Origin of the sequence: Minwuia sp. (assembly GCF_048263705.1) — a bacterium.
GTDB lineage: Bacteria > Pseudomonadota > Alphaproteobacteria > Minwuiales > Minwuiaceae > Minwuia.
This window is the reverse complement of record NZ_JBLXDV010000005.1, coordinates 54,212-110,180: the sequence shown is the minus strand read 5'-3', so window position 1 is coordinate 110,180 and position 55,969 is coordinate 54,212. Positions and strand designations below refer to the sequence as shown.

Below are 55,969 nucleotides of genomic sequence, written 5' to 3'. Positions count from 1 at the left end.
CGTCTGCTGGACGAGGACGCCACCGACGCCGCCATCTCTGCGCTGCTGCCGCTGGCAGCTGTGGTGACGCCGAACATTCCCGAAGCCGAAGTGCTGACCGGTCTGACGATCGGCAACGTCGATGACATGAAACGTGCGGCGGAGAAGCTGCTGTCCATGGGACCGAGGGCGGTGCTGCTCAAGGGCGGTCATCTGACAGGCGACCGGCTGACGGACCTGCTGCTGACCGACGCGGGCTTCGAGACGTTTGAGGGGAACCGCATCGATACGGTCCACACCCATGGCACCGGCTGCACGACAGCCTCGGCACTGGCCTGCGGGCTGGCGCAGGGCATGAGCCTGAACGATGCCTTCGCCCGCGCCCGCACCTACGTTCAGGAAGCGATCCGCACGGCGCCGGGGTATGGTGCGGGGCACGGCCCGCTGAACCACGGGCATACGGTCAGGTAGCTTCAAGACCGCATCAAAGACCTCGAACTGTTCTACGCGGGTCATCCCCGCCTTGCGCGGGGATCCGGGGCGGCTGCGCCGCAAGTCAATGATTCGCCGGATGCCCGCGCAAGGCGGGCATGACCCATTCGCAAATTTGATTGCTTTGGAACGCTTTTCGGAATGACCAGTGCCTGAGCGAACTCTGCTGCAGCTCAGCCCTCTATCCGCACCGGCAGGCTGCGTATGCCGCGGATGAAGTTGGAGTAGATGCGCTTCGGCGGACCTTCGACCGTGATGACCATCTTCCGCTTCAGGATTTCCTCCCACAGGATGCGCAACTGCTGGTCGGCCAGGCGGTCGCCGACGCAGCGGTGGATGCCGGCACCGTAGGACAGGTGCCGCCGCGCCTTCTGGCGGCCCACGATGAACCGGTCGGCGTCCGGTATCGCGTCGCTGTCGCGGTTGCCGGAGACGTACCACATGGCCACCTTTGCACCCTTCGGCAGCGTCTTGCCGTTCAGTTCTGTCTCGCGTGTCGTCGTGCGGCGCATGTGGATGACCGGCGACTGGTAGCGGACGATCTCGGCCACGGCGGACGGGATCAGCGCCGGATCCTCATAAAGCTTCTGCCGTTCGTCCGGGTTGTCGTGCAGGAACATCACGCCGCCGGTCATCGAGTTGCGCGTGGTGTCGTTGCCGCCGACGATCAGCAGGCCGATGTTCCCCAGGAACTCGTTCGGCGGCATGTTCTGGGTCGCTTCCGAATGCGCCAGCATGGAGATCAGGTCGAAACGCGGCGGCTCCTTGGCGCGCGCCTGAAACAGGTCCATGAAACAGGTCGCCATCTGCTGCAGTTCGGCCATGCGTTCCTCATCGGTCGCGACGAGGGCATCGGGGCCGCCGGGCACGGCGATGGATACATCCGACCACCAGGTCAGCTTGTCCCGGTCTTCCCACGGGAAATCGAACAGCGTCGCCAGCATCATGGTCGTCAGCGGGATTGAGACCGACTGCACCCAGTCGAACGTCTCGCCGCGGGGCAGCCCGTCCAGCACCGACGCCGTGCGCGCGCGGATCGTCTGTTCGTAGTTGCGCAGATTGGTCGGCGCGACCGACGGCGCGACGGTCTTGCGCTGCGCCGTATGCCGGGGCGGGTCCATGCGGATGAAGTTCGGTGCTTCCTGACCCGGCGGCTGGTCGGTCAGCTGAATCCCGCCATTCGCATTGTCGGATGAATAGGTCTCGTGATCCAGTTCGACGGCCATGATGTCGTCATAGCGGGTGACCGACCAATAGGGGCCATAGGCGCTGTCGGGGCAGTGGTGCACCGGATCGTCACGCCGCAGCCGGGTGAAGACTTCGTGCCAGTCATCGCGCTGATAAAGGTCCGGATCGCTGACATCGATCCGGTCAAGCGGTACGGATGCATTGTCGGCCATGTTTCTAGTCCCTCAGTTGCGGCGCGATTTCTTCCATCACCAGATCGATCGTTTCCACCGCATTCGCCTCGGTCTCCGGGGCGATATCGAAGCAGAACTCCGTGGCGCCCGCATCGCGATAGCGCTGAAGCGCGTCCATCACCCTGTTCATCGGTCCCTGTGTGGGCAGGGGGCCCTTGTCCTTCTGGATGACCAGCGGCACCTTGGGCGCGATGGGGAGGCCGTGGAGCTGCCGGTCCTCGGCTTTCAGCGCTTCTTCCAGGCGCGGGCGCAGCTCGTTGACCTCTTCGGGGGTGACCCGGAACGGGTGCCAGACATCGCCAAAGCGTGCCATGCGCCGCAAGGCGGGACCGGAATGACCGCCGATGTAGACCGGCGGACCGGGTTCCTGCAGCGGTCGGGGCCCCAGAACCGCGCCGGAGAATTGATGGAATTCGCCTTCGTGGGCCGCCGGCCTGCCGGTCCAAAGCTTGCGGCAGATCTCCAGCCCTTCGTTGCAGCGCCTGCCGCGCGTGGCGAAGTCATATCCCAGGGCGTCATATTCGTCTTCGAACCAGCCGACGCCGATCCCGAAGTTCACGCGGCCCCGGCTGACCTGATCCAGTTCGGCGACCTGGGCCGCGACCTCGATCGGATTGCGCATGGGCAGGATCAGCACGCTGGTCCCCAGCCGGACGTTGCGTGTGCGCCCGGCCAGATAGTTCAGGACACTGAACGGCTGGTAATAGGTCCGCTTCCAGCCGTCGGGGATGCTGCCGTCCGGGGTGCCGGGATATTTCGCCTTGACCGGCGGGGCCATCAGCAGGTGATCGCTGGCCCACAGCGCGTCCAGTCCCGCCGATTCGGCCCTGTCGGCGACCGCGTCGAAGGCCAGCGGGGACGCACCGTCTCCGCGCACTGGAATCGAGATACCGAATTTCATGTGTCACTCCCCCTGCTGGCGAACAATGCGCGCATCTTTTCGAGATCATCCGGCGTATCGACACCGAATGGAATGGTTTCCACGCGCGCGGCATCCATGCGCATGCCGTTTTCCAGCGCCCGGAGCTGCTCCAGCTTCTCGCGTTTCTCAAGCACACTGGGCGGCAGGCTGACAAAGCGGGCGAGGGCGGCCCGGCGGTAGGTGTACAGGCCGATATGGTGCCAGTGCGGGCCGTCGCCGCCGGGCGCAGGCAGGCGGCTGAACCACAGCGCGCGTGCGGTCTGCTGCGCACCATCGAACCCGACGACGGCTTTCACCACATTGGGGTTCTGAAGCTCATCGGGGTCGTGAATTTCGGCGACCAGCGTTGCAATGTCGACATCGGCGTCCGCCTTGAGCGGCTTCAGCGAGGCATGAACGGTCGCCCGGTCGAGCGCGGGCAGGTCACCCTGCAGATTGACGACCGTGTCGTGCCGGCGATCGGGATCCGCGCGCTCGACGGCTTCGAAGATGCGATCCGATCCTGACGGCAGATTCGGGTCGGTCAGCACCGCTTTCCCGCCGGCGTCTGTTATCGCGTCCGCGATCTCCTGTTCGGCGGCCGCGACAATGACCGGACCGATGTCGGCTTCCATCCCCCGCCGCCAGACCTGAACGATCATCGGGACGCCTGAAATATCGACGAGCGGCTTGCCGGGCAGTCGGGTTGAGGCCATGCGGGCGGGGATGACGAGTATCGGGTTCATCGGCGAAACAGTGCTCCTGGCAGTGCGGCAACGGGCGATGCGGCGTTAGACCGCATCATTCAGGTCAGGTTCCAAGGCTATCACCTTTCGGCGCGCTGACACCCGTGTTCCGCGTGCGAAGCCTTTGCGAACCGAGAGGGACCCGGCAATGGATAGCATGTTTTTCAACAAGATCGCTGGCGCGGTGCTGCTGGTCATTCTGATCGGTTTTGCCATCACGGAACTGTCCCATGTGCTGGTTCATCCGCACGAAGAAGACACCGTCGCCATCGCCGTGCCCGAGATCGAGGCGACCGGTGAAACGGCCGCTGCCGAGCCTGAGGAGACCGTCTCCATCGGCGCACTGATGATGGAAGCCGATCTGGTCAAGGGCGAGAAGGTCTTCAAGAAGTGCGCGGCCTGCCACACGGTCGAACAGGGCGGTGCCAAGAAGACCGGGCCGAACCTCTTCGGCATTCTGAACAATGATATCGCGGCTGTGCCGGATTTCTCATATTCCGCGACCCTGGCGGAACTGGAAGGCGACTGGACCTATGAAGCCCTGAACGGCTTCCTCGCTGATCCGAAGGGCTATGCCAAGGGCACCAAGATGGCCTTCGCCGGATTGAAGAAGGACGGCGACCGGGCCGATCTCATTCTGTACCTGAGGTCGTTCGGCGATGCCGAAACACCCCTGCCGGAACCCGAAGTGGCGGCGGAGCCCGAGGCACCTGCCGAGCAGCCTGCGGCGCAGGAGTCGTCCGAATCCACGGAACAGCCGGCTGCCGAGTGATCCGGCGGGTTCCTGGCCGATGACCGGCGATCTGACCGAATTCGCGGATTTTGCAGGCCATCTGGCCGATGAATCGGGGGCGTTCATTCGCCCCCTTTTTCGTCAGCCCATCGACATCATCTCCAAATCCGACGAAAGCCCCGTCACCGAGGCCGACCGCGGGGCCGAACGCGTCATGCGCGCGATCATCAATGACAGGTATCCGGATCACGGTATCGTCGGGGAGGAATACGGACCCGAGAAGGCCGATGCCGAATGGGTCTGGCACCTGGATCCGATCGACGGCACGAAGTCCTTCATCACCGGCTCGGCGCAGTTTGCGACGCTGATCGCACTGACCCGTCACGGCAAGCCCGTGATCGGCATCATCAATCAGCCGGTGAACAACGAACGCTGGGTGGGAATCGACGGACAGCGGTCGACGTTCAACGGCGCACCGATCTCGACCCGCAGATGTGCCGCGCTGGAAGACGCCTCGCTGTACACCTGGGGCGCGGAATGCCTGCTGGGCGAGAATGCGAACCAGATGCAGGCGCTGGTTCGGGCGGCCCATCTCGCCCGCTTCAGCGCGGACGGGTATGCCTATGGCCTGCTGGCGCTCGGGTTCGTCGATATCGTGTCCGATGAAGGCATGAAGCCGCATGACTATCTTGCGCTCGCGCCTGTCGTGAAGGGCGCCGGCGGTGTCATCACGGACTGGGACGGCCGCGATATCGAGTTCGGAATCGGTGAGCGCACGCTGGCGGCTGGCGACCCGGCGTTGCACGCCGCCGCCCTCAAAATACTTCAAGGCTGATTGATCAGGGATTGATGGGCTTTCGTATCAGGCCCAACTCCGGTCATAATCGATCGCGAGGTTCGGTAGTCGGTTTCAGTTTCGGGGTGGTGATATGCGGGCAGTTTTTCTTGGCACACTGACGGCGCTGGCATTGGTCGTGCCTGCAGCCGCCGAAACCGTCACCAGGACCCACGCCCTCTCGCTGATCGGCGAACCGCAGTACGAGGAAGGCTTCGATCATCTGAGCTTTGCCAACCCGGATGCGCCGAAGGGCGGCACGCTGCGGCTTGGTGCGTTCGGCGGGTTCGATTCGCTCAATCCCTACATCCCCAAGGGCAACCGTTCCGCTGCTGTCGCGCTTTCCGTCGAGTCCCTGATGGATTCGCATCTCGACGAGCTTTCGGCTGAATACGGTCTGATCGCCGAGACCGTCGAATATCCCGACGATTTCTCGTGGGTCGTGTTCAACCTGCGGCCCGAGGCGAGGTTCCACGACGGCAGTTCGATCATGGCGGAGGATGTGGCGTTCAGCTTCGAGATCCTGCGGGACAAGGGGACACCGTTCTTCCGCTACTACTACCGGAATGTGACCGGGATCGAGGTTGAGGGACCGAAGCGCATCCGGTTTTCCTTCTCCGAATCGGGGAATCGGGAACTGCCGCAAATCATGGGACAGTTGCCGGTCTTCTCGAAAGCCTACTGGCAGGATCGGGATTTCGGTGCGACCACGCTCGAAGCGCCCCTGGGCAGCGGACCCTACCGTGTGGTGGAGGTCGAGCCGAACCGGCGGGTCGTTCTGGAGCGGGTAGAGGACTACTGGGGTGCCGAGCTGGGTCAGAACCGCGGGCGCTACAATTACGATCGCGTGCAGTTCGAATATTTCGCCGACCGGACGGCGATCCTCGAAGCCTTCAAGGGCTATGTCTATGACTACCGGTCCGAAAACAGCTCCAAGGACTGGGCGACCGCCTACGACTTCCCGGCGGTGAAGAAGGGCGACGTGATCAAGGCGCTGGTGCCGCACAGCCGTCCGACCGGAATGCAGGGCTTCATCTACAATCTACGCCGTCCGGTGTTCCAGAACGCCGCCCTGCGCCAGGCGCTGGCTTACGCGTTCGACTTCGAATGGGCCAACGAGAACCTGTTCTTCGGCCAGTACAACCGGACCGAAAGCTTCTTCTCCAACAGCGAACTGGCCTCCAGCGGCCTGCCGTCCGATGCCGAGCTGGCCCTGCTGGAGCCCCTGCGCGGCAGCATCCCGGATGCGGTCTTCACCACACCCTACGAACCACCCAGCACGAGGGACAGTTCGATCCGGAAGAATCTGGGCGAAGGGTTCAAGTTGCTGAAGGACGCCGGCTACCGGTTCGAGAACAAGAAGCTGATCGACCCGGAGACAGGCCAGACGGTCAGTTTCGAGATTCTGCTCGCTGATCCGCAGTTCGAGCGCATCGTACTGCCGTTCACGCAGAACCTGCAGCGGATGGGGGTCGATGTCAGCCTGCGGACGGTGGACACCGCGCAGTATGAAAATCGCGTGCGGGCGTTCGACTATGACATGGTCGTCGGGTCCTACCCGCAGTCCGAAAGCCCCGGCAACGAACAGCGGGACTTCTTCGGGATGGAGGCTGCTGACCGGGAGGGGAGCCGCAATCTCGCGGGTCTCAAGTCGGAGGCTGTCGATAAACTGATCGAAGCCATCGTTTTCGCGAAGGATCGCGAAGCGCTGGTCACGGCAACGCGCGCCATGGATCGGGTGTTGCTGCATTCGCACATTGTCATTCCGCACTGGCACATCTCTGCCAGCCGGATCGCCTACTGGGACAAGTTCGGTCGCCCGGAAGGGAATCCCAAGTATGGCGTGGACTATTTCTCGTGGTGGGTGGCGCCTGAAAAGGCACAGCGCCTGAACGAGGCCTACCGGTGAGGGTTTCCGGACTATTCCTTGTTGCGTTCCTGTTGCTGGCGGGGGGCGCAACCGCCGAACCGAGGCACGGTATCTCGGTCTTTGGCCATCTCGACTATCCTTCCGACTTCCGGCATTTCAAATGGGCTGACCCGGATGCGCGAAAGGGCGGAACCCTCCGGATTCGCGATCTCGGGACGTTCGATACGCTGAACTTCTTCATCGTCCGCGGGGCGCGTCCGGCCTCCGTCCAGCAACATGAAATCCGTCTGCATGAAACGCTGATGACCCGGTCGTACGACGAACCCGATGCGCACTACGCGCTGGTCGCGAAGACAGCCGATGTGGCTGAAGACGGCAGGTCGGTGACGTTCGTGCTGGATGACCGGGCCCGGTTTCATGACGGCACGCCGATCACGGCAAGGGACATCGTCTTCTCCCTGGATACGATTAGGGAAAAGGGACACCCGATCCTGCGCAACGTGTTCGACAAGGCCAGCGCGACCGCCGTCGGCCCGCATGAAGTGCGCTTCGATCTGGCCGAGGGCGCGTCGCGGGATCTCGCCGTGAAGATTGCGGGCGATCTGCCGATCCTTTCGGCGGACTATTACGAGACCGTGGATTTCGCGAAGACAACCCTGACGCCGCCGCTGGGCTCCGGGCCCTACAGGATCAGCAAGGTCAATCAGGGGACATCCCTGACGCTCACGCGGGTCGCGGACTATTGGGCGGGCGACCTGCCCGTGAACCGGGGGCTCTGGAACTTCGACGAGATCCGCATCGACTGGTACGCCGACCGGACATCGGCACTGCTCGCGTTCTTTGCCGACGAGTACGACCTGCGCGAGGAGTTCACGTCGAAAAGCTGGGCGACGGAATATGATGACAAGGTCCCGGTCAGTGACGGCCGTATCCAGCGCCTGACGCTGTCGGACGGGCGACCGTCGGGCATGCAGGGCTGGTTCTTCAATACCAGGCGGCCCCGGTTCGCCGACCGCCGGGTGCGGGAAGCGCTGGATCTCGCATTCGATTTCGAATGGACCAACCGCAATCTCTTCTACGGCCTGTACAAGCGCACCCAGTCCGTGTTCGAGAATTCGACACTGCGCCATGCCGGCAAGCCGTCCGATGCGGAACTGGCCCTGCTGCAGCCCTTTGCGGATACGTTGCCGCCCGAGGTCCTGTCACAGCCCTTCCAGGGCCCCGTCACCGACGGCGAAGGCAGTATCCGCGAGAACCTGCGGCGCGCGCACGGCCTGCTGAAGGACGCGGGCTGGGACATCCGGGACGGCGTCCTGCGCAATGCCGACGGCGAACCGTTCACGATCGAATTCATGATCTTCCAGCCGAGCTTCGAGCGTATTCTGGGGCCGTATGCGCAGAACCTGGAACGGCTGGGGATGGAAGTCTCGATCCGTCTGATCGATGCCGCGCAATATGTGGAGCGGGTGAAAAGCTTCGATTTCGATGTGGTGACCGCGCGGTTTTCCCCGCCGGAGACACCGGGTGCCGAACTCTGGAGTTTCTTCGGCAGCCGCCAGGCCGACATCAACGGGACGAACAATTATGCCGGCGTCCGCGATCCGGCGGTGGACAGGCTGATCGAGACGGCGCTGGCCGCACCGGACAGGGAAACCCTGCTGACGGCGCTCCGGGCGCTCGACCGCGTGATCATGTGGGGACGCTACATCGTGCCCCAATGGTACAAGGGCGAGCACAACCTGGCCTACTGGGACCGGTTCGCGCGCCCGAAGGCCGAGAAACCGCCCTATCTCCGGGCCATCGTGCAGAGCTGGTGGTTCGATCCGGCCAAGGCCGAAAAGACGGGTGCGCAGGATGACTGACTTCGCGGTGCGTGGAGGCAGCCGGGCATGATCGCCTATCTTGTCAGGCGTATGCTGTTCGTGATCCCGACCCTGTTCGTGATCCTGCTGGTGAACTTCGTCATCATCCAGTTCGCGCCCGGCGGTCCGATCGAGCAGATCATCGCCGAAATCCAGGGCACCGCCGTGGGCGCGGGTGCGCGCGTGACCGGCGGCGGCGGGTCGGAAGCGTCCGGAGGCACGGCCTCGGCGGGGGCGGGCGTGCAGGACAGTTCCTATCGCGGCGCGCAGGGGCTGGACCCCGAGTTTATCAGGGAACTGGAGCAGCAGTTCGGCTTCGACAAGCCGGTACACGAGCGCTTTATCCAGATGCTTGTGAACTATGCAAAATTCGATTTCGGCGACAGCTATTTCCGGGATCAGTCGGTCGTCAGTCTGGTGATCGACAAGATGCCGGTCTCGATCTCGCTCGGGCTCTGGTCTTTCCTGATCGCCTATTCGATCTCGATACCGCTCGGCATCCGCAAGGCGGTCAAGGACGGACAGGCCTTCGATGTCTGGACCTCGACGGTCGTGGTGGTGGGCTATGCCATACCGGCCTACCTGTTCGCGGTGCTGCTGATCGTGCTGTTTGCAGGCGGATCCTACTGGCAGATCTTCCCGCTGCGGGGCCTCGTATCGGAAGACTTCGACCAGCTTTCGACCATCGGCCAGATCGCCGACTATTTCTGGCACATCTTCCTGCCGATCATGGCCCTGTCGATCGGCGCGTTTGCGAACCTGACCATGCTGACCAAGAACTCGTTCCTGGACCAGATCAATCTTCAGTACGTGCAGACCGCGCGGGCCAAGGGCCTGTCCGAGAACCGGGTGCTGTACGGGCACGTGTTCCGCAACGCGATGCTGATCATCATCGCAGGCTTTCCGTCGGCCTTCATCGGGATGCTGTTCACGGGCACATTCCTGATCGAGGTGCTGTTCTCGCTCGACGGCCTGGGGCGGCTCGGCTTCGAAAGTGTGGTCAACCGCGACTATCCGGTGGTGTTCGGCACTCTGTATGCGTTCACGCTGCTGGGGCTGCTGATGACCATCATCCGCGACATCACCTATGCCTTCGTGGATCCGCGCATCGATTTCGAGGCCCGCGATGTCTGATGCCACCGTCGACGAGCCGCTGTCGGGCGTTGAGACCCACCGGGTCCTGGGTTTCCGGGTTTCGCCGCTGAACAAACGGCGCTGGCAGAACTTCAAGCGCAACCGGCGGGGATACTGGTCGGCCATCCTGTTCCTGATCGCCTTCGTGCTCAGCCTGTTCGCGGAACTGATCGCCAACGACAAGCCGCTGATGATCTCCTACGAGGGCGACCTCAAGTTCCCCGTGCTGTTCGTCTATACCGACGAGGAGTTCGGCGGCTTCCTGCCCACCGAGGCCGAGTACCGGGAGGACTTCATGCGCGAGGCCCTGTCCGAGGGCGACAACTGGGCGCTGTGGCCGCTGATCGAATATGACTACCGGACGCCAAAGGCCGAAGGGCCGTTCCCGCAGGCTCCGACTGCGGAGAACTGGCTAGGCACCGACGATCAGGGCAGGGACGTGATGGCCCGCGTGATCTACGGATACCGGTTGTCGGTGCTGTTCGGGATCATGCTGACGGTGCTGTCCACGATCATCGGCGTTGCCGCCGGTGCCGTGCAGGGGTTCTACGGCGGCTGGCTGGATCTGATCGCCCAGCGCTTCATCGAAATCTGGGAGGGGATGCCGTTCTTCTTCATCATCCTGATCTTCTCGGCGCTGTTCATCCCCGGTTTCTGGACGCTGCTGTTCATCCTCCTGATCTTCAGCTGGACCGCCCTGGTGGCCGTCGTGCGCGCGGAGTTCCTGCGCGCGCGCAACTTCGACTACGTGCGCGCCGCGCGGGCGCTGGGTGTCGGCAACGGCGTGATCATGTTCAAGCATCTGCTGCCCAACGCCATGGTCGCCACGATCACCTTCATGCCCTTCATCCTGACCGGTGCCATCACGTCCCTGACGGCGCTGGATCTGCTGGGGCTCGGGCTGCCGCCGGGGTCGCCGTCGCTGGGTGAACTGCTGGCACAGGGCAAGTCCAACCTGCAGGCGCCATGGCTGGGCATCACCGGTTTCGTGGTGATCTCCTTCATGCTGACGCTGGTCATGTTCATGGCCGAAGCCCTGCGGGACGCCTTCGATCCGAGAAAGAGCTTCGCATGAGCCGTCTGCTGGAAGTCCGGGACCTGTCGGTCCATTTCAACATCGAGGGCCGCGTGATCGAGGCGGTGCGTCATGTTTCGTTCGATCTCGACAAGGGAGAGACGCTCGCGCTTGTCGGCGAAAGCGGATCGGGCAAGTCCGTGACGGCGCTGTCGGTGATGCAGTTGCTGCCCTATCCGCGCGCCTCTCATCCCAACGGATCGATCCGCCTGCAGGACGATGAACTGGTGGGCGCGCCCGACAGCATGATGCGGAACATCCGCGGGCGCCGGGTCTCGATGATCTTTCAGGAACCGCTTTCGGCGCTCAACCCGCTTCACACGGTGGAGAAACAGGTCGCCGAGGTGTTGCTGCTGCACAAGCGCATCGGACGGGAGGCGGCCCGCAAGCGGGTGATCGAACTGCTCGATCTGGTGGGCATTCGCGATCCCGCGGCACGTCTGGCCGACTATCCGCACCAGCTTTCCGGCGGTCAGCGGCAGCGCGTGATGATCGCCATCGCCCTGGCCAACGAGCCGGAACTGCTGATCGCGGACGAGCCGACAACCGCGCTGGATGTCACCATTCAGGCGCAGATTCTGGACCTGCTGATCGATCTGCAGAAACGTCTGGGCATGGCGATCCTGTTCATCACGCATGATCTGGGCGTGGTGCGGCGCATTGCCGACCGGGTTTGTGTGATGACGCAGGGCGAGATCGTGGAGACAGGCCCCACCGAGGAAATCTTCGAACAGCCACAGCATGCCTACACGCAGATGCTGCTGTCGGCAGAACCCAAGGGACGTCCGGTCCGCGATCCCGACGAGCCGCAGCCCGAGACCGTGCTCAGCGCGGACGATCTGAAGGTCTGGTTCCCGATCAAGCGGGGGGTCTTCCGCCGGACGGTGGGGCATGTGAAGGCGGTCGACGGGATTGATGTGACGGTGCGCAAGGGGCGCACGCTGGGCGTTGTCGGTGAATCCGGTTCCGGCAAGACCACGCTGGGCATGGCCTTGCTGCGGCTCATCCGCTCGGAAGGCCCGATCGTCTGGAAGGGCGAACGGATCGACGGGCTGGGTTTCTCGGCCATGCGGCCGAAGCGCCGCGAGATGCAGGTGGTTTTCCAGGACCCCTTCGGCTCGCTCAGCCCGCGCCTGTCGGTCGGTCAGATCATCGAGGAAGGTCTGCTGGTGCATGACATGGTGGGCGATGACGCCGAGCGCCGGAACGTCATCGCTGCCGCGCTGGAGGAGGTCGGACTGCAGGGCGACATGCAGGACCGCTACCCGCACGAGTTCTCGGGCGGCCAGCGCCAGCGCATCTCCATCGCGCGTGCCATTGCGCTGAAGCCCGACTTCATCGTGCTGGACGAACCGACCTCGGCCCTGGACATGTCGGTGCAGGCGCAGATCGTGGACCTGTTGCGGGAACTGCAGGACCGCTACGGGCTGGCCTACATGTTCATTTCCCACGATCTCAAGGTCGTGCGCGCGCTGTCGGACGAAGTCATCGTGATGAAGGATGGTGTCGTGGTGGAGAAGGGGGCGACGTCGAAGATCTTCGACGAACCCGAAACGCTTTATACCAAGACGCTGCTGGCTGCGGCTTTCGACAACCGGGTTCTGGGGACCAATACCGAATGACGACACTGCTGTTCCGTTCCAACGCCGACCGCGACGACTGGTGGCGGGAGACCCTGCTGGCCGAAATTCCGGATCTGGATTTCCGGGTCTGGCCCGACACGGGCGACAAGGCCGAGATCGACTATGCGCTGGTCTGGAAGCCGGAGACCGGCCTGCTGGCCAGCCTGCCGAACCTGCGGGCCATCTTCTCGCTGGGTGCCGGCGTCGATCACATCTTCGCTGACGCGGAACTGCCGAAGCACATTCCCATGTGCCGGGTGATCAATCCCAATATGGCCCTGCGGATGCGGGAATGGATCGTGATGCACACGCTGATGCATCACAGGCGGCACCGCGAGTACGACCGGCAGCAGCGGGACCGGATCTGGCAGGAGCTGCTGCAGCCCCACGCCGGCGAACGCAGGGTCGGGGTCATGGGGCTGGGCGAACTGGGCGGCGACGCCGCGCGCCATCTGGCGATACTGGGTTTCGACACCGCGGGCTGGTCGCGGTCGCCGAAGAAGGTCGACGGCGTCACCTGTTTCAGCGGTGCGGACGGCCTGCCGGACTTTCTGGCGCGCACCGAAATCCTGATCTGCCTGCTGCCGCTGACGGAACAGACACGCGGCATCGTGGACCGCAAGCTGCTTTCCGGACTGCCAAGGGGCGCGACCTTCATCAACGGGGGCCGGGGCGGCCATGTCGTCGAGGAGGATCTTCTGGCGATGCTGGACGAGGGGCATGTGTCCGAAGCGACACTGGATGTTTTCCAGACCGAACCGCTGCCCGAGGACAGCCCGTTCTGGAAGCATCCGCAAGTGACGGTCACGCCGCACATCGCGGCGTTCTCCGATCCTCGTGCGCTGGTCGAACAGGTGGTGGAGAATATCCGCCGGGATCAGGCCGGACAGCCGCTGATCAACCGGGTGGACCCGGATCGCGGTTACTGAGCGGCGGTCGTTTCCATGCCGCTTGCCAGTTTCTCCAGCCGCTCGGCGATTTCGTTCAGGCGCGGGTCCGCCTGACCGCTGGCAGGTGTTTCGCCGTCCCGTGCCGAATCGAGTTCCTCATAGGCACTTGCGAGGTCGTCCGCGATCACCAGAGCGGTCATCAGCATCAGCCGCGCATCGGGAACACGTGCGCCGCCATCGACCAGTTCGTTGGCGCGCTTGTCGACATAGGCCGCCAGTTCCCGCACCCGGTCTTCTTCCCCGTCGCCGCAGCCGATCAGATGCTCGCGCCCGTTCACCGTTACCTGTACCTGAGGCATGCTTGATCAGCCCTTCTCGATCAGACTCAATTGTTCCAACGCACGGTCGACCTGTCCGGCGAGCTTCAATGCCTCGCGTTTCAGAGATTCGTTCTCATCGCGAAGCCGTTCGACCTCCGCCATTATTTCCGGATCGACCGGCGCGTCGGCCGCTTGTGCGTCGGTTCGACGCATCGAAGCATCAGCACCTGCTTTTTCAAGGCGTTCGAGCGCACTCATCACCCGAGCCCAGGGGCCGGATATATTGTTTTCAGAGGTGGTCATTCAGGATTATTGCCGGTTCCGCATGAAGTTAGCCGCTTCTTCTAATACGCTACCATAAAAACATCCCGCATTTCGCGTCAACAAAGGAGAACGGGTTTCCTGTGGCAATCGTGCGTCATCGAAAGCGTCTGCAGGTTGACGGCTGGGGTCGCCGCGGTCATTTTGCCGCCGAATTCCGGGATGGCGCTTTGCCGACTGTCCGTTCGTTCGCGGGGCATCTTGAGAAGCCCCCAGCAATAGCCACCGGAACTTAGGTTCAAGGACATCACGTCCAGCAATACCGAGGCCCTGAAAGTAATGAGTGTTGATCCGCACGAGATGGCGAACGCCATCCGGGCTCTGTCGATGGACGCGGTCCAGCAGGCCAATTCCGGTCATCCGGGCATGCCCATGGGCATGGCCGATGTTGCAACGGTTCTGTTCAGCAAGCATCTGGCGTTCGATCCAAGACGCCCCGACTGGCCGAACCGGGACCGGTTCGTACTTAGCGCAGGCCACGGGTCGATGCTGCTCTATGCGCTGCTGCACCTGACCGGATATTCCGACATGACGCTGGAAGAACTGAAGAACTTCCGGCAACTGGGTGCGAAGACCGCCGGCCACCCCGAGTACGGGCATGCGACCGGGATCGAGACGACCACGGGTCCGCTGGGGCAGGGGCTGGCCAATGCGGTCGGCATGGCGCTGGCCGAGCGTATTCTGGCGGCCCGCTTCGGCGACGAGATCGTCGATCACCACACCTATGTCATCGCCGGTGACGGGTGCCTGATGGAAGGCATCAGTCACGAGGCCATCAGCCTCGCCGGTCATCTGAAGCTGGGCAAGCTGGTCGTGCTCTGGGACGACAACGGCATTTCGATCGACGGTTCTGTCGATCTTTCCTGTTCCGACGATCAGATGGCGCGGTTCGCGGCCTCCGGCTGGCACGTGCTGGACTGTGACGGCCACGACCACAAGGCGATATCCGACGCCATCGACGCCGCCAGAAACGAACCGCGTCCGTCGCTGATCGCCTGCAAGACGGTCATCGGATATGGCGCTCCCAACAAGCAGGGGACCGCAGCGACCCACGGTGCCCCGCTGGGCGCGGACGAGATCGCGGCAACGCGCGAACACCTGGGCTGGCCGCATGAGCCCTTCACCATCCCCGACGATGTTCTGGATGCGTGGCGACTGGTCGGAGCACGCGGCGCGTCCAAGGCCGCCGCATGGGACGTCCGCCTGGCAGAGATGGATCAGGACCGGCACGAAAGCTTCAAGCGTGCCTCCGCAGGCCGTCTGCCCGAAGGCTGGCAGAAGGGGCTGGAAGCTCACATCGCCAAACTGCTGCAGGACAAGCCTGCCGTCGCGACCCGCAAGGCCTCGCAGATGGCGATTGAGGCCATTCAGCCGTCTCTGCCGGAACTGATCGGCGGATCGGCAGATCTCACCGGGTCCAACCTGACCCGTACCGGCAGCATGGCACCGGTCTCGCCGGGCGATTTCGCGGGATCGTATATCTATTACGGTATCCGCGAGCACGGCATGGCGGCGGCAATGAATGGCATGGCGCTGCATGGCGGCGTCATTCCGTTTGGCGGGACCTTTCTGGTTTTCACCGATTACTGCCGTCCGTCGATCCGCCTGTCCGCGCTGATGCAGCAGCGGGTGATCTATGTGATGACCCACGATTCCATCGGCCTGGGCGAGGACGGGCCGACGCACCAGCCGGTCGAGCATCTGGCATCCCTGCGGGCGATGCCGAACGTGCGCGTTTTCCGGCCCGCCGATGCCGTCGAGACGGCCGAGTGCTGGAAGCTGGCCATCGAGCACGACAAGGGACCATCGATCCTGGCCCTGTCCCGTCAGGGCACGCCCCTGCTGCGCAAGGAAGCCAAGGACCGCTCGGCGAAGGGCGGGTACATCATTGATGCGGCGCACGATGCCGCCCAGGTCGTTCTGATCGCGACCGGCACGGAAGTCGCGCTGGCGATCGAGGCCAAGAAGCAGCTCCAGTCCGAGAATATTGCGACCAGCGTGGTCTCCATGCCCTGCACGGAACTGTTCGACGCACAGGACGCGGACTACCGCGAATCGGTATTGCCGAAGGATACGGTGAAAGTCGCCGTCGAAGCCGCTAGCACTTACGGCTGGGAACGCTATGTAGGTGACAATGGTGCCATCGTCGGCATGAACAGCTTCGGTGCGTCAGCGCCGGCCGACAAACTTTACGAACATTTCGGCATCACCGCGGCAGCGGTAGCCGAAGCAGCGAAGTCCCGTCTGGGCTGAGTGAAGAAAGGTAAGCGAGAATGACTCTACGTGTCGCAATCAACGGATTTGGCCGCATCGGACGGCTGGTGCTGCGGGCCATGGCGGAAGCCGACCGTGACGATATCGAAGTCGTCGCGATCAACGATCTGGGCTCGATCGAGGCCAACGCGCATCTGTTGCAGTACGATACGGTTCACGGTCGTTTCCCGCACAAGGTCAAGGCAACCGATACCGGCATGGACTACGGACGAGGTGAAATCCGCGTCCTGTCCGAACGTGATCCGGCGAAGCTGCCCTGGGGCGAGATGAACGTCGATATCGCCTTCGAATGCACGGGTATCTTCGCCGCGCGCGACAAGGCTGCGATGCACCTCGAAGCCGGTGCCAAGCGGGTGCTGGTTTCCGCGCCCGCATCCGGTGCCGATCTGACCGTCGTCTACGGCGTCAATCACGACAAGCTCACGTCCGATCACCTGGTCGTCTCGAACGCTTCCTGCACGACCAACTGTCTTGCACCCGTCGCCCAGGTGCTTAACGAGACGGTCGGCCTGGAAAAGGGCTTCATGACGACGATCCATGCCTACACCGGCGATCAGCGCACGGTCGATACGCTGCACAGCGACCTGCGCCGCGCGCGCGCTGCCGCGTCTTCGCTGATCCCGACATCGACCGGCGCGGCCAAGGCCGTGGGTCTGGTGCTGCCAGAACTGTCCGGCAAGCTGGACGGTACCGCGATCCGCGTACCGACGAACAATGTCTCGCTGATCGACCTGACCTTCACCTCGTCGCGCCCGACGACGGTCGAGGAGGTCAACGACGCCATGAAGGCCGCGGCCTCGGGTCGTCTGGCGGGCGTTCTGGACGTCAACGACGCGCCGCTGGTCTCGATCGACTTCAACCACACGCCGGCCAGTTCGACCTTCGACCTGACGCAGACGCAGGTGATCGACGGCAACTTCGTGCGCGTGCTGAGCTGGTACGACAACGAGTGGGGTTTCTCGAACCGGATGAGCGATACCGCACTGGCCATGGGCAAGCTGCTCTGAGCGGAAGACTGTCCCCATGAACAGCTTTCGTACAATCGATGATGTCGATGTCGCCGGTCGCCGTGTTCTGGTGCGCGTCGATCTGAACGTGCCGGTACGCGACGGAGAGGTCACGGACCTGACCCGGATCGAACGGATCGCACCGACCATTCGCGAGCTTTCCGATCTGGGCGGGCAGGTGATCATGCTGGCCCACTTCGGTCGTCCCAAGGGCGAGCGGAAATCCGATCTCTCGCTGAAGCCGGTGGCCGGAGCCGTGGAGAAGGTGATCGGACGCCCCGTTGCCTTCGTCGGGGATTGTGTCGGCGACAAGGCCGAGGCGGCGGCGGATGCCCTGTCCAACGGCGATATCCTGCTGTTCGAGAACACGCGCTTTCATGCGGGCGAGGAAAAGAACGATCCCAGGCTGGCGAAAGAGATGGCCCGTATCGGCGATCTGTACGTGAACGATGCCTTTTCCTGCGCGCACCGGGCGCATGTCTCGACCGAAGGTCTGACGCATCATCTGCCGTCGGTTGCCGGACGCTGCATGCAGGCCGAACTGGAAGCCCTGGAAGGCGCGCTTGCCGATCCGGAGCGGCCTGCGGCGGCGCTGGTCGGCGGTGCCAAGGTCTCGACCAAGCTGGATGTGCTGACCAACCTGATGAGCAAGGTTGATCTGCTGATCATCGGCGGGGCCATGGCGAACACCTTCCTGCTGGCGAAAGGTGTCGAGATCGGCACATCGCTGGCGGAACCGGATCTGGTCGCGACGGCGCAGAAGATCCTCGCGGAGGCGGAAACCCGGAACTGCCGCATCATCCTGCCGGTGGATGCCGTGGTCGCGGACAAGCTGGAGCAGGGGGCCGATGCGGCCATCGTCGCCGTCGACGCCGTGCCTGCGGACCGGATGATTCTGGACGTGGGCCCGAAAAGCATTGCAGCCGTGGTCGCCGAACTTGAGAATTGCCGTACGCTGATGTGGAACGGGCCGATGGGCGCGTTCGAATTTCCGCCGTTCGACAAGGCCACCGTCGCCGTCGCGCAGGCTGCAGCGCGGCTGACGAAGGCCGGCACACTGAATTCGGTGGCGGGCGGCGGGGACACGGTCGCCGCGCTCAATCACGCCGGTGTGGCCGACGATTTTTCGTATGTGTCGACGGCGGGCGGCGCATTTCTTGAGTGGATTGAGGGCAAGAGCCTGCCGGGCGTCGCAGCCCTGTCGAATTGAAACAGCGGAGTTGAACGAAGATGTCTGATCGCGATCTGAATGCCATAGCCAGGAAAATTGTTGCCGACGGGCGCGGTGTGCTGGCGGCGGATGAGTCCACAGGTACGATCAAGAAGCGCTTCGACCAGATCGGTGTCGAGAACACCGAGGACAACCGTCGCGACTATCGCGAGATGCTGTTCCGCACCGAGGGCCACGGCACCTACACCGGCGGCATCATCCTGTACGATGAGACCCTGCGCCAGAAGGCGAAGGACGGTACGCCCCTGGTCGATCTGATCCGTGCCGAGGACGTCGCCCCAGGTATCAAGGTGGACATGGGGGCCAAACCGCTGGCCGGTGCGCCGGAGGAGACTGTGACCGAGGGTCTGGACGGTCTGCGCGAACGCTTTGCCGAATATCGCGAACTGGGCGCCGATTTCGCCAAATGGCGCGCCGTGATCAAGATCGGGGCTGATATCCCGAGCGCCTATTGCATCGATGCCAACGCCCACGCGCTTGCGCGTTATGCCAAGCTCAGCCAGGAAGCCGGGATCGTACCGATCGTCGAACCGGAAGTCCTGATGGATGGCGATCATGATCTGGCGCGGTGCCAGCAGGTCACCGAGGACACGCTGGATGCCGTTTTCAACGAACTCTACAGGCAGCGTGTCGAACTGGAGGGCATCCTGCTGAAGCCGAACATGGTGATTTCAGGACAGGATGCCGGCCAGCGTGCCGATGTGCAGACGGTCGCCGCGGCGACGGTCCAGACGCTGAAGCGCTGTGTGCCGTCGGCGGTGCCGGGCATCGTCTTCCTGTCGGGCGGCCAGTCCGAGGAAGAGGCGACCGCGCACCTGGATGCGATGAACAAGATGGGGTCGCTACCCTGGGCACTGAGCTTCTCGTACGGGCGCGCCCTGCAGCAGTCCGCCCTGAAAGCCTGGAGCGGCAAGAGCGAGAACGTCGCTGCCGGCCAGCGTGCCTATCTGCATCGTGCCAAGATGAACTGGGCCGCCGCGCGCGGCGAATGGGCCGCCGAGATGGAAAAGGCGGCCTGACCAGCGCACCACTGCTGAAACGAGCCCATACGGCGATCTGATCCCGATCGCTTGACCTTCCAGCCACCGGAAATTGCATCCTCCTCGACGAACAGGTCGAGGAGGTTCTTCATGCGTATCGTTGCAATCCTGATACTGGTGGCCGTTGCCGCATCCACCGCGGCCGCGATCTGGTGGCTGAGACAGCCTCAGACCGCGGCGACATCGAACAACGGCGGCCGGCTGGCACATCAGGTCGATGTGATCGTGCCCGCCCTCTCCGAGATGGCACAGGCGGGGCAGGAAACCTTCACCGCCAAATGCCAGATGTGCCACGGCGCAAACGCGTCAGGCGGTCCGGGCGGCCCGCCGCTGGTTCACATCATCTACGAACCCAGCCACCACGGCGACGGGGCATTCCTGGCCGCGATCAGGGCCGGTGTCCGTCAGCACCACTGGCGCTTCGGCAACATGCCGCCCGTGCCGGGGGTCACCGATGAACAGATCCCGCAGATCATCGCCTACATCCGCGAACTGCAGCGCGCCAACGGAATCGAATGACATGACCCTCCAGGACTGGGCGTTCACCCTGCAGCGGCAGAGCGTCTCTGCATGACATGCGGGACAAGCGCCTCGCCGATCTGGATGGCGTTCAGGGCGGCTCCTTTTCGCAGATTGTCCCCGACCACGAAGAAGGCCAGACCATGTTCGACCGTGGGATCGCGCCGGATGCGACCGGCGATCACAGGGTCGATGCCGGTCGCAGCCAGCGGGTTCGGTACGTCCGCCAGCAGGACGCCTTCGGCACCGGTGAGAATGCCGGTTGCCTGCTCGGGCGTGATCGCGCGCTCGAACTCGGCGTTGATCGACAGCGAATGGCCTGTGAAGACGGGGACGCGGACGCAGGTGCCCGATACCGGCAAGTCCGGCAGTTCGAGGATCTTGCGGGTTTCGTCGCGCAGCTTCACCTCTTCCTCGGTATAGCCATCCTCCGCCAGCACATAGTTCATGGGCACGACATTGAAGGCCAGGGGAACGGACCACTTCCGCGGGGCAGGCAGTTCGATGGCGTTGCCGTCGGTGGCAAGTGCCTCGATGCCGTCCGCTGCCGCCCGAAGCTGTGCCGCCAGTTCCTCGACACCGGCGATCCCCGCACCCGATGCCGCCTGGTAGGTGCTGGCGACCAGACGCTTCAGGCCTGCCGCCTCGTGCAACGGCTTCAGCACCGGCATGGCGGCCATGGTGGTGCAGTTCGGATTGGCGACGATGCCCTTCGGAATGGTGTTCAGGGCATGTGCGTTCACTTCGGCGACGACCAGCGGCACGTCGGGATCGCTGCGATAGGCCGACGAGTTGTCGACCACGATGGCGCCCGCCGCCGCCACTCTCGGCGCAAGCGCCTTGGACGCCGCGCCTCCGGCCGAGAAGAACACCAGATCAAGGCCGCTGTAGTCCGCGGCTTCGGCGTCTTCCACCGTGATCTTCCGACCCTGCCATTCGATTGTCTTTCCCGCCGACCGGTGCGACGCGAACAGGCGCAGCGAAGAAAGCGGGAAGCGGCGTTCGGCAAGCAGGTTGCGCATCATCTCGCCGACGAGTCCGGTGGCGCCGACAATGCCGACGCGGGCCATGGCATTATGGTTGGGATTGGCGTTCATCGTTCTGTACTCCTGAAGCGGGGAGATGCGGGACGATGATCCTTGGAAAATCCTGCCCCGCACTCCGCGGGGCTGGTTCAGATTGCGTCTGGTTCAGACCGAACGCGCAACCATGAACGCCCCACGATCGTGGGTCGTCTTGGTGGTCGTCGGTTTCGGTGTCCGTGCAATCATGGCCGCGCTTCTAGACCGTCGCCGGTGATCTGTAAAGCGATCCTGCGGCCTGCCCGTGAGGAATCGAGGACAACAGTCGAGGTTGAGGCGGATGGCCCCGAACATCGCGCATGGCTGTCGCATCCGGCACGCATTGGTTTGCAACGTGCAGGATCCCTATCATCCGGGGTTCCGATACCGGACGGACTGAGGCGGAGACACTTTCTTGAGCGCTGATGACGATGCGGAGAATGTGACTGAAACGGGAGAGTTCGCTTCTCCGCCATGCTTCATGCATGAACTCGACCCCGCCTATTCAGGACGCATTGCCGAAGATCCGGATCAGACAGTCCGGGATGTCATGCGCTGGCGGCGTGGGGAGCGGGAGCGTCTTCTGGCTGTCCGCCAGTCGATCGATGCCGCCGAGCGGGCGGCCCTGGATCACCGCATCACCGATCACCTGACGGACCTGCTCGGCGATCTCCGGGGGACGACTGTGGGCCTGTATGTCCCGATACGGGGTGAACCACGTCTGACGCGGTTCGCCCGAAGCATTGTCGCCGGCGGCGGGCGCTGTGCGTTGCCGGTGGTCGTCGAGCGCAATCGTCCGCTGATCTATCGCACCTGGTCTCCGGGCCAGCGGCTCGTGCCGGGGATATGGAACATCCCCTGTCCTGACGAAAGTGCTGAAACCGTCGTGCCCGAAATCATGATCGCGCCGGTGCTCGGGTTCGATTCGCGCGGCTTTCGGCTGGGCAACGGCGGTGGCTATTTCGACCGGACCCTCGCGATCCGCAACGACAGTCCGCAGGTCATCGGTGTCGGCTATGAACGGCTGCGCATCGCGACGATCTATCCGCAGCCGCACGACATCGCCATGACGCTGGTCCTCACCGAGGACGGCGCACGCCATCCCGCCGGATCGGACGAGAAAGTACAGCAGGAGGACCGGAACAGCCATGCAACCGAAACCCCTCGATGAAGCTGAACTCGCCGCGCTGGGCGTGGCGACGATTACTGGCATTCCGGACGCTGTCGTCTATTGCGACGCCAGGGGACACATCCGGTTCTGGAACCGGGGTGCCGAGCGGATATTCGGATATTCGGCCGCCGAGGCCCTGGGGCAGTCCCTGGACATCATCATCCCGGAGCGTCTGCGGAAGCGCCACTGGAACGGCTATTTCAACATGATGAAGACCGGAAAATCGCGCCATGACGCTGACGAAATGCTGTCGGTCCCCGCGACGACCCGTTCGGGTGCGACGATCTCCGTGCAGTTCTCGGTCGCGCCGCTGAAGGACGAGAACGGGGCGATCGAAGGCATCATCTCGATTCTGAGGGATGAAACCGAGACCTACAACGAGTTGCGGCGCCTGAGAAAAATCGAAAGCCAGCATATGTGAGCGTTTGAAGCCCGACGGGTCTGTGCTTCCCCGGATCGGGCGGACAGGGGGCGATTGCCGGGCAGGCTGCCTCAATGCGGGCGTAACCGGCTGTTCAGGCGGAATTGCCGCCTGCGGTGTTTGACCTTCCAGTAACTGGAAGCAATATGCACCGTTCCGATGGTCAACAGGGCAGCGAGCGCACAGACATGTCCACTTCAGTGACGGCGACCGTTCCGCAAACGCAGCCGGTCGACAAGACTGTGGATCCTGTCTGCGGGATGACGGTCGATCCGCACGCGGGCAAGCCGACGACCCGCCATGACGGTCACGATTATCATTTCTGTTCGGGCCGTTGCCGCGACCGCTTTGACGCCGACCCGGGATTCTATCTGACAGGCGGTCCCGCGAAGCGGAAGAAGGTCGATAGGGCCGGGGTCCAATACACCTGTCCGATGCACCCCGAGATCATTTCCGACGGGCCTGCGGACTGTCCCAAGTGCGGGATGGCACTGGAACCCATGGGCGTGCCGGACGATGCGCCCAACCCCGAACTGATCGATTTCACGCGGCGCATGATCGTCAGCGCGGCGCTCGCCGTGCCGGTGCTGGTTCTGGCCATGGGGCCGATGCTGGGCCTGCCGGTGAAGCAGTGGCTGGGGACGGACCTCGCGCGCTGGCTGGAACTGGCACTGGCGACGCCCGCGGTTCTGTGGGCGGCGCTGCCGTTCTTCCGGCGCGGCTGGTCGTCAATCGTCAATCGCAGCCCGAACATGTGGACCCTGATCGCCATCGGCGTCGGGGCGGCCTATCTGTTCAGTGTCGCGGCCACGGTCGCGCCCGGACTCTTCCCGGAGTCGTTTGTCGAACAGAACGGGACAGTGCCCGTCTACTTCGAAGCCGCCGTGGTGATCATCGCACTGGTCTTTCTGGGGCAGGTGATGGAACTGAAGGCGCGCGAACGCACCGGTTCCGCGATAAGGGCGCTGCTGGATCTGGCACCGAAGACCGCCCGGCGCATCGGGGAGAACGGCAAGGAACGCGAGGTGCCGCTGGAAAACATTCTGGAAGGCGATCGCGTGCGCGTCCGTCCGGGCGAAAGCGTGCCGGTCGATGCCGTGGTGCTTGAAGGCCGCTCCTCGATCGATGAAAGCATGCTGACGGGGGAAGCGATACCGGTCGAGAAGACGCCCGGCGACCATGTCACCGGCGGGACGATGAACGGCACAGGTAGCCTGATCGTCAGGGCGCAGCGTGTCGGCGCGGACACGATGTTGTCGCGTATCGTCGACATGGTTGCCACCGCGCAGCGTTCGCGCGCCCCCATCCAGGGCATGGCGGACCGGGTTGCCAACTGGTTCGTGCCGATCGTTGTCGCCGTTGCGGTCGCGGCCTTCGCGGTCTGGAGCCTGTTCGGACCGGATCCGGCGCTGGCCCATGCGCTCGTGGCGGCTGTGTCGGTACTGATCATCGCGTGCCCCTGCGCGTTGGGGCTGGCGACACCCATGTCCATCATGACGGCAACCGGGCGCGGCGCACAGGCAGGCGTCCTGATCCGGGATGCCGAGGCGCTGGAGCGTCTCTCCCGTGTCGATACGCTGATCGTCGACAAGACCGGCACCCTGACCGAGGGACGCCCCGTGCTGACACAGGTCGTGACCGATGACACGTGGGAAGAGGATCGGCTGCTGCGGCTGGCCGCATCGCTGGAACGCGGTTCGGAACACCCGCTGGCCGAGGCCATCGTGGCCGGCGCGGCGGAACGTGGCGTCACGCTCGACGCTGCCGAGAACTTCCGGTCGATCACCGGCAAGGGGGTTTCGGGGGATGTGGCGGGCGCGCGAGTCCATCTTGGCAATCGCGCGATGATGGATGCGCAGACGGTCGACCTGACAGGCTGGGCCCAACGGGCGGATGCGCTGCGGGACGTGGGCGCGACGGTCATGTTCGTGGCTGTCGACGGCGTGGTGCGGGGCCTGCTGGCGGTCGAGGATCCGGTGAAACCCGCCGCGCGGGACGCCCTGAACGCGCTTCGGAAGGCGGGTCTCAGCATCGTCATGGCGACCGGCGACAGCGCGCGCACGGCCCGTGCCGTTGCGGCCCAGCTTGGCATCGACGACGTGCGGGCGGACGTACTGCCCGAGGACAAGCAGGCGCTGGTCGCGGAACTGACCCAGCAGGGGCGGCGGGTCGCGATGGCGGGCGACGGCGTCAACGATTCGCCCGCGCTGGCGGCGGCGGATGTCGGCATCGCGATGGGGACGGGTGCAGACGTCGCCATGGAAAGCGCCGGGATCACCCTGGTGAAAGGCGATATTTCCGGACTGGTGCGCGCGCGCATTCTGGCCAGCGCGACCATGCGCAACATCCGCCAGAACCTGTTCTTTGCCTTCGCCTACAACGCGGCGGGCGTGCCCATTGCGGCGGGTGTGCTCTATCCGCTGACCGGCACCCTGCTGTCGCCGATGATCGCAGCCGCGGCGATGAGCCTGTCGTCGGTGTCCGTCATCTCGAATGCGCTGCGGCTGCGGACAGTCGAACTGGACGGAGACAGGTCATGAATATCGGTGCCGCGGCGCGTGCCAGCGATCTGCCGACGAAGACCGTGCGCTATTACGCCGACATCGGTCTGGTGGAACCGTCCGGTCGTCGGGAAAACGGCTATCGCGATTACGACGAACGCGAGGTCCAGAAGCTACGTTTCGTGCACCGGGCGCGCACCTTCGGCTTTTCCATCGAGGAATGCCGCGAACTGCTGGCGCTGTACGAGGATCGCGACCGCGCCAGCGCCGACGTGAAGGCCATCGCCCTCGAACGGCTGCATGTCATCGAACGCAAGATGGCCGAGCTTCAATCGCTGAAGGACGAACTCACCCGCCTTGCCGATGCCTGCAGCGGCGACGACCGGCCGGATTGCCCGATCCTGCACGGCCTATCGACCGGCCTTCTCGACAAGCCCTGACCGCGGCGGTATAAGCCGCGTCATGCAATCGAGCGCCGCCAGAATTCGGAAAAGCATACGAATTACCGGCCCGGTCCTGTAACACCGGGGCCGGGTATCATCGCCTGTTTCTGAATTCCGAATACCGCTTACTCCAAGCCCCGAGGGCTCCCTGACATGACCCGTGATTACAAAGAAACCGTCTTCCTGCCGAAGACCGACTTCCCCATGCGTGCCGGCCTGCCGAAGAAGGAGCCGGAAATCCTGCAGCGCTGGGAAGACATGAACCTCTACAGGCGCCTGCGCGAGATTTCGAAGGGACGCGAGAAGTTCATCCTGCACGACGGCCCGCCCTACGCCAACGGCGATATCCACACCGGACATGCGCTGAACAAGATCCTGAAGGATGTAATCAACCGTTCGCGGCAGATGCTGGGCTATGACGCCAATTACGTGCCCGGCTGGGACTGCCACGGTCTGCCCATCGAATGGAAGATCGAGGAAAAGTACCGCAAGGCCGGCAGGAACAAGGACGAGGTACCGGTCAACGAGTTCCGGGGCGAGTGCCGCGAATTTGCCGAACACTGGATCGGCGTGCAGGCGGACGGCTTCAAGCGGCTGGGCGTGATCGGGGATTTCGAGAATCCGTACCAGACCATGGCCTACGAATCCGAGGCCTATACGGTCAAGGAACTGCTGAAGTTCCTGATGAACGGCGCGCTCTACAAGGGCGCAAAGGCGGTGATGTGGTCGCCGGTCGAGAAGACCAGCCTGGCCGAGGCCGAGATCGAGTATCACGATCACAACTCGACCACGATCTGGGTCCGTTTCCCGGTCGTGAAGACCGAGGACCCGGCGCTGGAAGGGGCGTCGATCCTGATCTGGACGACGACGCCCTGGACCATCCCGGGCAACCGTGCGCTCGCCTACGGGCCAGAGATCGACTACGGCGTCTATCAGGTCGAGGCTGTGGCCGAGGGATCGCTGGCCGTGGTCGGAGAGAAGCTGGCGCTGGCCGACGCATTGGCCGCGCAGGTCGCCGAGGCGGCGGGTATCGAGAGCTGGACCCGGATCGCGCCGGTGACGAAACCGGAAGGCACGATTTGCCATCATCCGCTGCGGGCGCTGGGCTACGACTATGACGACCGGCTGCTGCCTGCCGACTATGTGACCACCGACCAGGGCACGGGGTTCGTGCACATCGCGCCGGGGCATGGCGCGGAAGACTTCGATCTGGGCAAGCAATACGGCGTCGAGGTGCCGGACACGGTCGATCCGGGCGGGGTCTACTACGACCACGTGCCGCATTTCGCCGGCAATCATGTCTACAAGGCCGACAAGCAGGTCATCGAGACGCTGACCGAGCATGGCGGCCTGCTGGCTCATTCGAAGATCACGCATTCCTACCCGCATTCCTGGCGCTCGAAGGCACCGCTGATCTTCCGCAACGCCCCGCAATGGTTCATCTCCATGGAGAAGACCGGGCTGCGCGATGCGGCGTTGAAGGCGATCTCGGAGACGGCGTTCTATCCGCCGTCGGGCAAGAACCGGCTGAACAGCATGATCGAGAACCGGCCCGACTGGCTGCTGTCGCGCCAGCGCGTCTGGGGCGTGCCGATCACGGTCTTCATCGAGAAGGCAACCGGCGAACCCCTGCGCGACGAGAAGGTCAACAAGCGCATCACCGACGCCATCGAGGCCGAGGGCTGCGATATCTGGTTCGATCAGGACGCGGCCTACTTCCTAGGCGACGACTACAACGCTGACGATTTCGAGAAGTCGACGGACATCCTGGATGTCTGGTTCGATTCCGGGACGACGCACGCGTTCTGCCTGGAACCGCGCGAGGACCTGAAATGGCCTGCGGACCTCTATCTGGAAGGCACGGACCAGCATCGCGGCTGGTTCCATTCATCCCTGCTGGAAAGCTGCGGAACCCGGGGCAGGGCACCCTATGACGCTGTGCTGACCCACGGTTTCATCCTCGACGAAAAAGCCGAAAAAATGTCCAAGTCGGTCGGCAACACGATCTCGCCGCAGGATGTGTTCAAGGAATATGGCGCGGACATTCTGCGCCTGTGGGTGGCGTCCGCCGATTACACCGACGATCTGCGCTTCGGGAAGAATATCCTGAAAGCGCAGGCCGACAGCTATCGCCGGATCCGCAACACGTTCCGCTTCCTGCTGGGCAGTCTCGGGGGTTTCGAAGTGTCGGAGAAGGTCGAACCTTCGGACATGCCCGAGCTTGAGCGTTACATGCTGCACCGGATCGCGGTCATGGACCGCACGGTGCGGGAATCGCTGCTGGAGTACGACTTTCACCGTCTTTACGTGGCGCTGTTCAATTTCTGCACCATCGAACTGTCGTCGTTCTATTTCGACATCCGCAAGGACGCGCTCTATTGCGACCGTCCGGACTCGATCCGTCGCCGTTCTGCGCGCACGGTTCTGGATATCCTGTTCGAATGCCTGACGACGTGGTTTGCGCCGATCACCTGTTTCACGGCGGAAGAAGTCTGGCTGACCCGCTTCCCCGATGACGAGGACGGTGTCCACGTGCGGACGTTCCCGGAGATTCCGGCTGCGTGGCGCAATGACGAACTCGGAACCAAGTGGTCCCGTGTCGCGCGTATTCGCCGTGTCGTGACGGGCGCGCTGGAGGTGGAGCGCCGGGAGAAGCGGATCGGCTCAAGCCTGCAGGCCGCGCCGGTCCTGCATGTCGAACCCGATGACGCTGCGCTGCTGGACGGTCTGGATATGGCAGAACTCTGCATCACGTCGGATCTGACGGTTTCGACCGGTGCTGCGCCCGCGGACGCCTTCCGGCTGGAGGATGTCGAGAGCGTTGCGGTCGCGCCCCGGAAGGCCGAGGGTCACAAGTGCAACCGCTGCTGGATGGTACTGGACGAGGTGAAGACCGACGACGGCATCTGCAACCGTTGCAGTGACGCGGTCGAGGCCTTTGACGCCGCGGCATGATCCGGGCCCTGCGTTGACACGGCGAACTGCCTTGCTAGGTATGTAGCTCATTCGAAACCGGGGGACCTGCGCCGATGGTGGCTGCGGGGCCGGGTTTCTTCTGGCGCAGCCCTGGCTGCGCCTCACGCGGCCAGGGCAAACCAGGCCGCAGCCGACAAAATTTCCGAAAGGACATGACATGACACAGGCGACCTCAGGCGACACCGTGCGCGTGCACTATACCGGTACTCTGGACGACGGCACCCAGTTCGATTCATCGGCGGGACGCGAACCGCTGGAATTCGAACTGGGCAGCGGTCAGGTGATCGCCGGGTTCGACAACGCGCTGGATGGCATGACGGTCGGTGAGAAGAAGACCGTGACGATTCCCGCGGCGGAAGCCTACGGCCCGCACGATCCGAGCCTGTTCCACAAGGTTCCGCGCGAGCAGATGCCTGACGAGATCGAACTGGAAACCGGTATGGCGCTGCAGGCTTCGGATCAGGCGGGTAACCCGATCAGCTTCGTCGTCGCCGAGTTCGACGATGCCACCGTCACGCTGGACGCCAATCACCCGATGGCGGGCAAGGATCTGACCTTCGACCTGGAACTGGTCGAAGTGAAAGCGGCCTGATCATCCGTCGTTTCCCGGCTTCTTCGGCGAACCGTATTTGTCGATGAAGCTACGGAACGCGGCATCCAGTGCGCCCGGATTGGCGAATTCATCCAGCCGTTCCAGCAGCACCGTCAGAAGGTAGTTGTTGCCCAGGCCCCATTCGTCGTTCAGCGTCCGCAGTCTGGCATAGGCTGACTCGCTGAGTGCGGCGTTGAAGCGCCTGGGCAAGGGATAGCGCTTCGCCATGCCTACCGCGCGCCCTCCATCACCTTGTTCAGGGGGGACTCGCCGCGCGCCAGCCGGTCCAGATTGCTGGCGACGAACGTCCAGCGGCGGTCGATCTGTTCCTGGGTCCAGCCCGAGTTGTGCGGGGACATGATGATGTTGTCCAGTTCGTGCAGCGGGTGTTTCGACGGCCTGGGATTCGGATCGTCCTTCGACGGATAGTTGAACCAGACATCGATGATCGCGCCGCCGATCTTCCGGTTCGACAGCGCGTCATACAGCGCATCCTCGTCGATGATCGGTCCGCGCCCGACATTGATGACCACGGCGGACGGTTTCATGCCCGCGAACTGATCCGGTCCGATCATGCCTTCGGTGTCGCTGTTCAGGGGCGCGCAGACGACGACATAATCCGCCTCCGCGCACAGCCGGTCGAGCTGATCGGTCCTGCCGTACCAGTCCAGTTCGGGCGGCGTTTCGCGATCGCGCCGCCCGATGCCGATGACATTCATCTGGAAGGCACGGGCACGGACGGCAACCTCGTGTCCGATATGGCCGTAGCCGACGATGCCGACGGTCTTGCCGCGCACCTCGCCATGCACGGGGCTCTGCGCGGGCCCCTTGCCGTTCCAGCTCTTCGCCTTGAATTCGGCGTGGGTCTTCGACAGTCCGATCTCCCATTCCAGCATGCCCAGCAGGATATATTCGGCGATCGAGGTTTCATGTTCATAGGTGTTGCAGGCAACACAGCCCTTCGGCAGCGTCTCCGGCGTCAGGAAATCGAATCCGGTGAACGGGATCTGGAACAGTTTCAGGTTCGGCGTCTCGGGCCAGGGGGGGGCAATGTGGCCGCCCACGATGGCGTCCGCCCGGGGCGCAAACCGTTCGAACGCCGCGCGATCTTCGGAAGGATCACAGGCCTCGATGTGCCAGTCGGTCGTGAGATGTTTGCGAAGGAAATCGGCCTTGTGCATGGAGACCTTGCCGGCCAGCAGCAGAAAATGTGTCAAGTTCGTGCCTCGGGAGTGGGATGTGTCAGTTCACGGGAGAGTGGCCTTTGTCGCGCGGGGCCGCAAGACAGCGATGAACGTGACGACCGTGACTTGCCGAACCGCGCTCAGCTTCCCACGTTACGGCCAGATTGTTTTCGCACACGGAGTTGATGAATGGGCTTTCGCAGGTTTATCGCAGGCGCCGCGCTGGCGGCTGCCGCAATCTTGCCGTTTCAGGGCACGCAGGCGGCGTCTGTCGCGACCACGGATGAGTTTCTTGAAGCGACCATCCAGGTGGAACGCAGGATACGCGTGCCGCAGGGCGGTGCCTCGACCCGGATCCACGTGAATGTGGGGCTGAAGAACCTGGGGGATGAAGATTTGATCATCAAGGCCCCGGGCGACTGTGCCATCCACAACTGGGCGATCGTTCTGCCGAACAACGATCCGGTCGTCGTCAAGGCCGACAAGACCTGTCCGGGCGAAAGCGAGGTGACCCGCACCATCCCGGCAGGCGGTGCGATCAAGGAGGGTCACAGCATGAATGTGCGCGGCGGCCTGCTGGAGCCCGGCCGACGCTATTACATCATCTATGAATTCTGGGGCGTTCGTATCCGCACGCCGTTCCGGATCTTCGAAGATCAGTAGGCACTGACCTGATTGACGAAAAAGGCCCGCCTCCGGTTCCGGAAGGCGGGCCTTTTCTATTCAGGCGGGCACGAAACGGCGGATCAGTCCGTCGCCGCTTTCTCTGCCTCGGCCTTCCCGGTTTTCCTGTCCTCGTGGACAACGGTGTGCACCGAGCGTTGCGGGAACGGGATCTCGACGCCGATCTCGTCCATCTTCTCCTTCATGCGGCGCAGGAAGTCGAACTTCAGGCCCCAGTAGTCGCCGGCATTGCACCAGAGTCTGATCGTGAGATCGACCGAGCTTTCACCCAGATTCGCCACCGCGATCATCGGGCTCGGATCGTCATGGACCCGCTCGTCCGCATTGGCCATCTCGCGCAGGGTTTCGATCGCGTGACCGATGTCGTCGCTGTAGCCGATGCCCAGCACCAGATCGAGCCGGCGGGTCGGATGATGGCTGAAGTTCTTGATCGAGGTGTTCCAGATCTTGCTGTTGGGCACCAGGATCTGGACGTTGTCGGCGGTGTGCATCTCGGTCACGAACAGGGACACTGAATCGACCGTGCCGGAGATGCCGCTGGCGTCGATGAACTGGCCCTGCTTGAACGGGCGGAAGATCAGGATCATGACCCCGGCCGCCAGATTGCTGAGGGTGCCCTGCAGAGCCAGGCCGATGGCCAGGCCTGCCGCACCGATGACGGCCACGAAGCTGGTCGTCTCGACGCCGAACTGGTCCAGCGCGGCGATGACGGCAAAGGCAATGATCGCATAGCGGATGATGTTGGATACGAAGTTGGCCAGCATCGCATCGATCTTGCCGGTCCGGATCATCGCCTTGCCCGCGAGGCGCGCCACCCAGCGGGAAATGTAGAAACCGGCCACCAGGATGACGATGACGCCGACAAAGGCGAACGCGTATTCGACCACATAGGCGGAAATGATTTCCATCGTGGTCGAGGTCTCTTCTTCAGTCATGTGTTCCTCTCACGCTTGTTGCACGGTCGGTCCGGGCTCAGTTCCCGAACAGACCCTTCAGTTTCTTGACGGCCCCGGCTGCGGGGTTCTCGGGTTCGGTTTCATCGGCGGGTGCAGCATCGGTTTCCCCTGAACCCGATCCGCCACCGGTCACCGCATCCAGAACCCCCTTCACGCCGCCCTTGCCGGCGCCTTCCACGATGCCCTGCACGTTCTTCACGGCATCTTCCGGGCTTTCGAGCACGCCCTTGATGACGCCTTCCAGGTCGGGCCTGATCGACGGATTGTCCCAGGACCCGGTGATCAGGATCGGCACGCTCAGGCCGCGTTCTCCGCCGGCACCCTGTCCGGTCAGGCTCGCGACCAGCTTGGGCACGGCGCGGTAGTCCAGCGTGCGCGGGGGCAGGGCGATGTCGCCCGCGCCGGTGACGCGCAGCAGGGGCGCATTCATCTTCAGGTCTGGATTGTTCACCAGCCCGTTCTTCGCGGTAAAGCTGGCGGATATCTCGGCAAAGTCGGTCTTCTCGGACGAATCGTAGTCCATGTTCAAACCGCCGGTGGAAATGTTGCGCACCGCCGCCGCCAGATTGTAGCCGATGATCGCGCCGTCGGTGATGGTCAGGTTGCCCGTGCCGTTGAGAGCGGAGACCAGCTTGCGTTCGGTGTCGCCGCGTGTGGTCATGTTTGCCTTCAGGTTCACGGTGCCCAGCAGGTCACCATAGTCTGCCAACTGCTGAAGGGCAGGGCGCGCCTGTACATTGGCCACGTTCAGGTCGATGGCAATGGCGGGAACCTCGTTGCGCATGTCGATCCCGACCGAACCGGCGGCGTTGCCTTCATAGAGTGCCAGTTCGTTGATTGTCAGATCGGCGCGTTTGCCCTTGGCGACGATGGCGATGTCGGTCTTGCCGGTATCGACGATGCCGGTGGTGATCTGCCCGGCGCGCAGCCGGATATCGGCATCTGCGGCTGACAGGCCGGAGAGGTCGATCTTCTCGTCAGACCAGCCGGAAGACCCGCCAGCCTGACCGCTTCCGCCACTGCCCGATGCACCCTCGGCGCTTCCGCCCTCGGGCAGATAGGCGCGCAGGTCCAGGGCTTCGGACGACAGGTCCGCAACGGCGTAGGGCTTGCCGCCCGTCAACCCGGCTGAAAGATTGCCGGTCAGGGTGTTCTGGTCGAAACGGATGACCGCATCGGCGATCGCGACCTTCTCCGGCGATCCGGTCATGTTGCCGCTGATCGCCACCGTCGAAGGCAGTTTCACGTCCGGTCCCAGGGCGACGTCCACCCAGGCCAGCAATGCTGCGAGATCTGAAACCTCGACTTCGGCCTTGCCGGCACCTTCGGGGACTGCACCACCCTGTGCGGTGCCTTCGAAGTTCACGGTGAACATGTCGTCGTTGGACACGGTGGCCGTCAGCGCCGTGCTGCCGTCCTTCGTGAGCGCCAGGGGATTGTCGACGTGCGCGACCAGCGCGACGCGGCGTTCCCGCCATTCAGCGTCGGCCTCGATATCGAACGGGCCTTCGATGGCCGGCAGTGACAGTGCGGCATTGAACCCGCGGACTTCCTGACGTTCTCCCGTCGTCGCGTCGAAATAGACCAGCGTTGCATTCTCCAGCCGCACATCGTTCAGCGACAGCACCAGGCCATCGCCGATGCCACCGGCACCGCCGCCGCCTGTCGCGGGACTTCCGGTATCCGACGTGCGCGTGTTGTCGCCCATCTCGAAGTTGAAACGACCGTTCTTGTCCTTCTCGACCACGAAGATGGGGTCGATCAGCACGAACTTCTGGATCACCACCTCGCCCGAGAGCGCGGCGATCAGATCGACTTCGATATCCGCCGAACCGATCTCGGCAAGGTTCTCGGTGGTTGCGCCTTCGGGATTGGAAAGCGTCACCTCGCTGAGAGAGAGCTTCACTTCGGGGAAGATCGAGAACTCGGGTTCGGCCCCCACCGTGACCTTGCGGCCGGTGGCGCTTTCGATCTGACCGACGACATAGGCGGTCATGGCGCTCTTCGGCACGATGAACGGCACGGCAACGATGGCCGCGACCAGCAGGACAACGATGACGCCGAGAATAATGAGGATCCGTTTCATGGAGCCCTCCCATGTGATGTTTGCACGTATGATGTCCGCCTATAGCAGATGACGTGCCAGATTGTGACGCGGTATGAGGTAGCAAATCGCCGGTCGGATGGATGGTAACGCGGATTTCGTGTCACGATTTGCAAAGCGGGCCAGCTTCCTGCGATATTTCGGTGACCTGAACGGCGCGTCGCCGCCTGTTGTTCCCATCTGAAAGGCCGCCCCATGTCCGGACCCGATCTCAGCGGCAAGTTTGCCGACGTTGTTCCCAAGCCCGCCAGCAGCATCCTGCTGGTCCGCGACGGAACGAGCGGTCTGGAGGTATTCATGGTGACTCGCCACCACCAGATCGACTTTGCCTCGGGCGCGATGGTTTTTCCGGGCGGCAAGGTGGATGACGCCGATTCGGATGCGAAGGCGCGCGCTGCCTGCATCGGGGCGGAGGGTCTGGATGACGTGCAGCTTGGCTTCCGGGTCGCCGCCATTCGCGAGGCCTTCGAGGAGACGGGCGTGCTGCTGGGTCGACGGTCCGACGGGCACGACTTCGGGACCGAGAGGTATCTGGAACTGAAGGAAACCTCCGCCGCCGATCTGGAGAAGAACCGGATCACGATGGGGGAGATGGCCGAGAAGGAGGATCTGAAGTTCGATCTGACCGAACTGACACCCTTCGCGCACTGGATCACGCCCGCCGTACTGGCCAAACGCTTCGATACGCCGTTCTACATTGCGGAAGTCCCGGAGTCGCAGAGCGCGTCCGCCCTGCACGACGGCACCGAAGCCGTCGAGAGCGTCTGGATCAATCCCGCCGAGGCCGTGCGGCTGGCCGATGCGAACGAGGTCACCATGGTTTTCGCGACCCGGCTGAACCTGATCAAGCTGGCGCAGGCCGGCAGTGTCGCGGAAGCCGTCGCGCAGGCCAACGAGAAGCCCCCGGTCGTCGTGACACCGAAGGTCTACGCGAAGGACGGTCGCCGGATGATCGACATTCCGGTCGAAGCGGGCTTCGGCGGTCCGTCATTCGACGTCGGTGCGGCGTAGGCAATTGGGGGGTAGCGCGGAGCGTCCCGGCATCTGATTGAAACCGCCAGACACGCAGGCTGTCACCCCCGCCTGCGTGCGGGGGGCATCGGACGACCTGGCGAACGCCGCGCGAGCCGGACATTCAGGAAGGCCCCCGGATGAGCCGGGGGCGACAGTCCGGGAGTCGGCAATTCAGTCAAAGACGGGGATGCTCTGACCCTTCGCCGCCAGGTGCCAGACCTTCTCCGGGGTGAGCGGCATATCGACATGGGCCACGCCCAGCGCGTCACAGACCGCCGCCACGATCGCCGGCGGTCCCGCGATCGTGCCGGCTTCGCCGCAGCCCTTCACGCCCATGGGCGATGTCTCGGTCGGGGCTTCCTCGTAGAAGTCGATGCTGGTTTCCGGCAGGTCGTCGGCGCGCGGCATGCAGTAATCCATGAAGGATCCGCTGACGAGCTGTGCATTGTCGGGATCGTAGACCGTGTGTTCCAGCACCGCCTGTCCCAGCCCCTGAATGATCCCGCCCATCACCTGACCGCGGACGACCATCGGGTTCACGATCAGGCCGAAATCGTCGACCGCCGTGTATTTCGCGACCGCCACGACACCGGTCGCCGGATCGATCTCGACCTCGGCGATATGGCAGCCGTTGGGATAGGCGTTGCCGGCGCGGGTGTATTCCTCGTTGCCGGTGAGGCCGCGCTCGGCTTCGGGCCGGTCCGTCGAAAAGGCGGCGTCGATGATCGCAGGCCAGTCCACTTTCCGGTCCGTACCGACGACGCGGAAGGTGCCCGCGTCGAATTCGATGTCCGCTGCGGATGTTTCGAGCAGATCGCCCGCCAGCGCCTTCGCGCGCTCGATTACCTTTGCCGAGGCCCCCAGGATCGCGCTGCCCGCGACCTGCAGCGATCGCGACCCGCCGTGGCCGTGGCCGATGGGCGTGTTGGCCGTGTCCGACTGGCGGAAGCGGACCTTCTCGAAGCTGATGCCCAGTCTCTGCCGGACGATCTGGGCGAAGGTGGTTTCGTGGCTCTGGCCGTTGGACTGCGTACCCACCGACACCGTGACAAAACCGTCCTCGTCGAAATCCAGCCGGGCATATTCGGTCGGCACGCCCAGCGTTGCCTCAAGATAATAGGCAAGGCCATAGCCCCGGATCAGGCCCTTCTTTTCGGACGCCGCCCTGCGCGCGGCGAAGCCGGCCCTGTCGGACCGGTCGATGGCACGGTCCATCAGTTCCTCGAACCCGCCGGAATCGATCACGTGACCCAGCGCCGCCTGATAGGGCAGCTTTTCGGGCTTTATCAGGTTCCTGCGCCGCAGTTCGACCGCGTCGATGCCCAGATCGGATGCGGCCTGCTCAAGCACCCGCTCCAGCAGATAGCAGGCCTCCGGGCGGCCGGCGCCGCGATAGGCATCCGTGGGCACCGTGTTCGTGAAGGCCGCCTCGCAGCGATAGAAAGCGGTCGGAATGTCGTAGGCACCGCCGACCACGGACGAGGTCGCCATGGTGGGGACGACGGGCCCGTTGGTGGACACATAGGCACCCAGATTGGCCACCGTGTCGACGAACAGACCGGTAAAGCGGTGATCCTTGTCCAGCGCCAGCCGGACGCGTGTCTGCTGGTCACGCCCCTGTCCGTCGGTCAGGAACAGTTCCGAGCGGTCGGAGACCCATTTGACGGGGCGTTTGAGTTGTCGTGTGGCGAACAGGACCAGCGCGTGTTCGGGCTGGACCTGGTTCTTGCCGCCGAAGCCGCCGCCGACGTCGTAGGCGACGACGCGCAGCTTATCCATCGGCATGTCGAAGACCTGCTCGGCCAGCATCTGGCGGTACATGAAGACGTGCTGGATCGAGCCCGACAGCGTGTAGCAGTCGCTGCCTGCATCGTACATGCAGATGGCCCCGCGCGGTTCCATCGGGTTGATGACCACGCGGTTGTTGACCAGTTCCAGTTCCGCGACATGCGCCGCTTCGGCCAGCGCCTTCTCGACCGGATCCTTCTCGCCCTTGGTCCAGAGAAAGACACGGTTGTCTGGCGCATCCGCATGAAGCTGCGGCGCGCCGGGCTTCAGCGCCGCCTTCGAGTCGGTGACCGAAGGCAACTCGTCGTAGTCGATCTCGACCCGGTCCGCCGCGTCGAGCGCCGCCTTCCGGCTTTCCGCGACGATGAAAGCAATGCCGTCACCGACATGGCGTACGGTATCCGTCACCAGCGGCCAGCGCGGCGGGACCTTGATCGGGCTGCCGTCGGCATTGGCGATGGACGGGCGGATCGGGACGGGCGGCAGTCTGTTGTCCTGCCAGTCCTGACCGGTATAGATCGCAACCACGCCATCGGCAGCGCGCGCGGCCTCGACGTCCAGCTTTGCGATCCTGCCGTGCGCGATGGTCGAGCGCACCATGACCCCGTGCAGGCAGCCCTCCGGATTCATGTCGTCCAGATAGCGGCCGTTGCCGGTGATGAAACGCTGGTCCTCGACGCGCGTGACCGATTGACCGATGCCGAACTGCATGGCGATACCCCTCAAAGCGATAGCAGACGCTGATAGTCCCTCAGATCATCGATATCGTTCAAGGTCTGGCAGAAGGCAATGGACGCATGCGCCGGAAGCGTGGACAGCGTCTGCGTCAGGGTCGTCGGTTCAGACCAGCCGACGCCGCAGAACAGGCCGCGCGGCTGGAAACCCGCGCGCAGGCCGGCCAGCCAGAATCCGCCGTCCTCAGCCGGGCCGAATGTCGCGTCGTTGCAGCTCAACTGATCGAAGGCTTCGTTGAGGATCTCCGGCGTGATTCCAGGGATGTCGCCGCCGATCAGAAGGCGGTCGCACATCATGTGATGCGACAGCGCCCGACTCATCCGCAGTCCCAGGTCGCCCCGTCCCTGGGGATAGACGGCGATCCCTGACGGGAAATATCGTCCGCCCGCCGCATTGTCCGGCGCGGTCCAGATGACGGTTTCGACGCTGGTCAGCGCGCGACCCAGACGGATCGTCCTGTCGAGCGATCTCCGATAGAAGCCGAGCGCTTCGGCAGCGCCGATGTCGCGGGCCAGCCGTGTCTTGACGGCACCCATGCGCGGGGCCTTGGCGAAGATGATCAGGGTTCGCTTCATCGCCCGTACAGTCGCGCGATCCAGCGCGGCGGCATACCCAGAAAATACAGTATCAGGCAGGTGATGTTCCGGGCGGGGCGGGCGGTCCATCCATCGCGTTCGAACTTTTCCGCCGAAGTGGTCGCAGTCGCGTCGAACAGGTGCATGCGCTTTCTGCCGATCCGCCGAACCAGCGCGACATCCTCCATCAGCGGCACGTCGGGATATTCACCCAGTTCGCCGTACAGTTGGCGTGAGATCAGCAGTCCCTGATCGCCATAGGGCAGGCCCAGCTTTCGGCAGCGCCAGTTCACCAGACGTTCGACGCGCCGGGCCTCGGCCTTCCGGCTGTCGAGCCTGAATGTGAATGCAGCCGCACGCCGTTCGTTCGCCGGCATGGCCATGAAGTTCCCGGCTTCCGCTCGCCATGACGGCGACAGCACCGTGTCCGCGTGGAGGAACAGAAGCCAGTCGCCTTGTGCCGCTTCGGCCCCCGCCCGCAGTTGCGTGCCGCGCCCGCGCGGGGCGTCAATGATCGTCGCGCCTGTGGCCCCGGCGATAGTGCGTGTGGCATCCGTCGATCCGCCATCGACGACGATGACCTCCGTGACCGGCGACCCGTCGATGCTTTCGAGCGTGCGCGCAAGCCCGGCTTCGGCATTCAGGGCCGGGACGATGACCGTCAGACGTTTCGTCATTTGCGGAAGGGCAGGGCCAGCATCCAGCCGAAACCCTGCCGGTCGGCGTCACGGAACTGCGACAGGCCGATCTCCATACCCCGATGCCCCCGCCGGGGCTGGGCGCGGTAGGTGCCGAACAGGCGGTCCCAGATCGACAGGTTGAAGCCGTAGTTGGAGTTCGTCTCACCTTCGATCGAGGAGTGGTGCACGCGGTGAAAATCCGGTGTGACGATGCCCAGTCTCAGGATCCGGTCCAGCCAGCCGGGCAGGGCGATGTTGGCGTGATTGAACATGGCACCCCCGTTCAGCAGGATCTCGAAGATCAGAACGGCCAGTGCGGGCGGACCCAGCAGCGCAATCGCAACCAGTTTCAACCCCATGGAAAGCACGATCTCGACCGGATGAAACCGCAGCGCTGTGGTCACGTCGATGTCCAGGTCGGCATGATGCATCCGGTGAATGCGCCAGAAGACCGGGACGCGATGAAAGGCGACGTGCTGGCCATAGATGATCACGTCCAGCACCACCGCGCCGACGATCACCTCGACCCACCAGGGCCAGTCCAGCAGATTGAGCAGGCCGATTCCCTGATCGGCCATCAGGACGGCAAATCCGACGGCCAGCGTCGGCAGGAAGAAGAAGGCCAGCCGCAGCGCGACGGTGTTCACCACAACGACGCCGATGTTCTGGAACCAGCGCCCGATGCGGCCCACCGTCAGGCGGCGCTTTGGGGCGGCGCATTCCAGCGCACCCATCAGCGCCAGCATGACGCCGAAAACGGCCAGCCGCACCGTTGCCTCGTTCTCTAGCAGGAAGTTGCCCATGAATGAGCATTTAGCCGCTCAGAACGTCACCTGCCAGTGGGCGCGCGAACACAAGGACGTGGTCAGTCCTTTTCGCCTTTCTCGTAGAGGGATTCCTTGCCGAGCCGCTCGATGCAGGCTTCCGCGGACCAGGGCAGCATCAGCGAGCCGCAGCGGCTGTCGCGATAGAAGCGCTCCAGCGGGAATTTCTTCATGATCGAGGTGCCGCCGCAGGTCCGGATGGCCAGGCGGCAGATGTCGTTGGCGTTCTCCATCACCGTGTAGTTGGCCACGTAGGCGCGCATGCGCGCATCCTTCGACGGGTTGTGCCGGGCGTCGCGGGCCGCCTGCAGGAACATGGCGCGGGACTGTTCCAGCTTCATGCGCATCTCGGCGACCGCGTACTGTTTCATCGGGCTGCCGCGCTTGACGCCCTTGGCCCCTTCGACCTCGCCCCGCAGGAAGGCGACGGTGAAATCATAGGCCGCCTGGGACAGGCCCATGTAGGCGGGCGTGAGCGTCAGGAACATGTGCGGCCAGTTGGTCGCGGCCTGAAAATAGACGCCGCGCGGCATGATCTGGTGTGCATCCGGCACGAACACATCGTCGATCTTCAGGCTTTTCGAGACGGTGGGGCGCATGCCGAGCGTGTCCCAGTCGCCGACGACCGCAAAACCTTCCGCGTCGCCCGGAACGGCCAGCATGATCGTGTCACGCGCATCCAGTGTGCCGTCGGCGGAGGTCTCCTCGGTACACAGGACGGAATAGTGCGTGGCGGCACCTGCCAGGGACGCGAAGTGCTTCATGCCGTTCACGCGATAGCCGCCTTCGACGCGTTTCGCTGTCGTGCCGAAAGGGGCCTTGCCGGTTGCGGCCTGTGTGTGCGGTTCCGAGAAGGGCTGCGCGAAGACCGCGCGCCGGTCGGTGACCAGTTCGTACATGGCGGCCCGGTTGGTCTCGTGCTCGCGGCGCTGATCGTCGGTCATGGGCAGATCGTCGGCCAGCGGCCCGGACCAGAGCATCGAGCAGGAGTGCATGTTGAAGGTCAGAGCGGTCGCTGGATCGTACCGCCCGATCTCGGATGCGACGTAGAAATAGCTTTCGTAATCCGCGCCCAGCCCGCCGTACTGCGACGGGATGCACAGCGCCAGCATCCCCGCGTCGCGCAGGTCGTCATAGTTGGCGTAGGGAAAGGTCGCGTCGCGGTCGTTGACGTCTGCACGTTCGCGGAAGGCCGGGCCGATCTCGCCGATGATGCCGACCAGTTCGCGCTGGCGTTCCGTCAGGTCGAAGTCCTGCCACATGCTCATGCATCAAGCTCCTTCATGAAGTCGGCGATCAGGCGGTTCGTTGCCGCCGGGGCCTCGATATTGGCGATATGCCCGGCTTCCGGGATGACATGGAACGCCGCGCCATCGATGCGCTGCGCCATCCGTTCCATGACAGCGGCCGGCGCTGTCTTGTCTTCCTCGCCTGCGATCAGCAGGGCCGGACATGCGATGTTCTTCACATTGTCGCTCCGGTCGAAGGTGACCAGGCAGTTCAGCGCCGCGCGGTAGGTCTCGGCCGGGATGCGCTGCATGGAGGCGATCAGCGCGCCGGCCACTTCCGGTCCGGCTTTCGGGCTGGCCATGCCGGCGGCCAGCTTCGGCGCGATATCCGCAGGGGTCTTGCCCGCATCGAGGGGTTTCAGCCGGGCGGCGAGGAATTCGGTCTGGAAATCACCACCGGGCTTGCCGAACGACGCGCTGGTGCACATCAGGATCAACGCCCGAACCCGCTCCGGGTGCCGCGCCAGCACCTCCTGCGCCAGATACCCGCCCATCGACAGGCCGCAGAAGGTTGCCGTTTCAAGGCCCAGTTCGTCCAGCAGACCGGCCAGCGCGTCCGCCATGCCTGCGAACGTCATCTCCCCGACGGCAGGGTTTCCGCCATACCCGGGCATGTTCCAGGCGATACAGCGAAAGTCGGCGAACAGTTCATTGATCTGCGGCAGCCAGTTGTCGGCGTTGCCGCCAATGCCGTGCAGGAAGACGATCGGCGCACCGGTCCCCCGGTCGATATAGGCCCCGTCATTCATGTCAGTTCTCCTTGCAGCGCGCCGTCCTGCACCACGACCATGCCGTCCAGGCTGATGGTGTGATTGCGCATGGGCAGGTCGAAGTGGCCGAGCGTATGACGCCCCGCAACCTCGTTTGCGCCTGTGGAATAGAGGAAGTTGCCCGCGAAGGCGCGCATCTCGGTACCGTTATAGTCGCGTTTGTCGTACGCGGCCATGGCGTCCCAGCGCGCACCGGGATTCATGCCCCAGCCGACATGGCTGACCGCATAGGCCTCGCGGTCGCCCCAGGCGGCGATGTAGCTGCGGAACAGGTTGGCATCGACGCCGTCACCGTCGATCTGCGTGACGAAATCATTCTCGACGGTCAGCGTGATCGGGCTGTCGACATAGCGCTTGAAGGTCAGGTTCACGTCGCCGGTGTCCATGACAACCGTACCGTTGACCGATCCGGGCGCGGGGAAGCACAGGCACAGCCCGCCCGGCCAGTGGGTGATCGTGCCGCCGCGCTTGGTGTAACCCCAGCCGCCACCGGCAGGGGCCTTCTCGACGTTCACGGTCAGGTCCGTCCCGGCGGGCGACGTCACCCGCATCTCCTTCGCGTCCCGCAGCATCTTGATGCCGGTCTTCACGCGGGCTTCCAGATCGGGCGTCGGGGCCGTGCGCTCCAGCAGTTCCGGGTGCTCGTTGGACACCATCAGCACACGCGTCCCGCCCTTCAGGATGGCGGGCAGTTCCGGCGCATGCAGCAGCCCCTCGACCGTGCAGTCCGCCACGAACCCGGTCGACCCCAGCGCGGCGATCACGGGGTCCAGGTTCTGGATCGCATCGGATGCGCCGGTGGAACGCACGGGCGCGGGGGCCGTCTGCTTCGGTGTCGGCAGCACGACATGGAACGGCTTCGCGCCCAGCCGCAGCAGCGCCAGTTCGGCCAGATGCACGATGACCGGGCGGCTCTGCGTCTCCGACAGGATGGCGCAGACCTCGCCTTCCTTCACATCGCACAGGCGAAAGGTCTCCACAAAGCTGTCGATCCATTTGCCTTCGATCCGTTCCTGCAGCATTCAGTCTCTCCCCAGGATGTTGCCGTCGGCGTCCAGTTCCGGGAACTGCGCCCTCAGCGTCTCAAGCTCCCGACGATAGTCCGGCGTCATGTCACGGACCAGACCCTCGATGTCGGCCCGGGCATGCGGCACGGCGGCAATGACGATCCAGTCGCCATACAGATCGTAGACAATGAAGTGAGACTGCTCCCGCACCATGCGGAATGGAGCAGAGCGATGCATGCGCGACAGGCCGAGGTCGGGGGATTCGACAATCTGTTCGAAGGCGCTTCGTAGGTCGACAAGGTATGCTGTCGTCTGCGCTGGTCCCCAGCGATCCTCGGTGTATGACTCGATGTCATCTAAATCGAGGCCGGCGCGATCCGTCAGGAGGAAACCTCTCACGGCCTATTTCCAGCCGTTGGCACGCTTCTCCCGCATTCGACGAAGGTCGTCCTGCAGATCGCCTGTTCCAACAATGAACCGGCCCTCGGCGAAGTCCCGGAAGCCTTCCTTGATGTGTTCGGCAAGGTTCGCGGGTTCGGGCATGCCGCTGAAATCGAGTGCATCGGGGGCTTCCGGCGAGCCCGCACGCATGTCCCGCCGGATCAGATCGCGCACATACTCGCTCGGCGTTTCGTAAAGCCCGTCCGGCCCTGTCACGCGCTTCACATATTCGTAAAGCAGATTGTTCAGCCGCGTGTTGATGCGTTTCTCGGACATGTTCGCTTCCTGTTTGGGAGACAATCTTATCAAGTTTGTCGCAATATGTCAGACATATTGTAACCTCAGCAGAAGCTCGCCTGAAAGCTGGTCGCCGTCAGTTCGACATGCCGTTGCAACGGCGGAAACAGTTCAAATGCTTTCGGCTCACGTCGAAAATCATAAAGGCGAAAAAGACACCAGCTTTCGCAACAGTCATCTGCGACCCTGAGTTCGTTACGCGAAATATGAAACGGTGTGCGTTCCCAGCCGTTGGTCGTCTTGACTTCGATCAGTCGGTCGCATCCGTCCGGGTAGAAGCTGGCAATGTCATAGCCCGCGCCGTCGCCGTCCTCGTCCGATACCCATCTGATCTTTCGGGACAGGTCCGATCGGCCTTGCGCACTGAGTACGGCTTTCTCCCGAGCCAGTACCAGTTCTTCGCCCGCACGACCGAGCGCTCGGTTGCATTCGTCGCGTTCCGCCGCATCGAACTTCCGGGCGACGCTCAGCATTTTTTCCGAAGCTTCAGGCGGTGGCTCGTTGCGCAGGGTCGGAGCTGTTCCTACAAACAATGCTGCCGGATCGGAAAGTCCGGCGCCTGTTCCACTGAAGCGCGCCAGCTGCTCGGGCAGGGCGGTGCCCCCTGACAACCAGCGATCCACTGCCTCAACCAGCGGCATTTGGAAATTGAAAGCCGGCTTGTAACCTTCGATCCATGTTTCGCCGAGACATTGCAGCACCGCGCTGATGTTCTGATGCTTGTATTCGACCGAACCTTCGGATCGTTCAATACGCTGACACAGTTTCCGTCGATGATCTGTCTTGTTGAAACTCTGTCCTGACAATTCCTGAGACAGCATGTCGAAATAATCCGCGACGATCAGATCGTTTTCTTCGTCCGTCCATGCTGCGCTGGGGGCCATGTCAGTTCATGGCTCAGACAGAATACACCGCATCCGACGTCGCCGTGCCGCCTTCGGCTTTCACGCGGCCGTCGCCGGTCATGTGGACCAAATGGGCGAGCACGGAGCGGCCTGCGGGGCGGTGCAGTTTCTTGTCCACGTCGGCATACATGATGGCGACCATTTCGGGGATCGTCTTCGGGCCGTCTTTCAGCACATCGACGATCTGCGTCTCGCGCAATTGACGGTGTGCGCGGTAGGCGCGAACGTAATCGTGCACGTCCTTGATCGGCGCGCCGTGCGTCGGGTAGTAGATCTCGTCATCCTCACGCCTCAGCAGCTTTTCCAGCGAGTTGAAATAGGCGGCCATGTTGCCGTCGGGCGGGGAGACGATGGTGGTGGACCAGCCCATGATGTGATCACCGGTGAAGAGCGCCTTTTCCTCGCGCAGGCCGAAGCAGATGTGGTTCGACGTGTGTCCCGGCGTGTGGACGCACTCCATGGTCCAGCCGTCGCCCTCGATCACATCGCCGTCGCGGATCGCATGGTCGGGGACGAAATCGAAATCATGGCCTTCCTCGACCTTCTCGCCCTCAGGTCCGCCGTCGGGCGGGCCATAACCCCAGGTTTCTGCGCCGGTCGCTTCCTTCAGCAGCCGCGCGGCGGGCGAATGGTCCATGTGAGTGTGGGTGATCAACTGATGCGTGATGGTCTCGCCCTCGGTCGCCTTCAGGATCGCGTCGACATGTTCCTGATAGGGCGGTCCGGCATCGACAACCGCGACCTTGCCATTGCCGATGATGTAGGTGCCCGTGCCCATGAAGGTGAACGCGCCCGGATTGCGGCAGATCACCCGCCGGATCAGCGGCGACAGCCGGTCCACAGCCCCGTATTCGAATTCGAGCTCCCGCACGAACGGTATTGCATAGGCCATCAGGCATCCCCCGGAGTTAGCTGATTTACAGGGTTGATTGTTCGCCTATGCTGCGACACCCTGTCAACGTCCGAGCGAACGCGACCGGTCAACGAGTCCGCGACGTTCGGGAGATGACGGCAAAAAATGCGGTGGCTGCGAAAGGGGAGTTTCGCGGCAGGGGAGGGGCCAGACCGTTGGATAGTTTCCAGATATATGTATCGCTGTTGATCAACGGCCTGTCGCTGGGCTGTATCTACGGCCTGATCGCGCTGGGTTTCGTGCTGATCTACAAGGCGACCGAGATGGTCAACTTCGCCCAGGGCGACGTGATGATGGTCGGTGCCTTCGTCGCGTTCGGCCTGATCGGCGGGCTGGCGCTGAATTTCTGGGTCGGGTTCCTGCTGACCATCGTGATCATGTTCATCTTTGGCTTCCTGCTGGATGTGGTCGTGATCAGACGGCTGATCGGACAGCCGCAGTTTTCCATCGTCATGGCGACCATCGGCATCGGCTACGTGCTGCGGTTCGTCATGCCCTATGCCTACAATGTCGAGCAGATCGCGTTCCTGACGCCGTTCACCGGGGCCGCCGTCCAGATGGGCGACATCACGCTCGATTCCGGCAAGCTGGCGGCCATGGGCGGTACGCTGGTCTTGTGCCTCGTGCTGTATTTCTTCTTCCAGCGCACGCGGATCGGTGTCGCGATGCAGGCGTCTTCGCAGAACCAGCTCGCCTCCTATTACATGGGCATCCCCGTCGCGCTGATCTTCTCGCTGATCTGGGGCATCTCGGCAGGTGTCGCGGGCGTCACGGGCATCATGCTGATGCCGATCGCGAACGTGATGGATCCGTCCATCGGCTTCATCGCGATCAAGGCCTTCGCAGGCGCGGTCGTCGGCGGCTTCGGATCGATCCCGGGCGCGCTGGTCGGCGGGATCATCATCGGCATGGTGGAGCAGTTCTCGGACTATCTGCTGCCCGCCGGTTACAAGGATATTGCGGTTTATTCGGTGCTGTTGGCGGTGATGGTTTTCCGCCCCGAGGGCATCTTCTCCCAGATGGGCCGGAAGAAGGTGTAAGGCGATGAGATTTGTATTCAAGACACGCTACGAACAGGATCTGCGCCTCTGGCGGCACAAGGGCGACCTGATCGCCTACGGCCTGCTGGCGATTTTCCTCGTGACCTTCCCGATGTACGCCGACCTGTATTATGTCGGCGAGGCCAACATGTGGCTGATCTATTCGATCGCCGCGCTGGGGCTGATGATCGCCATCGGGTTCACCGGCATGGTGAGCCTTGGCCATTCGGCCTTCCTCGGCATCGGGGCCTATGCACACGCCTATTTCCTGCAACTCGGGATTCCCTTCGTCTTTTCGCTGCCGCTGGCTGCCATGCTGTCGGGGGTGATGGGCGTCTGCGTCGGGCGTCCGACCCTGCGCATGCACGGGCTCTATCTCGCCATCGCCACGCTGGCCTTTGCGCTGATCACACAGGAAGTCATGTCGAAATGGTCGTCGGTGACCGGCGGTTTCGACGGGCTGCCGGTGGCGGCACCGGACTTCCTGTCGATCCAGACCGAGGAAATCTATCAGGGCGGTCTGTTCTCGGTGGGCGGCCTGCATGTCGGCTGGACCGAACTCTGGAGTCCGGCGTCGCTCTACTACATCTGCCTGGTCGTGCTGGCCTTCGCGGCGCTGCTGGCCAAGAACCTGCTGCGCAGTCCGACGGGCCGCGCCTTCGTCGCGATCCGCGATTCGGAAGTATCGGCACAGTCGATGGGCATCCATCTGGCGCAGTACAAGACCACGGCCTTCGGCATATCGGCCTTCGTGACCGGCCTGGCCGGCGGCCTGTTCGCGCATCAGATCACCCACCTGGCGCCGGATGCCTTCAACATCTTCATCTCGATCGAACTGCTGCTGATCTGCGTGGTCGGCGGTATCGGCACCATCCAGGGCGCATTGCTGGGGGCCATGTTCCTGGTTGCCCTGCGGTCGCTGATCCCGATCGCCCGCGACGCGGTGACCGCCGGCGCGGCGGAGGCAGACTGGCTGTCGGGGCTGGTGCGGTTCGTCAATGCGCCGGGGCTGGAAGCCGGCCTGTTCGGCCTGTTGCTGGTCATCTTCATCATCTTCGAGCCGTTCGGGCTGTATGGCCGCTGGCTGAAGATCAAGACCTACTTCGATCTCTTCCCGCTCTACAAGAAGGCGACCTTCGCGCGGCAGAAATCCTACGTTAAGACGGAGCGGCTGCGGTGAGTTTCTTCAAGGCAGACAATCTGGCGATCCACTTCGGCGGCGTGAAGGCGGTCGACGGGGTCAATTTCGATATCGCCAAGGGCGAGGTCTTTACCATCATCGGGCCAAACGGTGCGGGCAAGACGACGATCTTCAATCTGATCAGCCGCATCTACGATCCGACCGAAGGCACGCTGACCTTCGACAATCAGGACATCACCGAGACGCCGCCCAATCACATCGCGGGTCTCGGCATCGCGCGGACCTTCCAGAACATCGAACTGTTCGAGCAGGCGACCGTGCTGCAGAACCTTCTGATCGGGCGGCACGCACACCGCAGCGGGAACTTCCTGACGGACCTGCTGTTCCTGCCGTCGGTCCGGCGACACGAGCTGGAGCACCGGGAGAAGACCGAGCAGATCATCGAGTTCCTGGATCTGGCGCGCTATCGCGACCAGCGGATCGCCAATCTGCCCTATGGCGTGCGCAAGGTCGTCGAACTGGGCCGCGCGCTGTGTACTGAGCCGAAACTGCTGCTGCTGGACGAGCCGTCGTCGGGCCTCAACGTCGAGGAAACCGGGGATATGGCCTTCTGGATCAAGGATATCCGCGATCTGCTGGGTATCACGGTGCTGATGGTCGAGCACGACATGAGCCTGGTGAACCGGGTGTCGGACCGGGTGCTGGCGATGAACTACGGCCGGGTGATCGCGCTGGGCACGCCATCGGAGGTGCAGTCGAATGACGAAGTCATCCGCGCCTATCTGGGGGGCTGATCAATGAGTGAGCCAATCCTGAGCATCGCGAACGTCGAGACCTCCTACGGTCCGATCACGGCGATCCGCGGCGTCAGCCTGCAGGTCAACCAGGGCGACATCGTCACCGTGCTGGGGTCCAACGGGGCGGGCAAGACCACCATCCTGAAAACCATCTCCGGCGTCATGGATCCGCGCAAGGGAACCGTCACGTTCGAGGGCGAGGACATCACGTCAAAGGAACCCGACTGGGTGATGCGGCGCGGGATCAGCCATGTGCCCGAGGGGCGCGAGGTGTTCCCGTTCCTGTCCGTGCAGGACAACCTGAAGATGGGCGCGTTCACCCGCAAGGATCCGAAGGGCGTCGCGCAGGACATGGAAATGGTGTTCGGCTATTTCCCGGTCCTGAAGGAACGCCGCGACCAGCCTGCGGGACAGCTTTCCGGCGGCGAACAGCAGATGCTGGCCATCAGCCGGGCGCTGATGTCGCGGCCCAGGGTGATGCTGCTGGATGAACCTTCGCTGGGCCTGTCGCCGCGTCTGGTGAAGGAGATCTTCGAGATCATCGTGCGGCTGAACACGGAGCAGAACATGACCATGCTGCTGGTCGAGCAGAACGCCAACATGGCGCTGAAGACCGCGCATTTCGGCTATGTTCTGGAGGTCGGACGCATCGTCCTGGAAGATACCTGTGAGAAGCTTCTGCAGAAGGAAGACATTCAGGAATTCTATCTGGGCGTGAAGGATGAGGGCGCACGCGGCGAGCGGCGCTGGAAAAAGAAGAAGCTGTGGCGATGAGAGCTAGTCGCGCATCGGGAGGTACGCCGGCATGGTAACCGCATCTTTGATCGAACATTCGTATCAGGGCGAGAACGGCGATACGGTCATCTGGCACGAGGATCCGGAAGCGCGGACAATCCCGCAGATGTTCTGGACGCGCGTGCAGAAATGGTCGGACCAGACCGCCATGCGCAAGAAGCAGTTCGGTATCTGGCAGAAGATCACATGGGCCGAATTCGGACGCCAGGCCCGGGGTGTCGGATCCGGCCTGGTGGCCATGGGGGTCGGCAAGGGCGACGTGGTCTGCGTGCTGTCCAACACCCTGCCCGAATGGATGTACGCGGACATGGGTATCCAGTGTGTCGGCGCGGTCTGTGCCGGCATCTATCCGACGGATGCGGCGGCGCAGGTCGAATATCTGGTCAACGATTCATCGTGCCGCGTGATCTTTGTTGAAGACGCCGAGCAACTGGACAAGGTGCTGTCGATCCGGGAGTCCTGCCCCAGTCTGGAAAAGATCATCATCTTTGATACGGAAGGCCTTGAATTCTTCAACGATCCGATGGCGGTCAGCTACGAGGATTTCGTCGCCTCGGGACTCTCCGGTTCGGGCGTGGATGACGCCCGCTGGCAATCGCTCATGGAGGTCGCACAACCGGACGATCTGGCGATTCTGGTCTACACGTCCGGGACAACCGGGCCGCCCAAGGGGGCCATGATCAGTCACAACAACCTGGTGTTCCAGGTGGTCAACGGCACGCAGATCCTGCCGCAGGAGACCGGCGGCGAGCGTATGGCGTTTCTGCCGCTCTGTCACATCGCCGAGCGCACGCTGACCTATTTCTCGCTCTACACGGGCAACGTCGCGAATTTCGTTGAAAGTCCTGAAACCGTCTTCGAGAACATCCAGGAGATCCAGCCGACGACGTTCTTTGCGGTGCCGCGCATCTGGGAGAAGCTGTTCTCGACCATCAACATCGCGGTGAAGGATGCGACCGGTTTCCAGAAGCTGGCCTACAAGACGGCGCTGGGCTGGGGATATGCGATCGCCGACAAGAAACTGGCGGGCGAGGAGCCGTCGGCCTGGGAGAATCTGCGGTTCCGGATCGGCAGCTTTCTGGTGCTCCGCAACATCCGCACGCTGATGGGCCTGTCGCGCGTGGACTGGGTGGGGACGGGCGCCGCGCCCATCTCGCCGGAACTGATTCGCTGGTACATGGCGCTGGGTATCGAGATGCTGGAACTGTACGGCCAGACGGAGAATTCAGGTCTGGCGACCACCAATGTTCCGGGCGATATCAAGCTCGGCTATGTCGGCAAGTCCATTCCCTACGGCGAGACCAAGATATCCCCTGAGGGTGAAATCCTGCTGAAGGGCCAGCACATCTTCATGGGCTATCGGGGGCAGCCCGAGAAGACGGCGGAGACGATCGTCGACGGCTGGCTGCATACCGGCGATGTCGGCCAGATGGACAATCAGGGCTATGTGAAGATCACCGACCGGATGAAGGACATCATCATCACGGCCGGCGGCAAGAACATCACGCCCTCGGAGATCGAGAATGAACTCAAGTTCTCGCCCTACGTCGCGGACGCCGTCGTGATCGGGGATCGCCGGAAGTTCCTGACCGCGCTGATCATGCTGGATCAGGAGAACGTCGAGAAGTTTGCGCAGGACAGTGACATTCCCTTCACCAGCTTCGCCTCGCTGGCGCGCGCGCCGCAGGTGATCGAACTGATCGGAGAGACCGTCGAGCAGGTGAACACGAAATTCGCGCGCGTGGAGACCATCAAGAAGTTCCGTCTGATCGACAAGCAGCTCGATCCGGAAGATGAAGAGGTGACCCCGACGATGAAGCTGAAACGCAGCTTCGTGGAGAAGAAATATCAGGAACTGATCGACGGCATGTACGCCGAAGCCGCGTGACGTTTCGGGTATGGCTTTGCAGCCGGACGCGATCTGATAGACTTGAGGGTGAAAAGTACTGCCGGGTCAATCCGGCGGACAAATCCGGGAGGAAGCGATGAAGTCAACAATGAAGATGATCGGTGCAGCGGCAGCCGCCGCCGTGCTGGCCGTGACGGGGGCGAACGCCGCCCAGCGCGGCGTGACGGATGACGAGATCATCCTCGGTGTTCACACGGCCCTGTCCGGGCCGGTCGCCGTCTGGGGCGTGCCCGAGGCTGAAGGCCTGCGCATGCGCTTCGACGAAGCCAACGCGAAGGGCGGTGTCCATGGCCGCAAGATCCGCCTGGTGGTTGAAGACAATGAATATCAGGTGCCGAAATCGGTGCAGGCTGCCAACAAGCTGATCAACCGCGACAAGATCTTCGCGATGATCGGCGGTCTGGGAACGCCGATGAACAATGCCGTGCTGCCGCGTCAGCTCGCGGCGGGCGTACCGAACCTGTTCCCGTTCTCGTCGGCACGGCAGATGTATCAGCCGTTCCACAAGCTGAAGTTCGTTGCCGGATCGACCTATTACGATCAGATTCGCGCGGCCTACAAGCTGTTCGCGGAGACCCGTGGCAAGACCAAGCCCTGCACCATGTACCAGGACACCGATTTCGGCCGTGAAATCGAATTCGGCGTGATTGATCAGGCCAAGGAAATGGGTCACACGGTGGCCGGGGAAACCGCACATAAGCCGACCGACAAGGACTTCACCGCGTCGATCACCAAGCTGCGTGAGGCAGGCTGCGACGTCGTCTACATGGGTACCATCGTGTCCGACACGATCATTCCCTACGTGACCGCCCGCAAGATGGGCTGGGATGTGGACTTCGTCGGTTCGATCGCGACCTACAATGGCTTCACCGCCGGTGCCAAGGGCGGCGTGACCGAGGGCTTCATGGCCATGACCGGCTTCCAGATGGCCTATGGCGACGATCCCAGCGAGGAAGTCCGCAACTGGTACAATGCCTATTCGGAAGCATTCGGCAAAAACCCCGACTTTCCCGCGCAACTGGGTTACATCATCGCCGACATGACGGTGATCGCGCTGGAGAACGCTGGCTCCGATCTGACGACCGAGGGCCTGATCAACGGGCTGGAGGCGATCAAGGAATATCGCGATATCTTCGGCGGTCCGGTCGCCAGCTTCGGACCCGACAAGCGTCAGGGTTCCGATGAATCGTTCCTCTCCCAGGTGCAGAACGGCCGCTGGGTCCGCATCGGCGAGAACATCGGCTACTGATCGTTTTCAGAAGTTGACACCTACGATCAGAAGCCCGGTCGCCTTTGCTGGCGGCCGGGCTTTCTGTTGGTCAAACGAAGGGGAGGCCCACAATGGCAGCAATCGACGAACTGCATGACGGGACACTGGACAGGATCGCGGACGATGTGCCCGTGGTCATGGTCAACCTGATGAAGTTCCGGGAGAAGTCTGCCGACGGCGACGGCTCCGGATGGGACGCCTATGTCCGCTATTCCAGGGGCGTGAACCATCTGATCCGCGATGTCGGCGGCGGCATCGTCTGGACGGGCGATGCCAAGGGCGCGTCGTTCGGACCCGCCGAATATGGCGACTGGGATTTTGTGGCGCTGGTGCGCTACCCGTCGAAAGCGGCCTTCCGGAAGTTCATCACCTCACCGGAATATGAGGCCGAGAACCACCACCGCGTGAACGGGTGCGAAAGCCATGTCATCATCGCGACCGAGCAGGCCTATGGCCGTTTCCGGGAGGATTGACCGAGGCCCCAGTCTCGTCAGCCGATGACCTCCAGAATGTACCAGGCCCCGCCGACGCCATTCGCCTCGCCGGGTTCCTCGTCGCCGATGAAGCGGTAGAGCGGTTTGCCCGCTAGGGTCAGAACCCACGCTTCAAGTTCGGCATTCCATGCGCGTCCCCAGAGACCCGAAAACCGCGTCCGCTCCGGAATGACCAGCGGACGCCACTTGTTCAGCGCTTCCCCCGAAACGGACGACACTTCGTGGTCGCGATCCAGGCTGGTCGCATACAGCGTGATATCGTTGGTATCCGTCAGGACCTTGCCGATCCCCCGGAAATAGCTGGCGTCGGTGTAGTAATAACCCGTACCGCTCAGGATCTTCTGGGGGACCTGATCGACGACCGGACGCTGTGCGCGACCGAAGCCGTTCGATGTTGTGCCGTAATAGGGCGCGCGCAGCATTTCTTCGAGGACTTCTTCCAGGTCGACAGGGTCGCCTTCCCGGAACTGGCTGGCGGCGGGTGTGGTCGCCAGGACAAGCGCAGCGGCCGAGGACAGGATGAGTGATCTCAACATCGGAACATCTCCAAACTCATGCGTGCGGGGTCGTCACAAATGATGGCGCAACGGGACAGATTGGCAAATCACGATCATTCGCAGTGTGAGAACACGCACAGAACGTCTATGCTGATTCTCGCGGCCTGAGACACTTCGAACACACTGGAACCCCATGAACGCGATCGCTCGAAACAAGCCGGAAGCGGTACTGGATGCGCCGACGGTCCGTCGTATCCTGCTGGAACGGCAACAGCTTGCGGGCCCTCCGGGACGGCGGCTGGCCGCAGGCGAACTGCAGGCGATGATCGACAAGCTGGGGTTCGTGCAGGTCGACAGCGTCAACACGGTCGAGCGCGCGCACCACATGATCCTCTTCGCGCGGAACCAGACCTATCGACCGAAGATGCTGCACCGGTTGCTTGAGAAGGAGCGTTCCCTGTTCGAGAACTGGACGCACGATGCAGCGGTCATCCCGACGGCGTTCTATCCCTACTGGCGGCAGAAGTTCCGCCGGGATGAGGCGCGGCTGCGGGAACGCTGGAAGCAATGGCGCCGCGAAGGATTCGAGGAACTGTTCGACGTCATGCTGACGCATGTGGAACGTAACGGCCCGACCCGTTCGCGCGACCTGACGCCGGAGAACAACCAGAGCGGGGGTTGGTGGAACTGGCATCCCGAGAAGACCGCGCTGGAATATCTCTGGCGTACCGGGCATCTGGCGATCAGCCACCGGGAAGGATTCGAGAAGGTCTACGATCTGTCACACAGGGTGATCCCGGCCGAGCATCATGACGGCGATGTCGATCATCAGGCGTTTGTCGACTGGTGCTGCCGTGCAGCCATTGAACGGCTGGGCGTGGCGACGACAGGCGAGATCGCAGCCTTCTGGGGCCTGATCCGCCCTGACGAGGCGAAGACGTGGGCGGACAGCCCGGCGGCGAAAGCCTTTCCGACGGTCGAGGTGAGCGCGGTGGACGGGTCGCGCCCGCGGACGGCCTTGGCCGATCCGGCGGTCCTGGAGATGGACGGCGCCGCCATCGACGTACCTGCCCGTCTGCGGGTTCTCAGCCCCTTCGACCCGGTTATCCGGGATCGAAAGCGGGCCATGCGGCTGTTCGGATTCGACTACCGGATCGAGATCTTCGTGCCGGCGGCGAAGCGGAAGTACGGCTACTACGTCTTCCCGCTGCTGGAAGGGGACCGGTTTGTCGGACGCATCGACATGAAGCGCACCAGCCCCGGCGGTCCGCTTCATGTCAGGAAGGTCTGGTGGGAGCCAGGCGTGCGTTACTCGAAGGGCCGAATACAGCGCCTTGCCGCGGAACTGGACCGCGTCCGTCGCTTCGCGGAAGCCTCGGACGTGACCTGGGCGGCCGACGCTCTGGATCAGTAGGCGGTGTCCGGATTGAACGGCAGGTCGGTGCTGCCATAGTCGATGCCCATGCGATGCAGTTCCGAGGTGACCTGCGAACGGTGATGGGTCGCGTGGTTGAACATCTGCATGAACAGGAAGTGGCGCGCGACGCTTGTGCGGCCGTTCAGGGCGGGTTCGCCGAAGCGGATCGTGGCTTCGAACCAGTCGCCGTCCGCACCTTCGAACGTTTCCTCAAGCCGCTGATCGAAAGCCCGGCGCGCGGAAGAAAGCGTCCCGTAGGTTTCAAACAGTGTCTTCTTCAACAGGAACGGTGTGGTGGCAACCCCGTTTTCCGACAGTTCCATGAACCGTGTCTCCAGCATCAGCATGTGGTCCAGCGTGTGCCGGATGCTGCCAAAGAACAGGCCCCGATCTCCCTCGCGTTCGGCGTCGGTGAGACCGTCCGTGATCCCGTACAGCTTCTCGTTCTGCCAGCGGTTGTAGCGCGCCATCTCCTGCGCCCAGTCCCTTGCGTGCATGTCAGGCCTCCTCTCGCCGCGATCCGGGTTTCGCAGGCCAGCCGGTTCCGCTAGCGTGCCTTCGCAGTTGAGCAGATCACGGAAGCTGAGGGGAGAGCCATGTTCATTTCGGGTGCTTGGAGCGAAGCGAAATCAGGCAGGACATTTGCGGTGACGAACCCCGCGACTGGCGAGGAGATCGAGCAGGTCGCCGATGGCGATGCCGAGGCCGCGCGCCGCGCGATCGACGCCGCACACGATGCCTTCCAGTCCTGGAAGCACACGACGGCCTACGAGCGCTCGGCGATCCTGCGCAAGGCCTATGACCTGATGATGGAACGCCAGGAACACCTGGCTCGCACCATGACCGAAGAGCAGGGCAAGCCGCTGAAGGCGGCCATGACCGAGGTTCAGTACGGCGCGGACTATCTGCTCTGGTTCTCGGAGGAGGCCAAGCGGAACTACGGCGAGACCATCCCCTCGGCCCGGGCGGATCAGCGCTTCATCGTGCTGCAGCAGCCCGTCGGTGT

General features: G+C 63.3%; 55 protein-coding genes (2 of these 55 cut by a window edge). 31 read left to right on the top strand and 24 right to left on the bottom strand.

Annotation, left to right across the window (positions count from 1 at the left end; all coding sequences use genetic code 11):
- Positions 1-450, top strand: the 3' portion of a protein-coding gene (gene thiD, locus ACN0X7_RS09110) for a bifunctional hydroxymethylpyrimidine kinase/phosphomethylpyrimidine kinase (RefSeq protein WP_417516703.1). Its footprint begins 336 nt before the window's first position; 450 of the gene's 786 nt are visible here — the last part of the coding sequence; its start codon lies beyond the left edge, outside the window; it ends in the stop codon at positions 448-450.
- Between the two features lie 194 nt (positions 451-644).
- Here thiD and ACN0X7_RS09105 read toward each other — a convergent pair whose 3' ends face one another.
- Genes ACN0X7_RS09105 through ACN0X7_RS09095 form a run of 3 tightly spaced genes read right to left on the bottom strand, consistent with a single transcriptional unit; the run spans position 645 to position 3,539 of the window.
- A complete protein-coding gene (locus ACN0X7_RS09105; protein ID WP_417516364.1) occupies positions 645-1,871 on the bottom strand; it encodes a cytochrome P450 in 1,227 nt (408 codons plus the stop codon).
- Positions 1,872-1,875: 4 nt separating this feature from the next.
- Positions 1,876-2,793, bottom strand: a complete 918-nt coding sequence (locus ACN0X7_RS09100; protein ID WP_417516362.1) for an LLM class F420-dependent oxidoreductase — start codon at positions 2,791-2,793, stop codon at positions 1,876-1,878.
- Entirely contained in the window at positions 2,790-3,539 is a 750-nt protein-coding gene (locus tag ACN0X7_RS09095) for a 3-deoxy-manno-octulosonate cytidylyltransferase (protein ID WP_417516360.1), read from the bottom strand. Before ACN0X7_RS09095 ends, ACN0X7_RS09100 begins: the two co-directional genes overlap by 4 nt.
- Before the next feature lie 148 nt (positions 3,540-3,687).
- Here ACN0X7_RS09095 and ACN0X7_RS09090 point away from each other — a divergent pair, with 148 nt between their 5' ends.
- The 3 genes from ACN0X7_RS09090 (at position 3,688) to ACN0X7_RS09080 (ending at position 7,016) form a co-directional block, all read left to right on the top strand.
- Positions 3,688-4,311, top strand: coding sequence for a c-type cytochrome (locus ACN0X7_RS09090; RefSeq protein WP_417516358.1), 624 nt, complete (start codon positions 3,688-3,690; stop codon positions 4,309-4,311).
- Positions 4,312-4,330: 19 nt separating this feature from the next.
- Positions 4,331-5,107 (top strand): inositol monophosphatase family protein, encoded by a 777-nt coding sequence (locus tag ACN0X7_RS09085; RefSeq protein WP_417516356.1) that lies wholly within the window; start codon positions 4,331-4,333, stop codon positions 5,105-5,107.
- Positions 5,108-5,201: 94 nt separating this feature from the next.
- Positions 5,202-7,016 carry an extracellular solute-binding protein gene (locus tag ACN0X7_RS09080; protein WP_417516354.1) on the top strand — a complete coding sequence of 605 codons (1,815 nt, stop codon included), beginning with the start codon at positions 5,202-5,204 and terminating at the stop codon, positions 7,014-7,016.
- An 11-nt stretch (positions 7,017-7,027) separates the two neighbouring features.
- Here ACN0X7_RS09080 and ACN0X7_RS09075 read toward each other — a convergent pair whose 3' ends face one another.
- Positions 7,028-7,270 (bottom strand): hypothetical protein, encoded by a 243-nt coding sequence (locus ACN0X7_RS09075; RefSeq protein ID WP_417516352.1) that lies wholly within the window; start codon positions 7,268-7,270, stop codon positions 7,028-7,030.
- Between the two features lie 9 nt (positions 7,271-7,279).
- Between ACN0X7_RS09075 and ACN0X7_RS09070 the strand changes: the two genes are divergently transcribed.
- Genes ACN0X7_RS09070 through ACN0X7_RS09050 form a run of 5 tightly spaced genes read left to right on the top strand, consistent with a single transcriptional unit; the run spans position 7,280 to position 13,599 of the window.
- On the top strand, positions 7,280-8,839 hold the full coding sequence (locus ACN0X7_RS09070; protein WP_417516350.1) for an extracellular solute-binding protein: 1,560 nt from the start codon (positions 7,280-7,282) through the stop codon (positions 8,837-8,839).
- 27 nt (positions 8,840-8,866) lie between these two features.
- Entirely contained in the window at positions 8,867-9,973 is a 1,107-nt protein-coding gene (locus ACN0X7_RS09065; RefSeq protein WP_417516348.1) for a microcin C ABC transporter permease YejB, read from the top strand.
- Positions 9,966-11,048, top strand: coding sequence for an ABC transporter permease (locus tag ACN0X7_RS09060; RefSeq protein WP_417516346.1), 1,083 nt, complete (start codon positions 9,966-9,968; stop codon positions 11,046-11,048). Before ACN0X7_RS09065 ends, ACN0X7_RS09060 begins: the two co-directional genes overlap by 8 nt.
- Positions 11,045-12,670, top strand: coding sequence for an ABC transporter ATP-binding protein (locus ACN0X7_RS09055; RefSeq protein WP_417516344.1), 1,626 nt, complete (start codon positions 11,045-11,047; stop codon positions 12,668-12,670). The genes ACN0X7_RS09060 and ACN0X7_RS09055 overlap by 4 nt, the downstream gene beginning before the upstream one ends.
- Entirely contained in the window at positions 12,667-13,599 is a 933-nt protein-coding gene (locus ACN0X7_RS09050; RefSeq protein ID WP_417516342.1) for a 2-hydroxyacid dehydrogenase, read from the top strand. The genes ACN0X7_RS09055 and ACN0X7_RS09050 overlap by 4 nt, the downstream gene beginning before the upstream one ends.
- Here ACN0X7_RS09050 and ACN0X7_RS09045 read toward each other — a convergent pair.
- Complete coding sequence (locus ACN0X7_RS09045; RefSeq protein ID WP_417516340.1) at positions 13,593-13,919, bottom strand: cell division protein ZapA; 327 nt, start codon at positions 13,917-13,919, stop codon at positions 13,593-13,595. The genes ACN0X7_RS09050 and ACN0X7_RS09045 overlap by 7 nt on opposite strands.
- A 6-nt stretch (positions 13,920-13,925) precedes the next feature.
- Entirely contained in the window at positions 13,926-14,183 is a 258-nt protein-coding gene (locus ACN0X7_RS09040) for a hypothetical protein (RefSeq protein WP_417516338.1), read from the bottom strand.
- 297 nt (positions 14,184-14,480) lie between these two features.
- Between ACN0X7_RS09040 and tkt the strand changes: the two genes are divergently transcribed.
- The 5 genes from tkt (at position 14,481) to ACN0X7_RS09015 (ending at position 20,272) form a co-directional block, all read left to right on the top strand.
- A complete protein-coding gene (tkt, locus tag ACN0X7_RS09035; RefSeq protein WP_417516336.1) occupies positions 14,481-16,454 on the top strand; it encodes a transketolase in 1,974 nt (657 codons plus the stop codon).
- A gap of 20 nt (positions 16,455-16,474) precedes the next feature.
- Positions 16,475-17,482 carry a type I glyceraldehyde-3-phosphate dehydrogenase gene (gene gap / locus ACN0X7_RS09030; protein ID WP_417516334.1) on the top strand — a complete coding sequence of 336 codons (1,008 nt, stop codon included), beginning with the start codon at positions 16,475-16,477 and terminating at the stop codon, positions 17,480-17,482.
- Positions 17,483-17,498: 16 nt separating this feature from the next.
- Entirely contained in the window at positions 17,499-18,692 is a 1,194-nt protein-coding gene (locus ACN0X7_RS09025) for a phosphoglycerate kinase (protein ID WP_417516332.1), read from the top strand.
- A 20-nt stretch (positions 18,693-18,712) separates the two neighbouring features.
- On the top strand, positions 18,713-19,732 hold the full coding sequence (locus ACN0X7_RS09020; RefSeq protein ID WP_417516330.1) for a class I fructose-bisphosphate aldolase: 1,020 nt from the start codon (positions 18,713-18,715) through the stop codon (positions 19,730-19,732).
- A 111-nt stretch (positions 19,733-19,843) separates the two neighbouring features.
- The gene (locus ACN0X7_RS09015; protein WP_417516328.1) at positions 19,844-20,272 is read left to right on the top strand and encodes a c-type cytochrome; all 429 of its coding nucleotides are present in this window, start codon (positions 19,844-19,846) and stop codon (positions 20,270-20,272) included.
- A 23-nt stretch (positions 20,273-20,295) separates the two neighbouring features.
- Here ACN0X7_RS09015 and ACN0X7_RS09010 read toward each other — a convergent pair whose 3' ends face one another.
- Positions 20,296-21,369, bottom strand: a complete 1,074-nt coding sequence (locus tag ACN0X7_RS09010) for an aspartate-semialdehyde dehydrogenase (protein ID WP_417516326.1) — start codon at positions 21,367-21,369, stop codon at positions 20,296-20,298.
- 379 nt (positions 21,370-21,748) lie between these two features.
- On the opposite strand from ACN0X7_RS09010, the gene ACN0X7_RS09005 reads away from it, so the two are divergent.
- The 6 genes from ACN0X7_RS09005 (at position 21,749) to ACN0X7_RS08980 (ending at position 29,437) form a co-directional block, all read left to right on the top strand.
- Positions 21,749-22,504: a 5-formyltetrahydrofolate cyclo-ligase gene (locus ACN0X7_RS09005; protein ID WP_417516324.1), complete on the top strand. Its 756-nt coding sequence runs from the start codon at positions 21,749-21,751 to the stop codon at positions 22,502-22,504.
- Entirely contained in the window at positions 22,482-22,925 is a 444-nt protein-coding gene (locus ACN0X7_RS09000; protein ID WP_417516322.1) for a PAS domain S-box protein, read from the top strand. The genes ACN0X7_RS09005 and ACN0X7_RS09000 overlap by 23 nt, the downstream gene beginning before the upstream one ends.
- 188 nt (positions 22,926-23,113) lie before the next feature.
- The gene (locus ACN0X7_RS08995; protein WP_417516320.1) at positions 23,114-25,465 is read left to right on the top strand and encodes a heavy metal translocating P-type ATPase; all 2,352 of its coding nucleotides are present in this window, start codon (positions 23,114-23,116) and stop codon (positions 25,463-25,465) included.
- Positions 25,462-25,866: a Cu(I)-responsive transcriptional regulator gene (cueR, locus tag ACN0X7_RS08990; RefSeq protein WP_417516318.1), complete on the top strand. Its 405-nt coding sequence runs from the start codon at positions 25,462-25,464 to the stop codon at positions 25,864-25,866. Before ACN0X7_RS08995 ends, cueR begins: the two co-directional genes overlap by 4 nt.
- A 156-nt stretch (positions 25,867-26,022) precedes the next feature.
- On the top strand, positions 26,023-28,824 hold the full coding sequence (gene ileS / locus ACN0X7_RS08985) for an isoleucine--tRNA ligase (protein ID WP_417516316.1): 2,802 nt from the start codon (positions 26,023-26,025) through the stop codon (positions 28,822-28,824).
- Positions 28,825-29,002: 178 nt separating this feature from the next.
- A complete protein-coding gene (locus tag ACN0X7_RS08980) occupies positions 29,003-29,437 on the top strand; it encodes an FKBP-type peptidyl-prolyl cis-trans isomerase (RefSeq protein ID WP_417516314.1) in 435 nt (144 codons plus the stop codon).
- Here ACN0X7_RS08980 and ACN0X7_RS08975 read toward each other — a convergent pair whose 3' ends face one another.
- Both ACN0X7_RS08975 and ACN0X7_RS08970 read right to left on the bottom strand, forming a co-directional pair.
- Positions 29,438-29,665, bottom strand: coding sequence for a hypothetical protein (locus ACN0X7_RS08975; protein ID WP_417516312.1), 228 nt, complete (start codon positions 29,663-29,665; stop codon positions 29,438-29,440).
- Positions 29,666-29,667: 2 nt separating this feature from the next.
- On the bottom strand, positions 29,668-30,654 hold the full coding sequence (locus tag ACN0X7_RS08970; protein WP_417516310.1) for a 2-hydroxyacid dehydrogenase: 987 nt from the start codon (positions 30,652-30,654) through the stop codon (positions 29,668-29,670).
- A 156-nt stretch (positions 30,655-30,810) separates the two neighbouring features.
- Between ACN0X7_RS08970 and ACN0X7_RS08965 the strand changes: the two genes are divergently transcribed.
- Positions 30,811-31,284, top strand: coding sequence for a hypothetical protein (locus ACN0X7_RS08965; protein ID WP_417516308.1), 474 nt, complete (start codon positions 30,811-30,813; stop codon positions 31,282-31,284).
- Between the two features lie 83 nt (positions 31,285-31,367).
- Here ACN0X7_RS08965 and ACN0X7_RS08960 read toward each other — a convergent pair whose 3' ends face one another.
- The gene (locus tag ACN0X7_RS08960) at positions 31,368-32,240 is read right to left on the bottom strand and encodes a mechanosensitive ion channel family protein (RefSeq protein ID WP_417516306.1); all 873 of its coding nucleotides are present in this window, start codon (positions 32,238-32,240) and stop codon (positions 31,368-31,370) included.
- 37 nt (positions 32,241-32,277) lie between these two features.
- Entirely contained in the window at positions 32,278-34,347 is a 2,070-nt protein-coding gene (locus tag ACN0X7_RS08955) for an AsmA family protein (protein WP_417516304.1), read from the bottom strand.
- 213 nt (positions 34,348-34,560) lie between these two features.
- On the opposite strand from ACN0X7_RS08955, the gene ACN0X7_RS08950 reads away from it, so the two are divergent.
- Positions 34,561-35,376, top strand: a complete 816-nt coding sequence (locus ACN0X7_RS08950) for an NUDIX hydrolase (RefSeq protein WP_417516302.1) — start codon at positions 34,561-34,563, stop codon at positions 35,374-35,376.
- 174 nt (positions 35,377-35,550) lie between these two features.
- Here the strand turns inward: ACN0X7_RS08950 and ACN0X7_RS08945 are convergent, their stop codons facing one another.
- The 11 genes from ACN0X7_RS08945 to ACN0X7_RS08895 all read right to left on the bottom strand — a co-directional run bounded on the left by ACN0X7_RS08945 (position 35,551) and on the right by ACN0X7_RS08895 (position 45,582).
- Positions 35,551-37,878: a xanthine dehydrogenase family protein molybdopterin-binding subunit gene (locus ACN0X7_RS08945; RefSeq protein WP_417516300.1), complete on the bottom strand. Its 2,328-nt coding sequence runs from the start codon at positions 37,876-37,878 to the stop codon at positions 35,551-35,553.
- A gap of 11 nt (positions 37,879-37,889) precedes the next feature.
- The gene (locus tag ACN0X7_RS08940) at positions 37,890-38,477 is read right to left on the bottom strand and encodes a TIGR04282 family arsenosugar biosynthesis glycosyltransferase (protein WP_417516298.1); all 588 of its coding nucleotides are present in this window, start codon (positions 38,475-38,477) and stop codon (positions 37,890-37,892) included.
- Positions 38,474-39,154 carry a TIGR04283 family arsenosugar biosynthesis glycosyltransferase gene (locus ACN0X7_RS08935; RefSeq protein WP_417516295.1) on the bottom strand — a complete coding sequence of 227 codons (681 nt, stop codon included), beginning with the start codon at positions 39,152-39,154 and terminating at the stop codon, positions 38,474-38,476. Before ACN0X7_RS08935 ends, ACN0X7_RS08940 begins: the two co-directional genes overlap by 4 nt.
- A complete protein-coding gene (locus ACN0X7_RS08930) occupies positions 39,151-39,960 on the bottom strand; it encodes a sterol desaturase family protein (RefSeq protein WP_417516293.1) in 810 nt (269 codons plus the stop codon). The genes ACN0X7_RS08935 and ACN0X7_RS08930 overlap by 4 nt, the downstream gene beginning before the upstream one ends.
- A 62-nt stretch (positions 39,961-40,022) precedes the next feature.
- Entirely contained in the window at positions 40,023-41,249 is a 1,227-nt protein-coding gene (locus ACN0X7_RS08925) for an acyl-CoA dehydrogenase family protein (protein ID WP_417516291.1), read from the bottom strand.
- Positions 41,246-42,019: an alpha/beta fold hydrolase gene (locus ACN0X7_RS08920; RefSeq protein ID WP_417516289.1), complete on the bottom strand. Its 774-nt coding sequence runs from the start codon at positions 42,017-42,019 to the stop codon at positions 41,246-41,248. The genes ACN0X7_RS08925 and ACN0X7_RS08920 overlap by 4 nt, the downstream gene beginning before the upstream one ends.
- Complete coding sequence (locus ACN0X7_RS08915; RefSeq protein WP_417516287.1) at positions 42,016-43,062, bottom strand: peptidase M29; 1,047 nt, start codon at positions 43,060-43,062, stop codon at positions 42,016-42,018. The genes ACN0X7_RS08920 and ACN0X7_RS08915 overlap by 4 nt, the downstream gene beginning before the upstream one ends.
- Entirely contained in the window at positions 43,063-43,446 is a 384-nt protein-coding gene (locus ACN0X7_RS08910) for a type II toxin-antitoxin system RelE/ParE family toxin (protein ID WP_417516285.1), read from the bottom strand.
- Between the two features lie 3 nt (positions 43,447-43,449).
- Entirely contained in the window at positions 43,450-43,764 is a 315-nt protein-coding gene (locus ACN0X7_RS08905) for a CopG family transcriptional regulator (RefSeq protein ID WP_417516283.1), read from the bottom strand.
- A 65-nt stretch (positions 43,765-43,829) separates the two neighbouring features.
- The gene (locus tag ACN0X7_RS08900; RefSeq protein ID WP_417516281.1) at positions 43,830-44,669 is read right to left on the bottom strand and encodes a DUF3883 domain-containing protein; all 840 of its coding nucleotides are present in this window, start codon (positions 44,667-44,669) and stop codon (positions 43,830-43,832) included.
- A gap of 13 nt (positions 44,670-44,682) precedes the next feature.
- Positions 44,683-45,582: an MBL fold metallo-hydrolase gene (locus ACN0X7_RS08895; protein WP_417516279.1), complete on the bottom strand. Its 900-nt coding sequence runs from the start codon at positions 45,580-45,582 to the stop codon at positions 44,683-44,685.
- A gap of 176 nt (positions 45,583-45,758) precedes the next feature.
- Here ACN0X7_RS08895 and ACN0X7_RS08890 point away from each other — a divergent pair, with 176 nt between their 5' ends.
- The 7 genes from ACN0X7_RS08890 (at position 45,759) to ACN0X7_RS08860 (ending at position 53,028) form a co-directional block, all read left to right on the top strand.
- Entirely contained in the window at positions 45,759-46,643 is an 885-nt protein-coding gene (locus ACN0X7_RS08890; protein WP_417516277.1) for a branched-chain amino acid ABC transporter permease, read from the top strand.
- Between the two features lie 4 nt (positions 46,644-46,647).
- Positions 46,648-47,823 carry a branched-chain amino acid ABC transporter permease gene (locus ACN0X7_RS08885; RefSeq protein WP_417516275.1) on the top strand — a complete coding sequence of 392 codons (1,176 nt, stop codon included), beginning with the start codon at positions 46,648-46,650 and terminating at the stop codon, positions 47,821-47,823.
- A complete protein-coding gene (locus ACN0X7_RS08880; RefSeq protein WP_417516273.1) occupies positions 47,820-48,578 on the top strand; it encodes an ABC transporter ATP-binding protein in 759 nt (252 codons plus the stop codon). The genes ACN0X7_RS08885 and ACN0X7_RS08880 overlap by 4 nt, the downstream gene beginning before the upstream one ends.
- Positions 48,579-48,581: 3 nt before the next feature.
- Complete coding sequence (locus tag ACN0X7_RS08875; RefSeq protein WP_417516271.1) at positions 48,582-49,355, top strand: ABC transporter ATP-binding protein; 774 nt, start codon at positions 48,582-48,584, stop codon at positions 49,353-49,355.
- A gap of 127 nt (positions 49,356-49,482) precedes the next feature.
- A complete protein-coding gene (locus tag ACN0X7_RS08870; protein ID WP_417516701.1) occupies positions 49,483-51,264 on the top strand; it encodes an AMP-dependent synthetase/ligase in 1,782 nt (593 codons plus the stop codon).
- Positions 51,265-51,361: 97 nt separating this feature from the next.
- A complete protein-coding gene (locus ACN0X7_RS08865; protein ID WP_417516269.1) occupies positions 51,362-52,534 on the top strand; it encodes an ABC transporter substrate-binding protein in 1,173 nt (390 codons plus the stop codon).
- Positions 52,535-52,626: 92 nt separating this feature from the next.
- Positions 52,627-53,028 carry a DUF1330 domain-containing protein gene (locus ACN0X7_RS08860; RefSeq protein WP_417516267.1) on the top strand — a complete coding sequence of 134 codons (402 nt, stop codon included), beginning with the start codon at positions 52,627-52,629 and terminating at the stop codon, positions 53,026-53,028.
- A gap of 17 nt (positions 53,029-53,045) precedes the next feature.
- Here the strand turns inward: ACN0X7_RS08860 and ACN0X7_RS08855 are convergent, their stop codons facing one another.
- Complete coding sequence (locus ACN0X7_RS08855) at positions 53,046-53,585, bottom strand: hypothetical protein (RefSeq protein WP_417516265.1); 540 nt, start codon at positions 53,583-53,585, stop codon at positions 53,046-53,048.
- A gap of 154 nt (positions 53,586-53,739) precedes the next feature.
- Here ACN0X7_RS08855 and ACN0X7_RS08850 point away from each other — a divergent pair, with 154 nt between their 5' ends.
- Complete coding sequence (locus tag ACN0X7_RS08850; protein ID WP_417516263.1) at positions 53,740-54,960, top strand: winged helix-turn-helix domain-containing protein; 1,221 nt, start codon at positions 53,740-53,742, stop codon at positions 54,958-54,960.
- On the opposite strand, the gene ACN0X7_RS08845 is transcribed toward ACN0X7_RS08850, so the two are convergent.
- Positions 54,954-55,460, bottom strand: a complete 507-nt coding sequence (locus ACN0X7_RS08845; protein WP_417516261.1) for a DinB family protein — start codon at positions 55,458-55,460, stop codon at positions 54,954-54,956. The genes ACN0X7_RS08850 and ACN0X7_RS08845 overlap by 7 nt on opposite strands.
- 99 nt (positions 55,461-55,559) lie before the next feature.
- Here ACN0X7_RS08845 and ACN0X7_RS08840 point away from each other — a divergent pair, with 99 nt between their 5' ends.
- Positions 55,560-55,969 carry the 5' end (the start) of an NAD-dependent succinate-semialdehyde dehydrogenase gene (locus tag ACN0X7_RS08840; RefSeq protein WP_417516259.1) on the top strand. 1,018 nt of this gene lie beyond the right edge of the window, so the window shows 410 of its 1,428 coding nt (coding positions 1-410); it begins with the start codon at positions 55,560-55,562; its stop codon lies beyond the right edge, outside the window.

Coding starts and splice junctions, on each gene's coding strand:
- ACN0X7_RS08870 (WP_417516701.1), top strand. CDS start 49,483: ATGTTCTGGACGCGCGTGCAGAAATGGTCGGACCAGACCGCCATGCGC.
- ACN0X7_RS08895 (WP_417516279.1), bottom strand. CDS start 45,582: ATGGCCTATGCAATACCGTTCGTGCGGGAGCTCGAATTCGAATACGGG.
- ACN0X7_RS08950 (WP_417516302.1), top strand. CDS start 34,561: ATGTCCGGACCCGATCTCAGCGGCAAGTTTGCCGACGTTGTTCCCAAG.
- ACN0X7_RS08900 (WP_417516281.1), bottom strand. CDS start 44,669: ATGGCCCCCAGCGCAGCATGGACGGACGAAGAAAACGATCTGATCGTC.
- ACN0X7_RS09050 (WP_417516342.1), top strand. CDS start 12,667: ATGACGACACTGCTGTTCCGTTCCAACGCCGACCGCGACGACTGGTGG.
- ACN0X7_RS09065 (WP_417516348.1), top strand. CDS start 8,867: ATGATCGCCTATCTTGTCAGGCGTATGCTGTTCGTGATCCCGACCCTG.
- ACN0X7_RS08945 (WP_417516300.1), bottom strand. CDS start 37,878: ATGCAGTTCGGCATCGGTCAATCGGTCACGCGCGTCGAGGACCAGCGT.
- ACN0X7_RS08850 (WP_417516263.1), top strand. CDS start 53,740: ATGAACGCGATCGCTCGAAACAAGCCGGAAGCGGTACTGGATGCGCCG.
- ACN0X7_RS09015 (WP_417516328.1), top strand. CDS start 19,844: ATGCGTATCGTTGCAATCCTGATACTGGTGGCCGTTGCCGCATCCACC.
- ACN0X7_RS08845 (WP_417516261.1), bottom strand. CDS start 55,460: ATGCACGCAAGGGACTGGGCGCAGGAGATGGCGCGCTACAACCGCTGG.
- tkt (WP_417516336.1), top strand. CDS start 14,481: ATGAGTGTTGATCCGCACGAGATGGCGAACGCCATCCGGGCTCTGTCG.
- ACN0X7_RS08995 (WP_417516320.1), top strand. CDS start 23,114: ATGTCCACTTCAGTGACGGCGACCGTTCCGCAAACGCAGCCGGTCGAC.
- ACN0X7_RS08930 (WP_417516293.1), bottom strand. CDS start 39,960: ATGGGCAACTTCCTGCTAGAGAACGAGGCAACGGTGCGGCTGGCCGTT.
- ACN0X7_RS09075 (WP_417516352.1), bottom strand. CDS start 7,270: ATGCAGACGGATTTCATGTTGCTGGACGGAGGCCGGACGCGCCCCGCG.
- ACN0X7_RS09020 (WP_417516330.1), top strand. CDS start 18,713: ATGTCTGATCGCGATCTGAATGCCATAGCCAGGAAAATTGTTGCCGAC.
- ACN0X7_RS09055 (WP_417516344.1), top strand. CDS start 11,045: ATGAGCCGTCTGCTGGAAGTCCGGGACCTGTCGGTCCATTTCAACATC.
- ACN0X7_RS09085 (WP_417516356.1), top strand. CDS start 4,331: ATGACCGGCGATCTGACCGAATTCGCGGATTTTGCAGGCCATCTGGCC.
- ACN0X7_RS09010 (WP_417516326.1), bottom strand. CDS start 21,369: ATGAACGCCAATCCCAACCATAATGCCATGGCCCGCGTCGGCATTGTC.
- ACN0X7_RS08965 (WP_417516308.1), top strand. CDS start 30,811: ATGGGCTTTCGCAGGTTTATCGCAGGCGCCGCGCTGGCGGCTGCCGCA.
- ACN0X7_RS08925 (WP_417516291.1), bottom strand. CDS start 41,249: ATGAGCATGTGGCAGGACTTCGACCTGACGGAACGCCAGCGCGAACTG.
- ACN0X7_RS09070 (WP_417516350.1), top strand. CDS start 7,280: ATGACCCGGTCGTACGACGAACCCGATGCGCACTACGCGCTGGTCGCG.
- ACN0X7_RS08875 (WP_417516271.1), top strand. CDS start 48,582: ATGAGTGAGCCAATCCTGAGCATCGCGAACGTCGAGACCTCCTACGGT.
- ileS (WP_417516316.1), top strand. CDS start 26,023: ATGACCCGTGATTACAAAGAAACCGTCTTCCTGCCGAAGACCGACTTC.
- cueR (WP_417516318.1), top strand. CDS start 25,462: ATGAATATCGGTGCCGCGGCGCGTGCCAGCGATCTGCCGACGAAGACC.
- ACN0X7_RS09000 (WP_417516322.1), top strand. CDS start 22,482: ATGCAACCGAAACCCCTCGATGAAGCTGAACTCGCCGCGCTGGGCGTG.
- ACN0X7_RS08915 (WP_417516287.1), bottom strand. CDS start 43,062: ATGCTGCAGGAACGGATCGAAGGCAAATGGATCGACAGCTTTGTGGAG.
- ACN0X7_RS08980 (WP_417516314.1), top strand. CDS start 29,003: ATGACACAGGCGACCTCAGGCGACACCGTGCGCGTGCACTATACCGGT.
- ACN0X7_RS09095 (WP_417516360.1), bottom strand. CDS start 3,539: ATGAACCCGATACTCGTCATCCCCGCCCGCATGGCCTCAACCCGACTG.
- ACN0X7_RS08975 (WP_417516312.1), bottom strand. CDS start 29,665: ATGGCGAAGCGCTATCCCTTGCCCAGGCGCTTCAACGCCGCACTCAGC.
- ACN0X7_RS08920 (WP_417516289.1), bottom strand. CDS start 42,019: ATGAATGACGGGGCCTATATCGACCGGGGGACCGGTGCGCCGATCGTC.
- ACN0X7_RS08935 (WP_417516295.1), bottom strand. CDS start 39,154: ATGACGAAACGTCTGACGGTCATCGTCCCGGCCCTGAATGCCGAAGCC.
- gap (WP_417516334.1), top strand. CDS start 16,475: ATGACTCTACGTGTCGCAATCAACGGATTTGGCCGCATCGGACGGCTG.
- ACN0X7_RS09090 (WP_417516358.1), top strand. CDS start 3,688: ATGGATAGCATGTTTTTCAACAAGATCGCTGGCGCGGTGCTGCTGGTC.
- ACN0X7_RS08860 (WP_417516267.1), top strand. CDS start 52,627: ATGGCAGCAATCGACGAACTGCATGACGGGACACTGGACAGGATCGCG.
- ACN0X7_RS09025 (WP_417516332.1), top strand. CDS start 17,499: ATGAACAGCTTTCGTACAATCGATGATGTCGATGTCGCCGGTCGCCGT.
- ACN0X7_RS08960 (WP_417516306.1), bottom strand. CDS start 32,240: ATGACTGAAGAAGAGACCTCGACCACGATGGAAATCATTTCCGCCTAT.
- ACN0X7_RS08940 (WP_417516298.1), bottom strand. CDS start 38,477: ATGAAGCGAACCCTGATCATCTTCGCCAAGGCCCCGCGCATGGGTGCC.
- ACN0X7_RS09045 (WP_417516340.1), bottom strand. CDS start 13,919: ATGCCTCAGGTACAGGTAACGGTGAACGGGCGCGAGCATCTGATCGGC.
- ACN0X7_RS08905 (WP_417516283.1), bottom strand. CDS start 43,764: ATGTCCGAGAAACGCATCAACACGCGGCTGAACAATCTGCTTTACGAA.
- ACN0X7_RS08855 (WP_417516265.1), bottom strand. CDS start 53,585: ATGTTGAGATCACTCATCCTGTCCTCGGCCGCTGCGCTTGTCCTGGCG.
- ACN0X7_RS08885 (WP_417516275.1), top strand. CDS start 46,648: ATGAGATTTGTATTCAAGACACGCTACGAACAGGATCTGCGCCTCTGG.
- ACN0X7_RS08865 (WP_417516269.1), top strand. CDS start 51,362: ATGAAGTCAACAATGAAGATGATCGGTGCAGCGGCAGCCGCCGCCGTG.
- ACN0X7_RS09080 (WP_417516354.1), top strand. CDS start 5,202: ATGCGGGCAGTTTTTCTTGGCACACTGACGGCGCTGGCATTGGTCGTG.
- ACN0X7_RS08955 (WP_417516304.1), bottom strand. CDS start 34,347: ATGAAACGGATCCTCATTATTCTCGGCGTCATCGTTGTCCTGCTGGTC.
- ACN0X7_RS09105 (WP_417516364.1), bottom strand. CDS start 1,871: ATGGCCGACAATGCATCCGTACCGCTTGACCGGATCGATGTCAGCGAT.
- ACN0X7_RS09060 (WP_417516346.1), top strand. CDS start 9,966: ATGTCTGATGCCACCGTCGACGAGCCGCTGTCGGGCGTTGAGACCCAC.
- ACN0X7_RS09040 (WP_417516338.1), bottom strand. CDS start 14,183: ATGACCACCTCTGAAAACAATATATCCGGCCCCTGGGCTCGGGTGATG.
- ACN0X7_RS09100 (WP_417516362.1), bottom strand. CDS start 2,793: ATGAAATTCGGTATCTCGATTCCAGTGCGCGGAGACGGTGCGTCCCCG.